The sequence below is a fragment of the Blautia sp. An46 genome (genome assembly GCF_002161645.1).
Classification (GTDB): Bacteria; Bacillota; Clostridia; order Lachnospirales; family Lachnospiraceae; genus Blautia; species Blautia ornithocaccae.
In genome coordinates this window covers 1-57,671 of record NZ_NFIF01000011.1, presented here as the reverse complement: position 1 = coordinate 57,671, position 57,671 = coordinate 1, and the positions used below count along the sequence as shown (strand labels likewise).

Genomic DNA, 57,671 nt, shown 5'->3' with positions numbered 1-57,671 from the left:
AGGCCTATTCCCGGAGCAGGCGGTAAACTGGGACTGGTTCTCAGAAAAGATACGAAATGCCGGACGGCCCGTAAAGGTTCTGAACCTCTTTGCCTACACCGGCGGTGCAACCCTGGCAGCAGCCGCAGCAGGAGCCAGTGTCACCCATGTAGATGCCTCCAAAGGCATGGTCACCTGGGCCAAAGAAAATGCTGTTTCCTCAGGGTTGAAAGACGCTCCTATCCGCTGGCTGGTAGATGACTGCGTAAAATTCGTAGAGCGGGAAATCCGCCGCGGAAATACCTACGACGCCATCATCATGGACCCCCCATCTTATGGAAGAGGCCCTAAAGGAGAGATTTGGAAAATTGAGGACAATATTCATCATCTCATACAGCTGTGCACCCGTATCCTCTCAGAAAAACCCCTGTTTTTCCTGTTGAATTCCTATACCACAGGCCTGGCTCCGGCAGTGCTCACCTATATGCTCTCTGTAGAGCTGAAAAAATATCACGGAAAGGTGGACTCTCAGGAAATCGGTCTCCCCGTAACCCAGACCGGACTGGTCCTGCCCTGCGGTGCCTCCGGACGGTGGGAAGCAGAATAATTTTCATTTCTGGGAATACTAAGCAAAAAGAAAATATCGAGGCATATCATGAAGAAAAAAATATTGATCATTACCACAGGAGGAACCCTGGCATGTATCCAGGACGAGAAAGGACTGGTCCCCGGCCTGTCCGGTCAGGATATCCTGGCTTATATATCAGATATCACAAACCTGTACCAGGTAGATTTTCTGGAACTTTTCCAGCTGGACAGCGCCAATATCCAGCCGGAAAACTGGCAGGAGCTGGCAGAGACCATCTATGCAAAGCACCGGGATTATGACGGTATCGTCATCTTTCACGGAACCGATACCATGGCCTATACATCCTCTGTGCTTTCCTTTATGCTGCCTAACATTCCCATACCAGTGGTCCTCACCGGAAGCCAGCTTTCCATTCTGAATCCACTGGCAGACGCTGTGGAAAACTGCCGCTGTGCCATCCATATGGCGGCCAGCTCTATCCCCGGCATCTTCCTGGCCTTTAACCGGAAGGTTATCCTGGGGGCCAGAGCTTCGAAAATGCGTACCACCAGTTTCCACGCTTTTGAAAGTATCAATTATCCATACATCGGAGAAATAAATTCCAGAGGACTGGACCTCCAGTCCTCCTATATCCCCCCTCTCACAGGTCCCTGTAAACTAAAGAAAAATCTGGAGAAGAAAGTTTTTCTTGTCAAACTAGTCCCCGGCTTTGACGGAGAAATTTTTCAGCTTCTTTTTGAGCAGGGATACCGGGGACTGATCATAGAGGCCTTCGGCCTGGGAGGAATCCCTTCTCTATCTCCCAAAGTTCTGGAGGATCTGGCAGAAGTCATCCGCAAAGGCATGGCGGTGATAGTAAAAAGCCAATGTCCTTACGAAGGCAGTGATCTGTCAGTCTATGAGACCGGTCATGCTGCTTTGGAAGCCGGTGTCTTCCAGGCTTACGATATGAGTACAGAAGCGGTGGTGACCAAGACCATGTGGCTTCTGGGAAACTATTCCCAAAGAGAAGAAATTGAAAAAAACTTTTATAAAAATCTGGCAGGAGAACTTCGTATTCCGGAAACCATCCTGCTGTGACCTAAAACACAAAGGAGTGTCCGATTTGATTCTGAAAAATATTTTTATGTACCTTGCATTTGTAAATATTCTGGCCTTTGTCTGCTTTGGCGTTGACAAACAGAAAGCCAAAACCCATCAGTGGCGTATCTCGGAAAAAACTCTTCTGGGCATCGCTATCTGCGGCGGTTCTCTGGGGGCAATCTGCGGCATGCGTTTCTTTCACCATAAAACCCAGCATGCCAAATTCGCCCTTGGTCTTCCGGCCATCCTGATCATCCAGGGAATTGCTGCAATCCTGGTATACAGTCTATTCTAAAGAAGGAGGGAAACATTATGAATGGCTCTACATTCGGCAACATTTTCAAAATCACCACCTGGGGGGAGTCCCATGGAAAGGCCATCGGTGTAGTTATAGATGGCTGCCCTGCCGGACTACCTCTTGAGGCAGAAGATATCCAGAAGTTTCTTGATCGGAGAAAACCTGGTCAGTCCAGATTTACTACCAAGCGCCAGGAAGCCGACCAGGTAGAAATCCTCTCCGGCGTCTTTGAGGGAAAAACCACCGGTACCCCTCTCTCTTTGATAGTGCCTAACACTGACCAGCGCTCCAGAGATTACAGCGAGATTGCCAATTATTATCGTCCGGGACATGCAGACCTGAACTATGACAGAAAATATGGTTTCCGGGATTACAGAGGCGGAGGACGCTCTTCAGGAAGAGAGACTATCGGCAGAGTGGCTGCCGGAGCTGTGGCCTCAAAAATATTAGGTGAGCTGGGAATCTCCCTCTCTGCCTATACCTGCGCCATTGGTCCTGTAGCCATTGACCCTTCCCGTTTCGACAAAGAAGAAATTTTCAAAAATCCTTTGTACATGCCTGACGCTCAGGCGGCCCGGAAAGCCCAGGAATGTCTGGAACAGGCCATGAAAGAAACCAACTCTCTGGGAGGTATGGTAGAGTGTGTCATCACCGGAGCCCCTGCAGGTCTGGGAGAGCCGGCTTTTGACAAACTGGACGCTGCTCTTGCAAAAGCAATCCTTTCTATCGGCGCCGTAAAAGGCTTTGAGGTTGGTTCCGGCATGGCTGCTGCCAGATCTGACGGGCTGCAAAACAATGATGCTTACGGTGTAGACAGCCGGGGAAATCTCATTAAGAAAACCAATCATTCCGGCGGCATTACTGGAGGGATCAGCGACGGGACTCCTATTATTTTCCGGGCAGCCTTTAAGCCTACCCCGTCCATAGCAGCTGTCCAGGAAACCGTAAACCGTCAGGGAGAACCTATAGAAATCCAGATAAAAGGCAGACACGACCCTATCATTGTCCCCCGTGCTGTAGTAGTGGTCGAATCTATGGCTGCCCTTGTAATCCTGGACGCCCTCCTGGCTTCTATGACTACAAGAATGGACCGGATCAAAGACTTTTTTCTGAACCGTTGATACATACCAAAACCTCCAAAGGTTTTATTCGTAATTATTAAGAAAATCTTTCGTTTTTACGCAGGTCACTTTTAAATATTGTAATTTATATTTACATCATAAAACAGGAGAAGAACATCATGGAAATGAATCACATTTTAATCGTGGAGGATGACAAAGATATCAGAGAAGGAGTGGGAATCTACCTGAAAAGCCAGGGCTATCAGGTTTTCATGGCTGCCGATGGCGTAGAGGGCCTGGAAATACTGGAAAAAGAGGAAATCCATCTGGCTATTGTAGACATCATGATGCCCAGAATGGATGGAATCACCATGACCATGAAATTGAGAGAACAGCATGACTTCCCTGTGATCATGCTTTCTGCAAAATCAGAGGAAGTAGATAAGGTCATGGGCCTGAATATTGGTGCAGACGACTATGTGACAAAGCCTTTTACTCCCATGGAGCTCATGGCAAGAGTCAATTCCCAGATGCGTCGTTACCGCAGGTTCATGGAAAAGCTTCAGGAAAAGGAAGCTCAGAATTCGGATATGGTATACACCATAGGCGGGCTGGAAGTCAACGAAAGCACCTTTGAAGTCCGGGTAGACGATACTCCCGTTAAAATGACTCCCATGGAGTTCAAGATTCTTCTGTTGCTGATCAAAAATCCTGGAAGGGTCTTCTCGGCAGATGAAATTTACGAGCGGGTATGGAATGAACGTGCCGTCAACACCGAAACCGTCATGGTCCATGTACGGAATATCCGCGAAAAAATCGAGATCAACCCTAAGGAGCCAAAATATTTAAAGGTGGTGTGGGGAGTTGGATATAAAATCGAAAAACTATCATAGGCTGGCCGCCATTATCATTGCGCTGGTAATCTTTCTGCCTTCCCTGGCAATGATGTTCATCAGGCCCCATTATATCAGCCGTCAGAAAGAGGAAGGGCAGATTTCTTACTCAAATACAGACTTAATGGAACAGCTGGTAAAAGATACTTATGTACTCTACGCTGAGGAATATCAGAGAGAGCATGGAAGCGACGTGACTCCCTTTGAAATCTTTTTTCAGAGAGATACTTCCGCTGAGAACAGCGAGACTCAGGAACCTTCTTCCGAAGAAGGCAGCTCTGATGCTGGATCTTCAGAAGAGACTGCCAATGAGGCGTCAACTGAGCCAGCAGCTTCCGAAGGAACCTCTGAGGAGACTTATGAGGATGACATCAGCTCTATTGCCGATGATTTTCAAAGCAATCTGTACAGCCAATGGAGCGAAGATTTTTCCGCTATCCGTTCTTTTATTGAATACGAGGTACTGGACAGCAGCGGAACAACTCTGGACACCAACCAGTCTTTAGCAGACTCCCAGGAATCTCTCTATGATTCTCTGGACAATATCCAGACTAATTCCGTATTGAACACAGACAGCGGCTACGCCTTTGTGGCTGTGATCGAATATGGAAAAAAGGGAAACATTGAGTCCACAACTTTTCTCACCCATGAAAAGGATAATTCCTCCCAGGCTTTAAACGAACTGGCCCGGTCAGACCCCGGAGAATATCTCCGTGACTACTATTATTATTCCGGCACCTTCCAGCCGCCTCAGGACAGAATCTACTGCTTCGCCATGACCAAAACGGCTCTGGAAACATATTCCGACTATGATCCTTCCATTTTATATGCCAACAGCGGCTATGACACAACGGCGGATCTGGTAGTGCTTTTTATGACCTTTGTGGGATTTGTATGTGCTGCGGCTTTTCTCCTTCCTTTTATAAAAGTATTGGAGACCGGAAACGAGAAAATTTTCTCCTATCCATTTGAGCCAGTGTGTCTGATCGCCCTTTGTGTAGTCAGTGTTGCAGCCAGCGTAACGGCCAATCCCGGGGCTCTGGATCATCAGTCTATCCGAAGCGTGCTGATAAGCATAGGCCTCCCTGAGACAGTGGCTACTGTAATCCAGTACCTGTGGGGGCTTCTGGGCTGGGTGCTGATCTTTGCTGTATGCTACTGGGCAGCCGCCTGTTTCCGGCATATTTTCACCATGGGGTTAAAGGAATATCTTCAGAAACGAGTTCTAATCTACCGTTTCTGGCCCTGGATCACCAAATGGTGCCGGCGGATCTATCAGGGGCTTCTCCACATTGACCTCCGTGACAATGCCTCCCGGGTGCTTTTGAAGCTTGTCCTGATCAATTTCATTATACTGGGATTTATCAGCCTCCTTTGGTACTGGGGACTGGCAGCCCTGATCATCTATTCCGTAATCCTATTCCTTCTTCTGCGGAAATATGTGCGGAAGATACAGGATCAGTATCAGCTTCTCCTTCAGGCAACCAATGAACTGGCCCAGGGAAACTTAAATGGTACCATCCCTGAGGATTTAGGCGTCTTTGAGCCTTTCCGTGAGGAAATCGACAAAATCCGCACCGGCTTCCGGAAAGCTGTGGACGAAGAGGTAAAAAGCACTAAAATGAAAACAGACCTGATTACCAATGTGTCTCATGATCTGAAGACGCCTCTCACGGCTATCATTACCTATGTAGACCTGCTGAAGGATCCGAATCTGCCCGCAGAGGATCAGAAGAAATATATCCAGATCCTGGACCAGAAGGCCAACCGGCTGAAGCTGCTCATTGAAGATCTCTTTGAGATCAGCAAGGCTACAAGCAAGACTGTCCAGCTTAATATCGTAGATGTGGACATTGTCAGCCTGCTTCGCCAGGTAAAGCTGGAACTTCAGGATAAGATTGAGGCTACAGATCTGCTCTTCCGCTGGCATCTCCCAGAGGAAAAGGTGATTCTTCCTCTGGATTCTCAGAGAACCTACCGAGTCTTTGAAAATCTGCTGGTAAACATCACCAAGTACGCCATGCCTCACACCAGGGTTTATATCACTATGGAAGATACGGAAAATCATGTGAAGATTTCCATGAAAAATATCTCCGCCACAGAACTGAACTTCAACCCCAGTGAGATCACAGAGCGTTTTGTAAGAGGTGACGCTTCCAGAAATACCGAAGGAAGCGGCCTGGGTCTGGCCATCGCCAAGAGCTTCACCGAGCTTCAGGGCGGACGGCTGGAAGTCTTCACAGATGCCGACCTCTTTACCGTAGAAATCACATTTCTAAAACCCTGACAAATATAAAAAGGAGCTGGCCCATTAACATATGTCAGGAATATCTATACATTTTATGCGAATTTGTCGAGCACAGCTTTGAGACTATGGGCTCAAAGCTGTGCAGACTGAGCAATAAAATGTATAGATATTCTCGATTATGATTAATGGGCCAGCTCCTTTTCACTTATTTTTTCTGTCTTGCGTACTAAATAACCTCTATCTGGCACACTTTCATGGCTTCCAGTGCATTTCTGTGGCTCTCAGGAGTTACTCCTGCACAGCAGGAAGAGTCTACACGTACTACTGCCTCAGGCAGAGCTGCTTTCAGGATCATAGCGTTGGAAATAACGCAGATATCTGTACACAGCCCGATCAGCTCTATCTCCTCATATCCTGCCTTTTGGGCCAGCTCAGCCAGCTCCATACTGCCAAAGGAAGGCTTTTCCAGAACAGTGCAGTCCCTGGCCAGCTCCTGAAGTCCTCCATCCAGTTCCCAGCCTTCTGTTCCTTTTACACAGTGAGGCACCGGAAGTTTCCGTCCTTCCTGGGTCATAAGATAATCTTTATAGTGGGTATCCTTGGTAAAGACAATATCCCTTCCCTGATCCTTAGCTTTTCTTATTTTTTCCTTCACCGGCTCCAGGATTTTTACCGCCTCTCCTGTTCCCAGGGCGCCGTCAATAAAATCCTTCTGCATATCCACTACCACTAATAATTTCTTCATACAGCTCACTCCTTCTCAATAGCTTTTCAGCACATGTTCCTCCTCCGGGTCATAGAACAGCTCACTGATCTCCTCGGAGAGAAACAGTTCCAGATTTCTCTCAAAATCGCTGGCAAGGGAATACTGGTTTAGTTTATTAAGAGGGGCCCAGAATACTTCTCCTTCTCTGGAAGAGCGGAGAGTTCCGGAATACCTACAGGTCTTGTAAAAGAAAACCATGGCTCTGGTCCCGTCCTCTTCAAACCACTCTTTCACGCCGCAGAGTCTTACGTCTTCTATATCCAGTCCCGTCTCCTCCTTGATCTCCCGGATCACAGAAAGAACCAGAGATTCTCCTGGCTCTACATGACCGCCGGGAAAGGTAACGCCTGGCCAGTCTTTCTTCCTTCTGTTCTGCATCAGGACGTTTCCCTTGTCATCGTAGATCATGCAGATATTCATTAATTCAGTTCGTTCATTTTTTGCCATGTTCCATCTTCTCCTGTTACCTTTGCGTTAGGATAAAGTTTTTCCAGTCTCTCATCATCAAAATGTTCATCTAAAAATACTTCAAGAGCGTTATCCGGTTCCGGGTCTGTCAGCCTGTCGGTATACCGGTAAAGAGCCAGGCCGGACATAGCCATGTCCACAAGAAGAAAAATCAATACCAGCCAGGTTATGATCTTTCCCGGCTTCATGGGAATCTTCTCAATCCAAGCCGAGAATCTGGGGTATAAAATCTTAATCCATACCACAGCGGCAATTCCCCAGAAAAAGCAGTAAAGAAGATTGATCCTCCCTCCCAGATTAAAGGGAATCTTACTGTAATCCCAGAAAACCGTCCCAAAGACCCTTTCTGAGATTACGCTGCAGGCGTACTCATAAAAGCCGCCCAGCACAGTTCCATAGGTAAAAATATACCGGTCACTTCTGTCTTTGTAACGATAAAGCAGAGCAGTAAGAAAGCTGCATCCAAATCCCCAGACAATGCTGAAAGGCCCCCAGACAAAGCTGCTCCTGCTCATCCATTCTCCCATGGAAAACCGGCAGAAAACAGTCTCAATAGCAACTCCTGCAACTGCACCGATAACAAACATCCATACCAGCTTGTAAAAACTGCAGCCCTGAGCAAAAACTGCAGCCTTTTCCTTTGGTTTCAGCGCTTCCAGGATTTTTCCCAGCTGAATATTGGGATAGGCCTTGGTCATTCGCCTCTGTACCCTTCTGGTAAGTGCATTTCCAAAGTCATCGGTAAAGTTCTGGACATAATCAAAAAATACGGCCTGGGCCGCCGAGCGGTGCATCTGAGTAACGGTTGCAATGCAGAATACCACATCTGTTAAAACCAGAACCCCTAAACAAATTTCCAGAACTGTCTCCACTTTATCAGGAAACATATGAACAGCATCCAGCAGCAGCGGATTGGCAAAACGGATACACACCACAGCTGCGATACCGAAAAACAACAGGTGGACAAAATTCAGATAGCCCTGAAACTGAAATCTTGCCTGGCTGAAGTCCCACCACTTCCGATTAAATACCTTTTCCAGTATTACCCCGGTAATAACAATTACCAGAAAGGCTGCCACTGCGCCGCCTAAAAACAGAAAGAATATCTCTTCCTCCAGTTCCTGAAGAAAAATGCAGTAGGCTGTGCCGATCACACCATAAACAGGGCAGATAGGAAGGTTCAAAAATCCAGTGTTAATAAATCGCTTTCTTCTGAGAGCATTGGCGATTACGCCTGCACACCATCCCACAAAAGAATAAACCATAAAAATCCAAAAGAGATCATCCCAAGTATAAGTCAAAGTTTTTCCCCTTTCTTCTTTTGTTACATACAGATTTTATCATAACAGAGGACAAGATTTTTGCAAAGCTTTTTTACAAGGAATTAACAAAACACAGGACTCTTACCCGGCAGTTTTTACCTCTGCAGAGTAAAAGTCCTGTATAGCAGACTCCTATTTACTATGCACTTACCTTACCTCTTCCCATTTCCTGTCCAATATTCAGGATATGGTCGCCGATACGCTCGAAGTCTGTAAGCATTTCTGAATAGATGATGCAGCCTTCTTCGGAGCAGGTGCCTTTCTGCATACGCTCCAGCTGTTTCTGACGATAGTCTTCTGTCATATCGTCAATCTTTTGTTCAATATCTTCGATCACCTGGATATCTTCCTTCTGTCCAGGTTCCTGCCCGATCTCTGCCAGATAATCCAATGCCTGGTCACAGATTTTCTTCATCTCGTCAATCTCTCTCTTAACCTCAGAGGAGAAAGAAATATTCTGGCGTTCAATGGTCTTGGTATAACCGCAGATATTCATGGCATGGTCGCCGATACGCTCCACATTTCCGCATACTTTAAACAATGCGCTGATGTATTTGGAGTCTCTGGGATTACTTTCATTTACCAGAGTCTTGGAAATATACTTTGAAATTTCTTTATTCAGGAAATCAATATATTCTTCCCGTTTCTTCACTTCCTTCAGATGGATGGTCTTTCCTTCCTTCACTGCCTCAAAGCTCATGTCCACATTTTCTTTTGCCATGGTCATCATCCGGTGGATTTCTTTGCGGATACTTGTAACGGCAATGGCAGAAAGTCCAATCTGTGTATCTCTCTTAGTTTCCATAGGACGGATAAATTCCATATGCATAACATCCACATTTTCGTCCTTCTTTTCCGGCAGGATCTTTGTAGCCAGCTTGGCCAGGTAAGTACCGAAAGGAAGGAGCAGCAGAGTTGTCACAACATTAAATAATGTATGCATGTTTGCGATCTGTGCAGCTACATTGTCCGGCGTAAATGCTTCTACTACGTCTGTCAGAGGGGTCAGGATACAGACAATTGTAAAAATCGTGGTACCAATAAGGTTAAACATCAGATGGATGATGGTGGTACGTTTCGCATTCCTGCTGGTCCCAATAGCGGCCAGAATAGCTGTGATACAAGTACCGATATTCTGTCCGAACAGCACATATACTGCATTTCCCAGACCGATCAGCCCACTGGAAGCCAGGGCTTGCAGAATACCTACAGAAGCTGAAGAAGACTGGATAATAGCGGTGAAAATGGCACCTGCCAGAATTCCCAGAATCGGATTAGAAAACTTGGTCAGCAATGCAACGAAGGCCTCGGATTCTCTCAGAGGCATCATAGCTGCGCTCATCATATCCATACCTACAAACAGGATACCCAGTCCCGCAAGGATCAGTCCATAGTGGTGAACCTTCTGTTTCTTAACAAATACTACCAGGGCCACACCCAGAAAAGCCAGAAGAGGTGCAATAGCTCCTACATCAAGGGCAATCAGCTGTCCGGTAATGGTGGTACCGATATTGGCCCCCATAATGATCCATACTGCCTGTTTCAGAGTCATCATACCTGAGTTTACAAAACCTACTACCATAACCGTAGTAGCCGATGAGGACTGGATAACAGCGGTGATTCCCGCTCCTACCAGAACTCCTAAAAACCGATTTGCAGTGAGTTTTTCCAAAATCTGTTTCATTTTGTTTCCTGCAGCAGCCTCCAGGCCATTGCTCATCATCTGCATACCGTAAAGGAATAAGGCCAGTCCTCCTAAAAGACTGAAAAAATCTGTAATTTTCACTTTTCTCCTCCATTAGTGTTTTCACATATTTTTTACTTTTATTTAATGGCACTATTACATTTATAACTGGTATGGGAAATTAATTCAAGAATTATTTCTTTGTTTTTACATTATTTTACATGAATTTAACATAAAAGGTAAAAAATATCGAAATAGCACTGTCCTGTGCAGAATACCACATGAACAGTGCCATTTCGTTTATATTCTCTCTTTTTCTTTATTTTTTATACAGCACAACTGCCTCATAAGGCTTCAGCCCTATCCTGCTGCCTTCTATGTTATGCACTTCATAATTGCTCAATACACATTGGTATTCTCCCAGCTCTGTCTCAGAATCCCAGGTCACTTCTTTTCCATAGAAGTTGCAGATTACCAGCATCTTTTCTCCCTGGTACTCCCTTTCATAGGCAAAAACAGAAGGATTTTTCTCATCCAGAGGCTTCAGCTCCCCATAAGCGATCACATCATATTCTTTCCGCAGTGCGATCAGCTTCTGATAATAGTGGAAGATGGAATCTTCATCCTGAAGCTCCGCCTCCGCATTAATGTATGAGCAGTTCTTATTTACCTCAATCCAGGGTTCGCCTGTGGTAAATCCTCCGTTTTCCCCGCTGTTCCACTGCATCGGGGTCCGGCTGTTGTCTCTGGAATGGATCTGAAGGATCTGATAAGCGTTTTCCTCCGTCAATCCCTTCTCCTGAAGAATCCGGAAATGATTCAGGCTCTCCACATCCTTATACTGGGAAATATCTGTGAATCCAGCGTTGGTCATTCCCAGCTCCTCGCCCTGGTAAATATAAGGAGTTCCTCTGAGACAGTGGATCACAGTTCCCAACATTTTTGCAGATTCCTTCCAGTACTTTTCCACATTTCCAAATCTGGAAACTACCCTTGGCTGGTCATGGTTGCACCAGAATACTGCATTCCAGGCATGATGTTTTCCCATGTTCACCTGCCAGTCAAAGAGGATTTTTTTCAGCTTCTGGAAATCGAAGGGAACAATGACCCACTTCTCATTTCCCATAAAGTCAACCTTCAGATGGTGGAAGCTGAAAACCATGGACAATTCTTTACCGTCCTCGTTTGCATACTGATAACAGTTTTCCATGGTGGTGCTGGACATCTCTCCCACGGTGATGATCTCTGCGTCTGTTCCGAAAGTGGCTTCGTTCAGTTCCCGGAGATATTTATGGATATTGGGACCATCGGTATAAAATCTTCTGCCGTCCCCCTCATAGTCATTTTCAAACTTATCCTTACTGATCAAGTTTACCACATCAAAACGGAAGCCTTTGATTCCTTTTCCCATCCAGAATTTAATCACATTCTGAACTTCTCTGCGCACTTGGGGGTTGTCCCAGTTCAGGTCAGGCTGAGATACATCAAAAAGATGAAGGTAATACTCGTCAAACTTCTCTACATATTCCCAGGCATTTCCGCCGAACTTGCTCTCCCAGTTGGTTGGAGGAACTCCCGGCTTTGGTCCTTTTTTAAAGATATAGAAATCTTTGTACTTGGGATCTCCCGCCAGAGCTTTCTGAAACCACTGGTTCCTGTCAGAGGTATGGTTGAACACCATGTCAAACATCAGACGGATACCCCGTTTTTCCGCTTCCCGTGACAGTTCTTCTACATCCTCCATGGTGCCGTATCTGGGATCAATGTTATAATAATCCTCTACGTCATATCCATTGTCTTTCTGCGGAGATACAAAAAACGGCGTCATCCAGATGTAGTCCACACCCAGTTCTTTTATATAATCCAGTTTTTCTATTACACCTCTTAAATCTCCCAGTCCGTCTCCGTTGCTGTCATAAAAAGACTTGGGATATATCTGATAAACAACGCTTTTCTTAAAATCTGCCATGGAAAATCCTCCTTACTCAAACTTGATAACCGGTGTCTTTCCTGCCTCTGCTTCCATACCTGTAAGGTATTGGATATTCTTAGCCTGTCCTTCCTCGGTAACAATAAATACAGTCACATAAGGATGTCCTGCCGCTTTGATCTTTTCCTTATCAAAACGGATCAGGGGCTGTCCCTGTTTTACCTGATCTCCTTCTTTTACAAGAAGCTCAAATCCGTCTCCGTTCATATCAACAGTATCTACTCCTACATGGATCAACAGTTCCATCTCATTTGCAAAGATCAGACCACAGGCATGTCCGGAGTCTGCCATAACTACCCCTACCTTTGCATCTGCAGGGGCTACTACTGTATCATTTTCCGGCTCAATGGCAACGCCGTCTCCCATAATATGCTGTGAAAACACATCATCCGGAACATCGTCCAGAGGAATTACCTTACCCGTAAGTCCGGCCTTTAATTCTGTGAGAGGTTCTGCTGCTGTCTGTACTGCCGGTCCCTCTACTTCTTCAACAACCTGAGACTCCTCTCCGTAGTCCTCTCCCAGTCTGTCTGCAGCAGATAATTTTGCCTTCCCCACAATAAATGTCAGTACAAAAGGAATCACGATAGCCACAGCCATAGCCAGGAGGAAGATCAGGTAATACTCTGGTTTAATAGACAAGATACCCGGAAGGCCGCCGACGCCGATGCTCAGCGCTTCTACTCCAAAGCCTACAGAAATCACTGCTGCGCAGGCAGAACCGATCATACCGCAGACCAGCGGGAATCCGTATTTTAAGTTTACACCGAAAAGCGCCGGTTCTGTTACGCCCAGGTAGCAGGAAATACATGCAGGAACGTTGACCTGCTGAGCTCTCTCATTTTTCTTCTGAAGAACTGTCATAGCCAGCACGCTGGATCCCTGTGCGATGTTGCTCAGTGCGATCATGGGCCACAGGATGGTGCTTTTGCTGGGACCTGCGATCAGCTGAGAGTCAATAGCGTTTGTCATATGATGAAGACCTGTCATAACGATAGGTGCATATAATAATCCAAAGATTCCTGCAAATACAAATCGGATGTTAGAAGTCAGACCTGCGTAAACCACGTCTGCAATGGCGTTTCCAATGGTCCAGCCGATGGGACCTACTACCATATGTGCGATAAATACTGCCGGCACCAGAGAGCAGACCGGAACTACGATCATACTGACCACCGCCGGACATATCTTCCGGAAAAACTTTTCCAGATATACCAGTACAAAACCAGCCATCATGGCTGCGATAACCTGTCCCTGATAACCGATCATATTTACCTTGGCAAATCCGAAATCCCAGTATGGTATCTGATCTGCCAGAGTGGAAGCCACACTGAAACCGTTAAGAAGCTGGGACGATACCAGGGTCAGACCTAATACAATACCAAGGATCTGTGTAGTTCCCATCTTTTTGGTAATGGACCAGACAATGCCTACGGGCAGCAGATGGAACACTGCTTCGCCGATCAGCCAAAGAAAACTGTCCACACCTGCCCAGAACTGGGAAATATCTACAAGGGTCTTTGTGCCATTTTCAAAGAAATAAATGGCGTCGATCACATTACGGAAGCCCAGTACAAGACCGCCGCAGATCAGGGCCGGAATAATGGGAGCAAAAATCTCTCCCAGGCTGCTCATAAGCTTCTGGATTGGATTCTGGTTGCTCTTAGCTGCCTGTTTGGCAGCTTCCTTACTTACCCCTTCAATTCCTGCATAGGCAGTAAATTCATTGTAAAAGGTTGACACATCATTTCCGATGATCACCTGATACTGCCCTGCCTGGGTAAAGGTTCCCTTTACACTTTTCAGCTTTTCAATTTCCTTTGCGTTTGCTTTCTTTTCATCTGCAAGAACGAATCTCATTCTTGTCATACAGTGAGACACTGCCGCAATATTCTCTTTTCCGCCGATCAGCTCCAGCAATGCCTTGACGTCATCTGTATATTTTGCCATGCTCGTACCTCCTTCTTTTCACGAACTTGTTTGAACAAGTATAAAATAGCACACTTGTTTAAACATGTCAACATTGTTTTCTTGACTTTTTCAATTTTTTTTATATAATGAAAACATAAGATGTTTAAACAAGACAGGAAGTGATGAAAATGCCGAAAAGTAAATATGAATTTATTTATAAAGATTTAAAACAAAAAATAGAATCCGAAGAATATGCCTACCAGGAACTGCTTCCTTCTGAAAACCAGTTAGTGCTTGCTTATAATTGTTCCAGAAACACCATCCGCAGAGCGGTAGGCCGTCTGGTAACAGATGGCTATGTCCAGACCATGCAGGGAAAAGGGGTCCGGAATATCTATCGCCCTGTAGCGCAGACCTCCTACACCATCGGCGGTATTGAGTCCTTTAAGGAATCTTCTATCCGCAATCATAAAAAAGGCCGCTCCGTAGTCCTTCAGTTCATGGAGCTTACCGCCGACGAAAAAATCTCCAGGCGGACCGGCTTCCCGGTGGGTTCTGAATTATATTATATTCAGCGGCTCCATTTTTTAGACGAAAAACCTCTGATCATCAATCACAACTATTTTCTGAAAAGCACTGCTTGCGGCCTGACTCCGGAAATTGCAGAAAATTCTATTTACGAATATCTGGAAAACACCCTCCACATGACCATTGTCAACAGCAAGCGGGTGATGACAGTAGAAAAAATCACTCAGATAGATGAAAAGTATTTAGAATTGGATGTAAACGACTATAACTGTCTGGCGGTCATCACCAGCCACACTTACAACAGCGACGGGGTCATGTTTGAGTTCACACAGTCACGGCACAGGCCGGATTACTTTCGTTTCCAGGATAATGCGGTGCGCAGGTCTGTAAGCTGAAAACTGCCGGAAAATCCATGTTTTTAGTTGATGGACATGGATTTCCCGGCAGTTTCTTTTTTTAACCCTCCTGCGCATCCCCCGGCAGGCTTCCTTCCCACAGATCACTGAAAGAAATCTCCTCTGTCTTATCTTCATATTCTATGGTAAGAACATCATCCTGAGAAAGTTTCCGTTCTGTACCGTCTGACAGCCGGATGGTATTCTCATCTATAAAGTCCACTGTATAGAATGCTCCGTTCTCTTCTGTCCCTCCCTGGCTGTCATAATACTGGCGGATCAGGATCTGGTCTTCTCCTGCATCTTCCACCTTCAGGGAAACCCCTAAGATTTCCGGGAAGAAGCCAAGTGTCACTGTTCCATTGTCCTCTTTTGCCCAGGTCATCTTCACCTCATCAGACTGTGCAGGAGGATTCTCCAAAGCCTCCCGGGCCAGATCCGCCAAAGAAATGGTCTCTGTCCGGTCTTTGTATTTAATGGTCAGTACCTGGTCTTCACTGAAATCCATATTCTGGCCGTCTAATCCCATAACTGTGTCTTCGTCAATAAACGTACAGCTCCAGTAAGCGTTGGCATTATAGGCTTTTGTAAAGGGAGCCAGCTTACCTTCTACTATGGTAATGGTATTGTCTTCTCCAGTTTCTGCGTAAAGCCTGCTGTTTTTCTTCTCCGGAGAAAAGCGGATGGAAGCGATCCCGTCCCAGGTCTCTATAGTCATCTTCACATCTTCAGAATTTGCCGTCCAGGTTCTACTGTAATACAGAAGGCCTCCCCCAAAGATCAGGCCGCAGATCAGAACGGCTCCCCCTGCTGCCAGAAGGATTTTTCTTCTGGTCTTCTGCCTCAGTTTCCGGAAAGGCTGTACGGCCTTTTTATTATTCACCGGCTGGTTTTCCTCTACGATCTCCTCTTTCATGGAAGCCAGATATTCTCCGCACTCCCGGCATTCCTCCAGATGTTCCTCTATCAGTTCATTACTCTCCTCACTGGTCAGTCCATCTATGTAACTTGGAAACAAATCCCGGATAACTTCACATTTCATCTTCATACTTCCTCATCCTTTCACTAATTTCTGTTTTGCCCGGTAAAACGTTACCCTGGCCCAGTTTTCATTTTTCCCAAAGATATCTCCGATCTCCCGAAAGGAGAATTCTCCTGTCAGCCGAAGAAGTACGACTTCCTTGGCGGTTTCCTCCAAAACATGAACCTTCCGGAATAATTCCATCTTCTCTTCTTTGATACATAATTCTTCTTCCAGGGCTGCTTTGGGGGAAACAAGATTCTCATCCAGCTGACTGGTCCCTTTTCTTTTTCTTCGGTCCAGCTCCTGATACCATAAATGTTTGGCAATCTGGCAGAGCCAGGTAGACACCTTACAGGAGCCATTATATTTATCTGCACTTTTCACAGCCTGGTAAAAAGTTTCCTGGGTCAGTTCCTGGGCCGTATCTTCTTCATAGCAAAGTGTCATAAGATACTTGAACACTGCATTTGCCTGCTCTCTGTATATGGAGTCCATATCCATCATCTTGTTTCTCACCTCCTTTACCCATATATCCAAAAAAGAGAAGATTCGTTACATAATTTAATAAAAAAATGCAAATTTCAGGCCTGGGACAGTTCAGACCAGCCCCAGGCCTTCTTCATAACTTCCGTTTCCCTGCGTTATAAAACACAAATCCGGCAGATATATCCCTTTCTGCTATTCCATCACTTCCTGATAGGTGGCGTGTCTTTCCAATAACTGGGTCATTTTTGCCATAGTGCTTACATCTCCGATGAGGATAACGCCGCACAGCCGATTATTCAGGAAGTAGTATTTCCGGTACTGTTTCTTACCCATATCTTTAAGTTCCACTGTCTTGTATACCAGATTCGGGTTCTTTCCATTATCTCCTGCTGCAAACAGAGCTGTACCCATGCCATGGAAATTCAGAGCTGCAGATACACCTTCGTATACGATCTGGTCCCCGGCTGCATTGGCGCCAGCCACTTTTCCCTGCTCCATAGCCTGAGGCCAGATGGCATAATTAATCCCCTGATACTGTGCGCAGTCACCACAGGCATAAATATCCGGAATATTCGTCTCCATTCTCTCGCTGACTACAACAGCCCTGTCCGTTTCAATCCCAGCCTGAGCTGCAACAGCTATATTGGCCCTGACACCGGCAGATACGATTACCAGATCTGCGGGGAATACTTCTCCGCCCGCCAGTTTCACTCCGGTTACCTGCTCTTCTCCAAGAATATCTGTAATCTGAGCCCCTGTATGAATCTGGATATCTTTTCCCTCACTGATCAGCTTCAGCATATCGGCAGCTCCATTATCCAGCTGTCTGCCCATAAGAAGAGGCGCTGCTTCCAGTACAGTCACATGGCATTTGGCCTTCTTCATTTCCCAGGCTGCCTCCAGTCCCAGGACACCGCCTCCGATTACTACAACATTTTTTATCTGAGGAAGCATAGACGCAATTTTCTTCGTATCTTCCAGACGGCGTATAGCCACAACTCCCTTCTTATCTTTCCCATTAATCGGAGGAATAAAGCATTCTGATCCAAGGGCATAGAGCAGTTTTGTATAAGAAAGCCTCATCCCTTCTTCCAGAAGCACCTCTTTGTTCTTTGTGTCAATGGCCTCCACCTGTTTTCCCAGGAGCAGATGTATATTATTTTCCTCATACCATTTTTCTTCTTCAATGGCAATCTGCTCTCCATCCAGTTCTGCCATAATAGATTTCGTCAGCATTGGACGGTTATAGGGGCGGTAAGGCTCATTAGAAATCATGACAATAGATCCTGTTTTGTCCCTCTCCCGGATAGCAGAAGCCGCATAAAATCCTGCTGCGCCTCCTCCCAGGACCACATAAAAATTCCTGGTGTCTTTCCGGAAAGAAGTTTCTTCTCCATCTACCGGTACGAAATTTTCCTTTCCTACGCCGCATACCGGGCATACTTCCAGAGAAGCATCAAAGATTTCTCCGCAGACCAGACATTTAACCAGCTTTTTCGGTCCGGCAGATTTTTTTGTATTCTCCTTATTCTGAAGCAGGCAGCCGAAATTATATCCATAGTCATGGGCATCAATAAGATTATCCTGACTTGGTTTAAATTTCACCCGGAATCCTTCATCGGGAACTCTCATCTTTAACTGTTTCAATCTCTCTATGAGATGAGGAACTGCCTCTCCGCTCCATCCATAACTTCCGAATGCGCTGGCCAGTTTTCCTCCGTGGGTTCCTGCAAAAATAGAAGTTGTCAGATCCCAGATAGGTTTTAAAGCTTCTCCTACAATAGTGGGAGATCCCAGCAGGAATCCATCTGCAAATCCCAGTTCTTCCAGAACCTTTCCCAGATCCGCCTCTACCATATCATAGCAGCGCACATCTATATCTCCGCTTTCTTCAATACCCTGGGCAATAGCTCCAGCCAGTTCTTTCGTATAGCCGTAGGCACTTACATAAGGAATGATCACCGTCTTTTTCTTATTAGGATTTACCACAGTACACCATTCCTGGTAAGTATCCAGTATAAAGTCAATTCTGGTATCCAGGACCGGGCCATGTCCGGTACAGATCATGGAAATATCCAGTTCTCGCACTCTTTCCAGGGCCTTTTGCATATACGGCTTGAAAGGACCGATAATATTGTCGAAATAATATTTTGTAGCTCTCATATAGCCTTCCTGGTCTGTGACCTTGCTCAGAAGGATATCCTTAAACCCGTAATGGGAGCCAAAGGAATCGCAGGTTACCAGAATCTGTTCTTCCTCAATATAAGTATACATAGTATCCGGCCAGTGAAGATTTGGCACCACCATAAATTTCAGAGTTTTATCTCCAATCTTCATCTCCTGACCGTCCTTCACCGGAAGGGCTGTAAACTCTCCGTTGACAATTTCTTTCAGGAAATTAACAGCACAGCCTGTAGCGATGATCTTTAATCCTGGATTTATCTCAAGAAGTTTCTCCACGCTTCCCGCATGGTCCGGCTCTGTATGATTCACTACCAGATAATCGATTTTCTCCACATCGGTAATCTGCTTCAGCTCCTCCAGATACTCCTCAAAAAACTTTGCCTTAGCAGTCTCAAACAAGATGGTTTTATCTCCGGCCTTCATTACATAGGAATTATAAGTGGTTCCAAACTCCGTGTACATAATAATATCAAATACCCGCAATTTATCATCCACAATCCCTGTCCAGTAAAAATTATCTCTCAGTTTCAGTGTCTCCATTTTAATCTCCTTTTCTGTCTTTTATCCAATATGCGTCCATATCAACTGTTCCCGCTTGGCGGCATAAACTGGCTGAGTGTAGCTGCCACCCCTGAAATCGGCATAGTCTGGAGCCAGATTTTTCCCGGACCTGTAAGAACTGTATTGAAAAATCCCTCTCCGCCCAAAAGCTTGTTCTTAATGCCTGCTACCTGGCGGATATCTATAGAAACACTTGTTTCAAATCCTGCCACATTTCCGGTATCTACGATCATCTGTTCTCCCGGAGCAAGGTCATATTCCATGATTTCTCCATCAATCTCTACAAAGACCATTCCATTTCCGGAAATTCTCTGCATGATAAATCCCTCTCCTCCGAAGAATCCAGCGCCTATTTTCTTATTAAAGTGTATGTCCATTCTGACGCTGCTTTCTCCTGCAAGAAATGCTCGTTTCTGAAGAATGATCTCTTTGCCCGGTCTGATTTCTACAGGAAGGATTTTTCCCGGAAAGCTGGATCCAAAAGTAACCATTCCGGGGCCTCCCTGAGCAGTATAGATATTCTGAAACATACTCTCTCCTGAAAAAGCCTTTGAAAACATTTTTCCCAGGCCTCCTCCTGTTGTCTCCATTTTTACATTAGGAGACTGCCATACCATAGAACCTTTTTCTGTGATCATCTGTTCCCCGTTTTCCAAATAGCATACTACAATTGGAAATACACCGCCTTTAATTTCATACCTCATAAAACCTTCTCCTTTTTGTTTAATCTTTTTCTTCCACGCCTAACAGCCTGTCCAGGCTCTGATATCCCTCTTTGCCGTAGGCATGAAAAATATTTATATGATTCCAGTCGCAGCTTCTGTCCGTGAAAGCCGGAAACAGAAATCCCCATAAAGGCTTCTCCGGCTCATACTCATCTTCAAGAGGACACAGAGCACAGATAAGATACTCATAAACCTCCTCTGATTCCCACTGTCTCTCTTTATCAGATGTTTTCACAGGCACATCATACCGGTCATGAAATATCATGACCCCATAAGGCTCCCTGGATTCATAATTCTCCATAATAATATCGTAAAGCGTATCCATCAAAGCATCATTTTTTAATCCGCAGTCTTTTATTGCATTCAATAGCTGGACCACCCCCTGGACTTCCCGGGAAGTCGCATCAATTTTATATCTTTTCAGCTGTATGTTTGTTTTTGAAAAAGGAATCGTCTTTGCAATTTCCAGATTTGTCGTCTTGTCCTTTTGTGACAGTTTCAAAAAATTCACATTAAAACTGCCGTCAAAATCTCCCTCTTTATCTACATAACAGCCTGCAATCCTGGTAAAGGATGTTCTGGCCGGGGTCATTCTCCTGGTCAGTTCCAGCATATCTTCTCTGTTAATATTTTTGCTCTCCATAGGTTTAAAATTCTGTCTCCCTGTACCTTTTCATTAAAATGTTCCAGGAATTATATATAGAACTCCTGGCCATCTTCAAGTCTCAGGCAGGACAAACTGCCTCCTTCCTTCCGCCGTTCATTGCCGGTGTCTATATCTGTATATTGCCGTCCGTGGTATATGCGGGCGCATTTAAAATCCGGCAGGAACAGCGTGGGATAATGCCCGACGATAATTCTTTTATCGAATCGTTTCGTCCCAGGTATGTAATGGATATCGTCTGAAAACAAATATCTCTCCTGGTCTGCCGCCATTGCAGCCAGAACAGAACTCTCTATATCTATAAAATCTGTTTCCGGCTTATATATCTCATAATCTGCATGAAATCCCGAATGGGTGAGAAAATACTCTTTTCCCCCTGCATTTACCTTTGCGTATACAGGAAGTCCGCTGAGATAAGCCCGTAGTTTTATACGTTCCTCTGTGCTCAGACGTTCCACTTCTTCCCTGGTATTCCTCCCGCCGCAGGCATCCCAGACATCCCTTCCAATAATGCCTGCCAAATACCTTTCGCAAAGATATTCGTGATTGCCTTTTATAAAATATATATTTTCTGTATTGTAAATATATCTGAGGACACGAAGATTTTCTTTTCCTTTATCCACTGCGTCTCCCAGAATGTAAAGCATATCAGCGGAAGAAAACCTGATCTTCTTCGTCATCTGGGCAAAATGCAGGTAATCTCCGTGGATGTCGCTTATGACGTAGATCATGTTCTGGCCGCCCTCCTATTAAAATAATTGCAGGTAAGCAAACGCCTTGCTGTGATTTATTCCTATCATATCACAGTCAAGGCTCTTTTGCATTAAATTATATCTAATTGTGAAATTCTTCTTCTGCTGCATCGGTAATTTTCAGAGCGGGAGCGCCGGTCTATTGTTTTAATTGTCTTTTCTATTTTTCCTTACTGCCAGAAAGATGCTGACTCCTGTGATTGAAAGCACTCCCATAACTGCTCCCCAGCAGAGATACTTATTCATATAATGCCGGCTCTTGGCATTTGGTGTTACCAGTACTCTTAGGATCACTGGCCTCCCTCTATCCTTTATTCCCCCTTGTCCCAGCAGATTACCTGCTGCATCAGAAGCAGTGATTTCGATTTCCTGAAAGTGTCTGGCACTGGAAATCACTGCATGAATGACTCCATCACTCTCCGCCAGTTCCTCTGCTTTGTAGGTCTGTCTCTCGCCATTTATAGATATCCTTACCTCATTCAGTGCCAGATTATCCTTCGCGTCTACAGTCATGGTCCTTTCTGCACTTCTGTATGAGCCGCCGTCCTCTACACCGGTAATAACTATTGTGGGGGCTGTTTTATCTACTGCAAATTCAATTGGAAGATTCTGTCCCTTCCTCTTTACGCTGGTATTGTTCATGGCATTGCCCGCCTCATCCTTTGTACTGAAGATTACCGAATAGTTTCCTTCTGTTTCAAAGTTCTCTGCTTTCAGGACATAATGCCTTGCTTTCCACTGTGCTTTTGTTCCGAAGTCTGTCACTTCGTAATCTTCTCCTGCTTTCAGATTTTTCAGCTCCCCGTCCCGGTTCACCAGAATCTGGCTTTCCTTAACAGTATCTACATTATACTCAATCACGCCTACTTCCTTCTCTTGGCTGATATATGCATATTTCTCAATGCTGAGCCAGTCTCTGGTCTCATGATCCATTACATATACGGAGCCGTACCTGTTTACGGAGAAGAGAATGGTTTCTGTTTTCTCGTTTCCTGCTCTGTCCACTGCCTTAGCTGTAAGAGTATACAGGTCATCTGTTTTTTCCTGTCTTGGAAAATCCTTAAACTTAATGATCTGTCCATTTTCAATTTCGGATACTGCGTTTTCAATATCCGCTTTGCCGGTATTTGCCCCTGTTATAGTAACAGTTACGTTCTTGTCCTCATAGTTTATGTCCGTAACCCTCACTTCTGGAGATACTACACCGTTATTGGCAGATCTGTCTTCAACTTCCAGAATCTCAATCACTGGTTCAGTAAGGTCCAAAGTGAACTGGTCAGGAATATATTCTGCCGCTGGATTTCCTGCCATATCTGTATAGTCCACATCAAAGGTATAATCACCGTCTGTTCCGTAAGTTACCGTAGCCTTATGCACATCGTCCTTCCCAGAAAATTCGCTGATAGACGGTGTAAAAATTTCTTTTCCTTTCAAGCTGGCCGTAATAGCTGCTCTTACGTCGACTTCGTTAAAGTTATGTTCCCGTATTGTTATAGTGGCGGTACGCTCTTTATTATAAAAATTCCCATTTTTTGCACTGTTGTTGTCATAGGAAACAGAAATTTCCGGTACTGTTTTATCGATGGTAAATGCCTCCGTCTCACTATATTCTGTACGATTTCCTGCAAGATCCTCACAGCTCAGGGTGAAAGTATAGTCACCATCTGCAGAAAAGACTACCTGGCAGGTACTTACAGAGCTGTCAGATAATCCAATATCCGGGCTGCCGCTCCATTCACTGATACTGGCCTCTGTCCCATCCGTATTTATGATGTTGAATCTTACATTGTCTGGATCAAAATTTCTGTCTGTAACAGTAACAGTTGCGGTTCTGGTATCCTTATAATATCTTCCATTCATCGGCTCATCTAAATCCCAGGAGACAGAGACAGCCGGATTGGTCACATCGATTTTCAGCTCTGTGATCTCACTCTCGCCCCGATTCCCGGCAGAGTCCACGGCAAAAGCCTGTACCTTTACATCGTTGCTGTTATATACATCTGCCGGCACTGTAATTATCTGACTGAATGTCCGTCTGCCCCGTTCCTTACTGCCGCTGTTGTTCAAAAGTTCAATTTTATCACTGACATTTACATTTTCCGATGCAGAAATGGTATACCATATGCGCTTCAGACCAGAGTATGTATGATCTGTATAAGAATCTTCCACATCAATCTGAAGAATAACATCTTCATTAAAAATCCCATTTTGAGGCTGCCTCAGATTTTTATAAGAAACACTCATGACTGGAGCTGCTTTATCAATCACAAAATAGCTCTGGTTGTTTTCTTCACTCTTCCATCCGGCTCCGTCAGTACAATTTACATCAAAATCATATTTATCGTCATTTTCAAAACATACTCTGATTTCAAGTATTCTCTCATCTGTAAATTCCCATGGTTCTCTGTCCTTCTGTGTGTCTTTTACAACCTCTGCTGTAATACCATCTAAGGCCTCTAGAGCAGATATATGGTAGCGGACTGGTTTTGAATCCTGCTCTCTTTTCAAGTCGAAATACAGCTCATCGGCATTATCCAGGTTTACATTTCTTTCCTTTACGGTAATAACTGCTGTTCGTTCATTGTTATAATACGGGGCATAGTCTTCAGAGGCTTCTGTCTCATATTTCACCTGCACCTCTGGCTTTACAGTGTCAATTTTCAGCCTTTTCACCGTCGAGTATCCATTTCCGGAATTATCCCAGGCTGTGGCTTTAACCCAGACATCGTTAGAATTAAATCTTTCTTTATCTACTGTCAGAAATAATCTTTGCAATTCTTTTTCTAATTCTTCAAGAGAATATGTTTTATCTTTATCCCGTTCAAATAAAAGGATATCCTCTGTTTTCTCTAAATTATCTTCCCCTATGGCCGCCTTATAAGTAACTTTTTGGATGCCTGAAACTGCACCGCCTTCTAGCCGCTTTGTGTCTCTGACCGTTACTGTTAAATCCACACTGCCATTATATATGTCTTTTTGTTCCTGCCCCTCTGCCAGATTAATCTCAACAAATGGCTCATTAATATCCAGAATAATTCCCATGGAAGTATACACCGCACCATTCTCTACATGGTCAAAGGGTTTTACAAGGATTACATAATTATTTGCAACAAAATCCTCCTGTCCAGGATTTTCTCTGACAACCGGAATCTCGTATACTTCCTCCCTTATTGGATCGCTCCAGGAAAAATCCCCTTCTTTTTTACTTTTATCTATCAAAGTCTCTATGTATGCTTCAAGATCTTTCCCATTTTCAATGTCCCTATCTAAAGGCAAAACTGCATATTGCCATAACTTTAAGCCCGACAGTGCATCGGTTACCGATATCCTGGCATAATAGGTTTCTTTACCAAAATTTCCGAAAGTAATCGCCGACCAAAGCTTATCAATAACCGTTGCTTCTCCTCTGATATTATCAATGGCAACTTCTGGAATATTTCCATCCAGCCTGATGTCATAAGAAAATTCTTCAGAATCTGCTATATTCCCGCTGTCCTCTCCTTCGACTGGATTTCTCCTCATTTTTAACGTAAGTTCAATATCCTGTCCACCTGTTGCCTGTTCCTTATTAAATGTATAACCCTCCGCTGTAAGGCTTACGCCGGCTGTTCCATTTATAGCTTTTCCCTGTACTTTCAGCAGTATTACATCGTTATACAGCTTTCCAGGATTCGCATACAGGTTTAGTCTGCCATTATCCGCCTTTACCCATACTGATTTTCCCTTATCCCCTTCAGAAATATACATAGTTGTATTTTCCGGATAGTCCGAAGGATCCAGATTAAGATAGTCTTCCCCATCAGAAATCTTTTCCGGCATAATCTCCAGATTTCCGGGGCGAACTGTAATCTCATAATTCTGTAAAAACTCATATCTTGAAATTAACTGGTCAATATCTATTGTTAAAGCTGATTCAAATTTTCCAGGCTTTGTCAGATTTCCCTCTGGAAGCTGTTCCTTCATTATGGTGGTACAGGCAGGTATATCAAATTTATCAGCCTCCAGCAATCCCTCGGCAATTGTTTTATCTGCTTTTTCTATCTCCATCCAGGTATCTGAAGGATTGTGAGATTCATCATAAAACTGATAGAAGGGTTCATTGTCTATACTATTATCAATTCCATGACCAAATTCTCGTTCAGCATCACGGATTCTTATGTCTACAGGTCTTTGATGAATAACTATTATCGCGGAAACTGTGATTTCTTTATTAGTCAGCACATAATTCTCTGCCTTGGTCCCCCTTAAAGTTAATTGGGCCTCGTTAAATTTTATCTCTCCCCTTATTCCCTCTGTTCCAGTTACATTTTCCAAGTCAGCTGAAATTCTTCCATGGAAGTTTTGAGGGACTGTCTCTAAATCCACATGAATATCATCCTGGTACACAATACCTCCTTCTTCTGACTGCAAAATTGGCATCTTTATAAAGGTTACTTCGTCTTTTGTATCCCCATTATGTGTAACTGTCAAATCTTTATCGTAAATCTTACTGTATTTCATGAGCGCATTGCCTTCATCAATTTCGATTTCTCTCGGATTTACTTGAACGTAAAAATTTGTATACAATGTTTCATTTGTACTTATATCTGTTTTAATAAAGGTTACTGTAATGGCAGACTTACAAGTCTTCTGTGTATTAATCACAAATTCCGTGTATCCCTCTTTATCTGATGCTTCCTGCTTTGCAATTTTCACTGCTCCATCCGAATCGTTTCTTAGCTGGGCACTATATTCGATATTGTCCTCATTTTTCAAATACACACTTTCAGTATTTCCGTAAGTAACCTGAAGAGGATTTTCCTCAGTACTGGATATTTCTTCTCCTTTCTCATCAAAAAACTTTATGGGATCTGTAGTGTAATTATAACTCTGGGCAGTCTCATCACTTTCTGAATATTTATTCTCTACACCTGTATATCTTGCAGTAAATGTATATGTCCCATAGAAGTCTATTTTATTTTTTCTTAGCGTGTATGCCGCCTCTCCAGCCTTTACTTCCGCAGTATAAGTTTGTATACTTTCTGGTTCACCCAGATTGCCGTCTGCCGCTCTTATTACTGTAAAAAGAACCTCTCCCTCGTCTAAAGGTCTTCCTTCATTATCCGTTATCGCTGCCCTCAACACAATTTCCCTGACTCTCTGGTCAGCTCCAGGATCAGGGGGCTCAACGGCCAGACTTAATTTTACAGGCCGCAGGTTAACAGTAACAGAAACCTGTTCTGATATCCACAATCCATATTTCGTATAGAATGTCGCTGCAACACTTGTGTTTCCTGTCTTTTTCCCAATGGCTTTTCCCTTCTCATCAATATCTAAAATTTCCGAATCAGCTGTTTTCCATTCAATGGCTTTTATCTCACTTTCAGGAAGTTCTGAAATATAAAAAAACTGCAGAGATTCATTTACAAAAATCTCCTGTGTATTGGCAGAAATTACAAACTTCTTTAACCCCAGCTCAATAGGCTCTATTGGTTGTATCTCCTCCTTCTCTCCCTCCATAACCGTTATGGATATTTTTCTCTGCTCAAATCCTTCTTTTGATACGATTAATGTGTACTCTCCTGGGCATAAGCCGGAAATACTATACTCTCCCTGCTCGTTTGTTTCTGCGGTGCCGTCATGTCCCTCTACTGAAATAAAGGCTCCCTCTACTTTTACACTATTTGCTGTAATACTTCCCGAAATTGTATAAACAGGATCAGCAACAATTTCTTCCTGTATCGTCTCTCTTTCCGCAGCCAGCACCTCTGTCCCTACAGACTCCAGGGGCATTTTCAGAACTATAGTGAAAATCAGTATAAAAACAATTATATATTTTTTTATTTTCCACTTTCCTTTCATTCTTTTTAACTCCTTTTTCACCTGTCAGTTCACCTCAGTTGTATGTATAAGCATTGTACATGTTTCAATATGAAAAAGACCATAACTCTGATCTGCCTCCTTTTGTGCCTGTTCCAAAACAGAGGTAAAATCCTCTGGGCTTAAGGCCTGGGTTTCCATTTTTCCAAAGCCCTCGGAGTCCACAGCAGAGGGAGTCGGTCTCTTTAGAGAATCGATGCACGCATTTTTCTCTTCTAGACTTTGTACAGTTTTTCTCACAGAACGTCCAGTCCGGTCATTAAATATATTCCATATGTTAAACTTGAAGAAAAAAATCACGCCCAATATCAAAAGAAATATGCATATGCCCAGACACATATAGAACAAAATATGGAGTAAATCAATCTGCTCCTGTATCCCCTGCACCCAGCTCACCTCCTAGTATCTGCTGTCAGATTATCTGTATTGAACGTAGAATTTATAATAGTTCTGGCAGTATCCAGAGTTTCTTCTAAGTTTTCCTTCAGTTCCTGCTCATACTCAGCATTTGCCGAACCGGTAATGATTTTTATCCTATCCACAGCGTCTGCTGCATTACTCAGCTTATCTTCCATTTGCCAGCGTGTAATCCCTGCTCTTTTAAAATTAGCTGCATTTCGTGCAATCTGGGAAGTTATTTCCTTATAAGACAGAAGCATGTTCACATTATTTCCGTCGGCAGAATCATCGTCTACGATTTTCACCAAATCTTTCCAATAATCTGAAAAAGATATCATAGAATCTCCTGCCTGATTCCGCATTCCTAAGCTGTCATAGTATTTCGAGATTTTATAAAGATTTTTTGCTCGGTCAATCGTTGTCTTATTGAGTTTTTCCGAAGGTCTTGCCTCTGAAGCAATCTCCAGCCATTTTTTTGCAGCTCCCTTGTTACCTATTCCGTTATAGGAAAAGTAATAAGCGACACCCAGATCATAAGCAAATTTTTCATAATCAGCTCTATTTGCCTTTAAATGTTCTTCATTACTCTTATTCCTGTTTTCCTGGGTTCCCAGTGCCCTTCTCATCTCCTGCTCTTCTGCATCAGAAAAAACACAAATAACCTGTGGGCTGCCTGTCCTCTGAGACTCCTGGCCTTCCCCAGCACTTCCTGCAGTCGTCTGTTTATCCTGACGGCTCTCATTATTTTTCCACAAAAAAAATTCCAGCAAGCCCTCATATGCCGTTCCCTCAGAAGGGTCCAAGGCAATAGCATTTTTATAATACTGGACACACCGCCCTGGATCTGTGGAGGCCAGATTATCTGCTTCTTCTAGATAAGCACCATATGTTCTTGCCATTACGGTATTTTCTGCTACTCTAAAGCCTGTAGCTGCCATTCCGAATAGGGCAGTCAGAACAACCGTACACAGAAATATTCTCCATTTCAGCGTCTGCTTCCTTCTATAAGCGGTATCCAGTTCTTTATAATGTTCCAGCGCATGCATAAGTTCACCACAATTCTGATAGCGGTCATAAGGGTTTTTCTGGGTGCATTTCAGAATGATTTTTTCCAAACCTGAAGAAAGACGCGGATTCCAATATCGGATTGGATACAATGCATAAGGCGGCTCATTGGGATTGTGTCCGGTAAGAAGATGATATAGAGTTGCTCCCAGGCAATAAATATCTGTCCTGGCATCTGTCTGGCCGCGTCCTCCATACTGCTCCGGTGCCGCATATCCCTGGGTTCCCAGGCAGGTTGTATCTGCCCCGCTGTTTTCTTTAAATTCTCTAGCTATACCAAAGTCAATCAGCACCACTTTGCCATCTGGTTTCAGCATGATATTGGAAGGTTTCATATCTCTGTAGATGATCGGCGGTTTTCTGGAGTGGAGATAGGCCAGCACATCGCATAACTGCTTTGCCCACTGAAGTACATCTTCCTGACTTTGGGCCCCGTATTCTGTCACTACACTTTCCAGATGCCGTCCCTCTATGTAATCCATAACAATGAGTAAGGTTCCATCCCCGTCAATCACATCAACAATACTGGGCAGATTCGGGTGGTTCAATTTTTTCAGCATTTCAGTCTCAGCGATGACGCCCTGCTTTACCGCTTGAAAATTCTGTACGCCATCCTTGCGCACTTCCTTAATGGCCCACTGTTTATTTGCTCTTTCATTCATAGCCAGATAAACAATGCTCATACCTCCCTGGCCGATTTTATTCAAAATTTTATATTTTCCATCTACTAAAGAACCAATTTCCAGCATATAGCCTCCCCCTAGCGTACTGACACGATCATTTTCAAATTCAGACAAGTCATTAGTTGAATTATGGGCGTGTCAGTACACTAATATGCCCGGATCAAAACAACTGACATATTATCCTCTTCTCCTCTGGATTTATTAAGCTCCGTGAAATATATAGCTGCCTCTTTCATTTTTTCTTCCCTGGTCAAACATCCCGGCTTTAATCTGCTATAAAACTCCCCAGGCTGTATCACATGGCAGAATCCATCTGAGCACATCATGAACACAGAATCTGGCTCATATTCGGCTGTATAAAAGTCCGGTTTAAGGGCGCTGCCGGCCCCTACGCACTGGAGCAGCATATTTCTCTTAGGATGCATCTTCGCCTCATCAGCAGTCATTCTTCCCCCATCTATTTCTCTTTGTACAAAAGTCTGGTCAACAGTTATCTGTTCTATCCCTTCTTCTCCCAGATAATAAACCCTGGAATCTCCCACATTGACCACATAATAAATATTTCCTGCCAGCAGCAGCGCCGCCGCTGTAGTCCCAAGAGTAAAATTGTCCCCTGCCCCATAATCACTGATTTTCTGATTCTGCTCTAAGAGCAAGTCCATCCAGCTCTTTTTCACGTCCTTCGCTCCAACTCCTCTGTACAAAAGCCGGGGAAACTCCCTGTGAAACCAATTGGAAAAAGCTTTAATTAAAATAGCGCTGGCAACCTCGCCTTTTGCCAGACCTCCCATACCATCACAGATAACCCCTAACAGCACCTGTCCGTAATCTGTGTCTGCTGTCTCCAGCAATATAGAATCCTGATTCGTTTTTCTTCTTATTCCCACATCTGTGTGTACTATAGTTAAAAAATTCATCCTTATCCACACTCTCATTTATTAATTTGTACGAAGCATAAAACTTTCATCTATCTGCAAAGTCTATTCCATGTTCTGATATTTTAAAAAAAGGGATTCTTTTAGAAAAAATAGAGAATTGCTAAAAATCTAACTGAATGAAATGCCAAAAGAAACCAGTCCTTTGGGGCTGAAATTTTTCTATCTAGTGAAATATTCAATTTAAATTTTAGGGGGAATCTTGGCCAATCGGCTCTTGAAGTGTATCTTTACCATACCATATGCGAACCCATTCTGCAATTAGTAAAATCGCCGAAGATATATTTTCTGCCTCTGAATATCCTTCCGCACATTTCCTTACATCTGCACCGAAGGGAATGTTTCATCACTCGAAAGATCCCCCACATTCCCGATTCAACGTCCCATCCGAAACTTCCTGAACGATACAGATAATCACCGGGGCAGGCGGCCCCGTCTTTCAGTTCCATGTCAAAACGGTTCCCGATACTGATTCCTCCCTGAAGGGGGATTTCTCTGGACAGATCGTCTTTCGGCTGTTCCCTCCACAAATGCCCATGAATAGTCAGGGATACATTTCTTGGCTTATCTGCCGGCATCATGGTCCGGAAGATCACCCGGTCTCCGGAATACGCCTTATATACCGGTGTAGCCGGATCCCCGTGAATTTTACTGCTGAACACTTTCCACACCCGGGGATCACGGGAAAGCCTGTTGGCAAACCTCTCTGACCGGTAATTGTATCCTTTTTCCCTTGTGTCTTCCGGTTCCACCGGATCCCCATTATGTCCTGCTGCTGTCTGGACCAGATTTCCCTGGGCGTCCAAAAGCCGGATTCCATTCTGGATAAACAGTACATATTCCCGGAAAGTTTGGGTTCCCGGCGCTGTTATCACCGCCTGCTCTGCAAAAGGATTCTTCTTTTTGGTAAAATTCTCATACCACTGGGCTTCTGCAGGTTCTACGATGACTGTTCCGAATAATCCATGATACCTGTGATTCCGCATATCTCCAAAAGACTGCAGGATACAGGTTCCATATTCACGGTCCGCCTTCCAGAGATAACGCTTGCTCTCGCCGATTCCCACCGTCTGTTCTTTTGGATTATATCCCACGTTTATCCCAGAATCGCTGACCGGATCGTACTGCAGAAACTGTGGGTTCAGGGAAACTCTGTTTGAGGGCTTATGCTTCATCTCAAGAGGTACAGTGGGATAATCAAAATAAGGAACCGGATGGCCGGGATCCCAGCAATTGTGAAGAATAACCTCCAGCCACTCTCCAACATTTGCCCGCAGTATCAGCGGTTTTGGAGTATACTTCCCGGCTAATACAAGGTCCACATCTTCCAGGGGAACAAAAATCAGTCCATCTGGATCATGGTCTCCATAGCTGTTATAGACCAGCTTTGTCTGAACAGCAGCCACTTCATAATGTCTTACCACGTCGTCCTTGCCAGGGCAGGGCGGCAGGGGCATGATCCTGTCTTTTCCCTTGCAGAGAGGCTTCAGACATTCCTGATATCTGTCATAAGCCCGGATAATTCCCCAAAGCCCCAGCCATGCATCATCTATGCCGCCAAAATAGTACAGATAATCTCCCGGCTGATAGGGGTCTTTGATGTTAAGGTTGAATGCCTCTGAGACTCCGACGGTCTGGGAAGCAGCCAATGGGGACCGTTCATCTGCCAGTTCTTTTCTCCAGGATATTCCGGTAATATTAAATACATGCTGTTCCTCATGGGCTCCATCTATGAGCCGGATCATCAGTTCATCCCCCGGATAGGTTTCCAGAACAGGGGTGGCCGGATCTCCATGGACATAGGAACTGAAAATATAGGCAGGATCCTCATGCTTCTTCAATCTTTCCCTCATGGGCTCTGAGCGGTAGTTGATTCCCATGACTCCGGGATCGTCATGGCCCCCTGGAACAGCCGGAGGATTCAGGGGCTTCCCGTCCTTGTCAAACAGATTTGCAAAATCATGGACAAAAAGTGCAAATTCCCGGAAGGAGGTTCCGTCTCTCCTTCGGATCACTGCCTTTGTTCCAAAACGAAGTTCTTCTCCGCTGCGTATATCATGGAAAGTCGCCCCTGCCTCCTCGATGACCAGTGCTCCAAACACCCCGTGAAATTGATGGGCATTTGCAAATAAATGGTCATGAAAAAATACGGTCCGCAGTTCTTCGTCTGCAAAAAAACGTTCTACCAGAGTTTCGTATTTCCTGGCTCCTGCAATATTGTTCCATCCGTTGGCTGCTCCATCGGAGGTAATAGTGTCAAACTTAACCAGATGTACATGATGTCCCACAATATCTGTTCTGGTCCTGAGCTGGAAGGCATTTGCTTCCAGATATTCCGGTAGCAGATTCGTGGTACGCAGCTCAATACAGTCTCCTGCATTGGCACGTATTACCAGGGGCTCTACTCTGATCTTTTCTTCCTCCACCAAACGGATATAAGATTCCAGACCGCCCCATCGCTCCAGCTCCTCCTTTAAAACAAAGAACCGTCCTTCCGGATCATGCCATCCATATTTGTTGTAGGTAAGTTTCGCCTGTACCAGAGCTATCTCGAAAACTTTCACCTTTTCATAGGTTTTCTCTATTCCCCGGCATTTTCTGCAATTTCCATGCCCATCTTCAGTCCAGGCCGGCTCTCTGCTGTCTTTCTTCTCTTCTTCAGCATCTACGGCCTTTCTGCTCTCCTTATTCTCTTTTTCATCTTCTGAAGGCTCTCTGACATCTTTGCTTTTTTCGTCAGTTTCAGAAAGCTTCCGGCTGTCATCCCATGTTTCTTCCAACTCAGTATACTTTTTGTCATTATCGCATTTTGAACATTTTCCTGCTGTATGACAGGGGCAGGTATCTGTATACAGGGCCCCGGGAGCCGGATTTTCCACAAAATTTGCTTCTTCCAGAGGAGTGGGACATACCACCGGATTGCCTTTTACATCCAGTACTCCACATGGAGGCTGACGGGGCGGTTTTCCCGATTCTCCCAAAATAAAGTTAGGATATCCCGGATGAAGCTTATCTTTTTTAGGAGGCTGTTCCCGGTCTTTTAAGGGCAGAAGAGCCGGTATGGGACTTCCGTCCGGCAGCTTCCCTTTTCCATCCTCAAGGCGGTCATAAATCCTCCATAGGGTCCACATTCCTTCATGAAAATGGGGATACAGATGGCAGTGAAAAATCACATCTCCGATTACCCGGTTTCTGCTCCCCGCTCCATACAAAATATCCAGTGTATAGCATTCCTGAGGACTTATGGTAATAGAGTCAATAATCGTAGAAACAGGATTTCCCCCTTCCAGCCGCCACTGATGATTGTGAAGGTGGAACACATGGGTTTCCTTAATCCCTCCGTGAACCAGACGGATTTTTGCCGGGTCTCCCACATATGCCCTGAGGATTGGTGGCGCCGGGTCTCCGTACACCCAGGAGCTCATAGAAATATCCTCTCCTGAGTCTGCCGGATCATGTGACAGAGGCATCCTGTTTCTCATAGGTTCGGAACGATAGCTAATTGCCGTTGTAGAAGATGGCAGCCCAGTCCGATGGTCAAGGGGAAGCTTTCCGTCTTTATCCAGGATCTCCAGCTCATCATGGAAGAACACCGTATATTCCCGAAAAGCCGGCTTCCCTGGCTGGTAAATGTCCGCCATCAGTCCGCTTTCCATTTCCTCCCCAGTCTCCGGATGAAACCATCTGGCCCCTGGAGGCTCCACGATCACCGCCCCAAACAGTCCATGTATATTTGTGGCGTCTTCGCTGCTTCTGGGGTCCGCCATATCCTGAAAAAGAAATACACCTTCCGTATTTGCATACCAGGTGTATTCAATAAAGTTATCTGTAGTGCTGTCCGGATTAAATCCGTTGCTGGCTCCGTCTGAGGTCATAACATCATATGCCAGCCCCTGGACATGAATGGAAAGTCTGCGGTTTAAAGGGTTGCGAAAACATATTTTTACTGTATCTCCCAGGTTTACCCGAAGTACCAGAGGCCTCACTTCTTCGTAAGGCTGAGGCGGCGTCTGCTGAAACCTTTTGAGGGCTTCATGCTGGATCCTCTGGGAATCCTGTTCCAGTACATATAAAAGTCCGTCGGGATCATAGTCTCCGTACTGGTTATATACAATAGGAATCTGTATGGCTTCCAGTGTAAAGCGGCGGATTCTGCTTTGACTGGGATATTGGCACAACTGCATTGTTTATTCCCCTTCCTGTTTCAGAATCCGAAGATAATGATTTGCCTCCCGAAGCACATGATCCGCCAGCAGAGGAAGAATAATAGAGCGTATGTCACATCCCGTAATCCCTTTTGTGCCTGCAGCCTTAAAATCACAATATTTCTTCGTAGTTTCCAATGTTTTTCTTGTAAGTCCGTTCATGGCTCTGCAGTCCTGCTGTCTGGCTTCCTCCAGCAGCCGGCAGTAATCCCCGGCAAATTTGTCTGCCGTTTCCACCAACTCACATTCTGTGGGATCAAGGAGGCCGCGTATAAACAGGGCATGCTCTATCATGATCTGGTTCCAGAACTGTTCTGTCTTAAGCATATTTTCTGAAGAAATGCACTGGTTCTTCTCCAGCGTTGTGATAATCTGCTGGTATAATTTTGCCTCCCGGATAATATGCTCTATCAACAGCGGATAATTAGCAGTGAACAACCTGCATGAAGTAACCTGCTGCAATATCTGCTCTTTAAACATGATCAGGCCCCTCAGCAAACCCAGGACTCGCTGGTTTAACTGCCGGATCTGCAGAGCCATTCTTCCGTCTCCACATTCTCCACAGCCTGCCTGGAGTTTCTTCTCTGCCTGGGTGATCCGAAAATCAATGGGAATCTTTGTAAGCCTTCCAGTCTGCTGTTCCGCCATTACTGTAAACTCTGTAAACACTTCTCCGGAACACAGCACATCTTTGCCTACCGTTCCATCAGCAAGGCGAACTGTCTGCCACAGTACTTTTTCAAATTCTGTGCGGTACCAGTTCGCCTTATTTATATACGCCATTTCTCCTGCCGGAAAGCCTGCCTGAAGGAACAAAGCATGCTCCTTCATAATCCTTCCAAAAAACAAATGGGTTTCTAATGAGGTTGTAATATATTTTTTCATGCTTATACATCCTGTTATTTTACTGTTCTTTATAATGTATGTAAGCATTGAAAATTTGGGCAGTTGTTTTCTTAGTAATCAGATATCCAGCGCACAGCTCATTTCATACCACGGTACGCCTCCCCAGGTGGACTGGGACAGGCCATGATTGGTAAATCCCATTTTTTCATACATTGGGATCTTATCCTCCAGGCAGGTGAGGACCGCCATCTTTCTTCCCCGTTCTTTTTCCCTTTGAAGATAGACATGCATCAGCTCTCTTGCCAAACCCTGGCCCCGGTATTCCGGAAGGACGTCCAGTCCAAGGAGAATCACGTTTTTTCCCTGGGGCCGGTACAAAGTATTGTCATAGAAAAATTCATCCCGAAACCTGGATTCATCTGTGGCCAGCCCGCATAAAAATCCCCCAAGCTGTCCATTCTGCCGGTCAACTGCTACCAAAAACAGCTCCGGAACTGCCGCCGCCCGGTCTTTCATCATTTTCTCCGTACATGCTTCATTTGGCGGAAAACAGACCTGCTCGATCCTGGCAGCCTGATCTGCCTCCTCCGGACGAATATACCGGAACTCAAAACGTTCATACAACTTCTCCTTTGCCTGTCCACATTCCTTTTTATTACACATTATCCCTTATTCCTCCTTACAAGCGTCAATTACTTTTTAGCAACAATTTTATCCTGCTTTTCTCCGTTCTGTATAAAATCATCTTCCGGAAAATTCCTTGATATACTGTTCTGTCTTTTCCATGATGGTTTTTAAAATCTCCAGATCCTGCAGTGCATCCCCCGTCTCCATGGAATGATTGGCATGCTCTGTCAGATGCAAAGGCAGTCCTCTTTTCTCACATTCTGCGGAAATAACTTCTGTCTTAGCCCAGTCGTCTCCTGTCCCGTGAAAAACAATTCCCTCTGTGCCGATTGCCTGGAAAGAAGCTTCTACCGGAGTATAATAAATATGCCCTGCGCCTATCCCATATTTGACATCATAAGAAGCTGCCACTGCTGTTCCAATACTTTTTGAAATAAATAAAACATGGTCATAAGCATGAAAATCTATATCCGACAATCCTTCCGTTACATAAGCAAGAGCCTGCTCATAGGCAGCATACATCTTCTTCCCATCGCCCTTAATGCCAGAGGGCAGTACCCCATAATCTGCACAGACAATTTCATATCCATACTGTCCCGCCAGTTTCCTGCTGTAGTATAAAAGGGGCTTATCCACATGATAGCCTACTCCTGGAAATATCACTGCAATCTTTTTTCCCATTATCTCTATGCTCCTTTAATCTAAATCAATTTTTGCTGCCACATCACTTTTCCACAATTTCCGCTGTCAGCATGCCTCTCTATCCACATAAGTATCTATTGTCTCCACTTCTCATAATGAAATCTTGTCTTTCATAATTCGAATATGGTTTCGCTGATTATTATAATCTGCACTATCATAACTCATCTTTATCTTTAATGGTGGTAATAATTTCTCTGGATAAAACTTCATATCCCTGTCCATTGTTATAAAGTACCTTAATATCCTGTAGGAATAAAGGCAATTGTGAAATACTGATATCCTTATCCAAAATGCTGATAATAAGTGCGTCTTCTTCTATAAGTTTTTTAATAAACGCACTCATTTCATATTTACACCATTTAGATTCCAAAAAGTTGTTTGTGATCCAAAATATGATACTCTCAGCTTCCTCAAGTCCCTCCTGAACTTTATTAACTATAGAGTCTCCAATATGAATACTATATTTATCAAACCAGACCGGCAATCCTGCACTGCAGATTCTACCCATTTCTTTGTTTATAGTGCCTTCTCCCGGCGTAGCACCTAATAGTCTATATAACTCTAAAGTATGCTGCTTATTAGGTTTCCTTTTGCCATGTTCCCAAAGCCGGATTATCTCTTTAGAGCACTTTAATATACCCGCCAGCTCTTTCACAGACATTCCCCTGAGCTTTCTCATTTTCTTGATGATTTCGCCTATTTTCTCAGCTTTGCTCATTATTTTCCTCCTTTGCTTATTTTCCCAGAATTATATAATAAGAAAGCCGAAAAATGTCGCTAATCATTCTCTTTTTCTTTAAGCAATCTGCGGATAGAATTCCATGAAAATTTTTTATACAGTTAAAGTTTAGGCTGCATTTTATGCCGTCATACCTAAAATAATGCGGATCAGATTTTTATCCAGCATAATGGTCCGGTTCCAGGGATTCACGATGATCCCTTTCACCCCTTCTGTTTTTAAGACTGTTTCAAAAAGCTGCCTCATATTTCCCATAAAAGCAGACATAACCTTATCTGCCCCTTTCATCTCCTCTTCAAAACTGGTAAATGCCATCCACCAGATGCTTCCATTCTCCAGCTGAATCCCATGAATCCTTAGCTGGGAATCTCCCGTCCCAGGCTCTACAGCAACAATCAGTTCACCCTCCTCTTTCATCCGGCGGCGGATCACCGTCAGAGTATGGGCAAGCATCTCCTGGGTGGGTTCCTTCTTAAGGCCTTCAATAGCCGCCTCTATCTTCTCATTTCCTTGTAGTTTTTCGTCCTTCATTCTCTGTCTCCTTTTACCTTTATGAGCTCTCATATGATTAGTTGAATGTAGACTTATACTCTCCTTAACCTGTTTTCCTGAAATATTTCCCATATAAATATTCCTCTATTGTGCTTAATATGTATTGATATATTTTGGCGTCAACCTAATCTCATATTTCTACCCTCATCTGTATACTATAAGGCTACATCATACGGCTTTTCACCAGCTTCTGTAACCATCTATTACTTAAATATTTCTTGCATCACTTTATTTTCCATATCATCAATGCTATAAATGTGTTCCATTACTTCAAAGGTCTCCCTTAAGTTTCCTCTTGCACTTTTCCAGCCAATTCCATCTGTAAACCAAACAAATTCAAACCCTTCTACCGTTTCAGCCTCTTTCGATAACATTTTATAACTGCGAGCAGTTTCATTTAATTTTGAACCACCACCCGTGTAGAAATTTGTTTCAATAGCATATATAGTGCTTGCTGTCTTAACCACAAAGTCAAAACGTTTTGCTGCCTTTCCTTGATTGGATAGCGCCGATAAATCCTTGTTCCATCTCTTTTCAATGTCTACCAGGTACATTTCCTTGAAATAATTAACATCTTTCATAAAACCAGCTTTCTGTATATATTTTTCAACCAAGTCTTCCATCAAATGTCCTCCTCGATTTTTTCGTCCATTTGAGTCAAGACCAGTTTCAACGCCAGTTACATAGTCAACTAAATTGTTAATAAGATGGTTCTGCAATAAGTCAAACAGCCCTGTTTGTTCCATAAAATAGCAACATCTCTCATAGAACAAATGACTATTCGGTGGATATTTTTCAACTTTAAACCGGTATAGATAACCCCCGTTTTCATCTTGGCAATAAATCTCATTTTCTCTCTTCGCCAATAATATTGGAATCACTTTTAATGTTTCTGGATATTTTTTTAATACTTTGATAAAATCCTCTTTAATATTCTTGCTTCCAATCAGCGAATTAAGTATGTTCAGTTCAATTTTAATTTCGTCAACATTTCTATAAACTTTTTCAAAGTCAATATAGTAATCATATGTAGCGATACTTGCTCTGAATTTGCTTAACCATATATCAAAATCTCTTTCTTTCATTATGTATTTTCTCCAATCTCCGTTGCGTAATCTGTAAATATTCTTCGCAATTGTCAATACCTATAAATTTTCTTCCATAACGCAATGCAGCAACTCCTGTTGTACCGGAGCCACAAAATGGGTCTAATATAACTTGTCCCTCCTCTGTCGAAGCCAAAACAATCCTTTCCAACAAATATTCCGGCTTCTGAGTTGGATGCTTTCCTTCCTTTTTTTCAGATGGTTTCGTTAAACTTCCTGTCCAGACATCTTTCATCTGCTTACCGCCATTCATATCTTTCATAATCTGATAATTAAAAAAGTGCCGAGCTTTCTTATCATTCTTTTGTGCCCATAAAATGGTCTCTGTTGAATGAGTAAAGCATCGACACGCTAAATTTGGCGGTGGATTTGTCTTTTGCCATGTAATGTTATTAATAATTTTAAACCCTTCCTGCTCTAATGCCATCCCAATCGAATAAATATTATGTAGAGTACCAGAAATCCACATACTTCCATCCCGTTTAAGTACTCTCTTACACATTCTAATCCATTTTCTGTTAAATGCATGTTTTTCTGCAAAAGAAGTTTGTTTGCTAAATTCAATTTTATCCCATGAAGCTTTATTGACAGATACCATCCTCCCCCCTTGACATGTTATACCATCATTACTCAAAAAATACGGCGGATCTGCAAAAATCATATCTATGCTCTCTGCTTTGAGCTTCCGTAAAATTTTAAATGAGTCCCCTAATATGATGCAGGCATTGTCAGATTCATAATAATAAGATACTGTTTTTGCCGCCAACTCTTTCATTACATCACACCATCCTTAATAGTTGCAAATAATAACCTCTTCCCCCACTCGCTTAGAAGCATCAGAATTTATTAGGCGTTTTACACTTACCACATCAATTCGATATCCTTTATTACCATATAACTCATTAATAAGCTCTGTATTATGGTTTGTTAGCATACAGTAGCACCCTCTTGCCGTTAATTCATCATATAAATCCGCAAGTCTTTTATGACTCTCTATATCAAATCCTTCTTTTGTATAAGCTTCAAATGAAGTTGGATTTAACGGAGCATACGGACTATCAATGAATATAAAGTCACCTGCTTTAGCATTTTCACATGCAGTCTGGAAGTCACCTTCCAAAATCGTTACATGCTTCAAATATTCTGATGCTGCTCGAATAGAGTCAACATCAATAGACTGCTTCCTACTATTATTGTATGGAACATTGAATAAACCTTTTCCATTAACCCTATATAAACCATTAAAACAATGTTTATTTATAAATACAAATAATGCTGCCAATTCTATATCAAATTCATCTTTCATTAATTTGTCATTATAGCGCTCTCTTAGAGCATAATAATATTTTTTCCCATCTTCCCACATTTCTGAGTCCAGGTGCGTCACTGTACTAATAAAACTTTCTGGATCATCGCAAATTTGTTTATATGCATTTATTAATGCTTTGTTAATGTCATTGATTACAGCTTTCTCTGGCAATAATTCAAACACTACCGCACCGCCGCCAACAAAAGGTTCAAAATAGTTGTTGTACGTTTCGGGCATTCTTTCTCTAATTTGTGTTAACAACTGGCGTTTGCCACCTGCCCATTTCACAAATGGAGTTACACTGGAATTTTTCATTATCTATTCCTCATTTCTATATCAATAAGCTTATTATGCAAACATAGCACTTCTATATTATAGTTTGAAACAAACCAATTGACAACTGGAACCTTCTCTCAATGTGAATGTCCTTTACTTTTGAAATACGAAAATATACTCATGTGCCAACAATAAAAATTTATTTTTTTTACTCTTCCAATATGCTGTTGATTTGCAGTTATATTGCTTTTTTATGATAATTTCTTTAGATTGAAAGCCTGTATTTAAAAAAACTTCCATTGTGCGAAAGCCTAACGGAACAACCTTTCCATTTTTTCTTATGTCTCCCATCATTACTGCACAAATTTTCCCTTCTTTTAATACTCTAAAAGATTCTTCAGCAACTTTGTTCATTGCCTCTAAAAATTCTTCCGTTTTTAAATGGGAAATATCGCCTTCTATACTTTTGCTATATCGAATAATATCAGCATATGGCGGATGCGTACAAATAAGGTCTATTTTCTCATCTTTTATAAAATTAAGATTTGTTGCATTACCTTCTCGTACAAGGATTTTAGTTACTAAGTTGCTTTCAAATTGAATGTTTTTTTCTGAATTAGAAACGGATTGCGGATTGATGTCTACACCTACCGCATTTCGATTGAGCAGCTTCGCTTCAACAAGTGTTGTGCCACTCCCTGTGAATTGGTCTAAGATCCAGTCTCCTGGTTTAGAATATCTTAAAATTAGATTTCTGGGTACATACGGAGTCCAATTCCCCCTATATTTCCCTGAATGTGTCGCCCAACTTCCTCTTTCTGGAAATGACCAGATAGTGGTTTGTTCCAACTGAAAATTATTTGGTTGTAAATCTATATTGCATTCCTCCTTTGATTTGATATTTCTATCATAACTCATTTTCTTTCAAAAATCTATCTTTTTATTCTTTCACTATAAGTGAATTTATCTTCTTTTAATACCATGCAATAATATTCACATATAGTGAAAGGAGTATCCGCATGTACTTTGCCAACGATTCTGACTTATACCGAGTTATCGGTAAGAATATAAAATATTATCGTGAAAATTCTAAGCTTACGCAAATACAATTAGCAGAACTATCAGGAATCAGCATCAGTTATCTATCAAAAATTGAAGCTGATGGATGTAATAAAAGCCTTTCAATCTCTGTATTAAATGAAATTGCCAATGCCTTAAATATTGAAATTACAAACTTTTTCAAGGAGGACTTTCTTAATGACAATAAATGAAGCAAAGAATAAAATCAATGAATTAATTAACGTCCCTTTCAAAAATTATTTAAGTCCTGAAGATTATAATAATATCATCAAGAATAAAGGCAGAACCGGCCAAATCCTTGAATTAACCATCGGCTTACTTCTCTCTAATAGAACATTAGATTTTGTCGATGGAGAATTAAAAACAAATAAATGTGACCATACCGGAAAGCCCCTTGAAACAATGTTCATTACACAAACAGCCTCTATAATAGACGATTTATTAGATGTAAATCCTTTCAGAACCTCTAAACTCTATAAAAAACTGAATCATCTTCTCTACGTTCCTATCAGTAAAGATGGTTCACCCGATAAATGGATGTACTTGCCTCCTATTGAAGTAGATTTATCCAACTCTAAATATGCAGAGTTGGCCGAACAGCTGGAAGAAGATTATTATCATATTTGCAACGAAATGAACAGACAGCTTTCAAGTTCCAGTACAGCAATGCTACATACCGTAAATGGAAAGTTCATTCAAATTCGCACCAAAGATTCTAAACCGTATACACCAATTTATTCTAAAAAATATGGTCGCATTGTTTCAGATAAAAATCGTGCATTTTACTTCAAAAAGGAATTTATGCACTACATCAAAGCTCTTGAAAACAAATAAATATGTAATTATATCCCAAATTGACTCTATCTTTCAAAGTACTTATCAAAGTACTTAATTGAAGCCATAAAATATTGAATTTAAAATTTCAAACTTGTACAAACATAGCTGGCAATATTCTGGGAATTTACATCAATCATCCATCAAAGTTCGATAAGGTATAGTTAATTTTTCAAAATTAATTAGAGCATAGCAGCGTAAAGGCTTAACTGAGTTTATGCGTTCAGTTAAGCCTTTATTATTTGATTTACATTACCTGCAAACCACTAATTCATAGAAAAATGAATGCTCGAAAAATACTATTATTAGATTGTTATCAAAATAAATTTCTAAAATCTTAAAGTCCACAAAAATATTTATTTTAGGGGGCTCATTAGTCATTCGTTCTAGACATATTCTTTGTTTTTATAAATATATTTGTTTAAGTTTTTTGCAAATACACATTCTTTTTTACTCCAATTACACGTACATTTGAATCCATCTTTAAATACTTTATTTCCTCACTCCACATCTCCTGCTTTTTATCCCATCTTTACCTTCATCAGGGGCTCCCCGGCCTTGATGTTCCCGTGTGCAGCCGGTTCAATTATCTGAAAGTCTTCTGTATTGGTCACGATCATAATGACAGTGGCAGGATGTCCAGCCTCTTTAATCTTCTGAAGATCAACATGAAGAAGTTCCTGGCCTCTCTGTACACTCTGCCCTTCCTTTACTTTACTCTGGAACCCTTCTCCATTCATATCCACCGTATCAATGCCCACATGAATCAGGATTTCTACTGATCCCGCCTGGATTCCAACTGCATGCAGGGTATCCGCCAGATGCATGATCTTTCCGTCTGCCGGTGCAACGATTTTCCCGTCCACGGGATCAACACCGATACATTCTCCAAGTGCACCTTCTGAGAACACCGGATCCTGAATTTCCTGCATGGGAATCACCTTTCCTGCTGCAGGTGCACTGAGTTCAGATGGAGACTTCTGCTCATCTTGGACATCAGCCTCTTTTCTGACTTGGGATTTCTCCTCTTTCTCATCTTCCGGCTTTCTGATCAGTACATATGCCAGCCCAAAGGAGATCGCAAGTGTCATAACCCAGCCAATTGCTGCGTATCCAAACCACGGGCCAATATATGCCGGGATACTGAATATACTGGATGTGATATAGCCAAACAATCTTACTCCGAAGGTTCCGATAAAAGCACTTCCAACTGTACTTGCAACTGTTGCGGCTATGAATGCCTTTTTATATTTTGTCAGGACGCCAAAAAGTGCCGGTTCTGTAATACCCAGGATTCCTGAGATGACTGAGGAACCCGCGATCTGTTTTTCCCTCTGCGTATCTGCCTTGAAATAGCAGGCGGCAGCTGCACCCACGATTGCAAGATTTGCAATAAACATCATTGGCATCAGCTGATCATAGCCAAGTGTAGAAAAGTTCTCCAGTGCTACTGGCGTCATTGCATGATGCATTCCTACAAGAATCGATATTGGTCGGATCGCACCCATAACAATACCGGCCAGAGTAGGTGATACCGAGAAAAGAGAACCTATAATCCATGCAAGGCCTTTACCGCAGTATATTCCGACAGGTCCTACTACCAGCAGTGTAAACAGTCCGGCTATAAACAGAGTGATTGTGGGGACAACCACTGTTTTTGCCGCCGAAGGAATAATTTTATCCACCCATTTATGGATATAACTCAGTCCCCATACACCAAAGATGATGGGAATTACCGAACTGGAATAATTAAACACCGGAACCGGAATCATCCCAAACAGCATGAATGCGCTGATTTCTCCCGCCTGGGCCGCCTCTATCATAGTGGGATACATGATGATCGCTGCTATAGCAACAGCCAGATACTCACTGGTACGGAACTTTTTCGCCGCAGATACCGCAAGGAAAAAGGGAAGGAAATTAAACACACCGCTGGCCAGCATGTCGATTACTTTATATGTATCTGTAGTATTTGTGATCACACCAAGGGCCACCAGTCCTCCCATAAGACCTTTGATCATGCCCGCTCCTGCGATTGCGGGAACCACTGGCCCGAAGATACCCGATACTACATCCATAAACCAGGTGACAAAATCCTTTTTCTTTTCATCCAAAGCGGCTTCCACCGGAGCATTTGCGTCAATCCCGAGCTGTTCTACCAATTCTTCATAATATTTTTCAACACCGACTCCGATCACGATCTGGAACTGCTCCTTTGCAAACGCTGTTCCAAGTACACAGTCCATCTTTTTGATTGCCTCAACATCAATCTTCTCTTTGTCTTTGAGTTCAAAACGCAGGCGCGTGATACAGTGCCATGCATTTTTTACATTTTCTTTTCCTCCTACATATTGCAGGATCTGTTTGATTCTTTCCTTTATTTCCATTTGTTATTGCCCCCTCCTAACGGGTATTTACTGGACACTATTCTTTCTGCGAAGCAGGTCCTTGGGACGCCTCTCCGCTGCTTGTTCTTCAAGTTTGCTGCAGCCTTGATGACTAAACAATATCATCGGACATTTAATTTTGCAACTGTCCAATCCAGCATTTCAAATTGCCAGAATCCCTTTGTTTTACAGTGTTTTTCTGTTATATATTTGTAAAATTGGACTGAAATTTTACGTAAAACCAAGCCCAAAAAATACACCGGTTGTATTTTCATTTCAGATATGTTGTAATGATTACGTAATGAAAAAGCTGCTGACCTTGATATGATAGAACAGACATATAAAGGAGATTAGAAAAATGACACCTGTAATTATCACAGATATCAAATGTTATGTAGTCAGACCGGACCGACATAATCTTACTGTAGTTAAAGTCTTCACAGACAAAAACGTTTATGGTCTGGGATGTGCAACATTCCAGTTCAGACCGCTGGCTGTCAAAACAATCGTAGAAGAATATATGAAGCCTCTTCTTATAGGGAAAGATGCAAACAATATCGAGGATCTCTGGTACCTTATGTTCTACAATTCCTACTGGCGCAACGGCCCTGTACTCAACAATGCGATCTCAGGAATCGATATGGCGCTGTGGGATATCAAAGGAAAAATGGCTGATATGCCTTTATACCAACTTCTGGGAGGAAGAGCCAGAACTGCGGTTCCTGCTTACACACACGCAGTAGCAGATACCATGGATGACTTGTACAAAGAAATTGAAAAGATACGTTCAAAAGGCTACCGTCATATCCGTTGTCAGCTGGGATTTTACGGTGGGAATCCGGACGACCTGAGAACTCCAAAGCAGCCGATCCCCGGAGCCTATTTTGATCAGGACGATTATATCCGCAACACTCTGCGTATGTTCCAAGATCTCCGGGCAAAATACGGCGATGCCTTCCACATATTGCATGACATCCATGAAAGGCTGACTCCCATCCAGGCAATCAACTTTGCCAAAGAAGTAGAGCAGTACCACCCTTATTTTATCGAGGATATCATGCCCCTGGACTGCAATGAATGGCTTGCTCAGCTTCGTTCCCAATGTGCCACACCTATTGCTGCAGGAGAGCTCTTCAATAATCCGAAAGAATGGCTTCCTCTTGTGCAGAACCGTTATATTGACTATATCCGCTGCCATGTTTCCCAGCTTGGCGGAATCACGCCTGCAATTAAACTTGCTCATCTCTGTGACGCATTTGGCGTGAGGATTGCATGGCATACGCCATCAGATATCACACCTGTAGGGTTGGCTGTCAACACTCACCTGAACATCCATTTCCACAATGCGGCCATCCAGGAAAATATTGAACTAAAAGAAAATACCAAAAGCCTGTTCCCCGGATATAATGAAGCAGAAAACGGATTTTTCTATCCAATTGAACGCCCCGGTATCGGAGTCGACTTTCTCGAAGAAGCAACAGCAAAATATCCATGTACCTATCGTGCTCACGAATGGACGCAGAGCCGGATTCCAGACGGAACACTTGTAACCCCTTAAACATATATCACAGACGAGGAGAAAAATATGTCATCCCCGAAAACAGAATTCATCGTCGAAGATCTTATCAGTAAAATCTATCAGAAAAGATACAGCAGCGGCAAGCTTCCCCCTGAGCGGGAGCTTGCTGAGCTGTACAATGTTTCTCGTTATACGATTCAAAAAGCATTAAAACAGTTGATCGGCATGGGCCTTCTGAATCCCCGGCAGGGAAACGGCGTTTTTATCAATGAAAAAATGTCCGGCAATCCGCTTGTGTTTAACTCTGTCACACAGGTCCCCTACAAGGATCTGAAGTCTCAGATGCTATATCTGAAAAAGGTTCCTGCCCTACCTAAATTGCAGAGAATTTTTAATCTGCAGGATAATGAGATGGTATGGGAATTTTGCCGGATACGAATCGTAAATTATCAGAAGACCCAAATTGAGACTGGATATATTCCCTGTACTCTTTTTCCTGTTATGACTTCAGAAGTAATAGAAGATTCTATCCAGAATTTTGCCCTGGAAGAAGGATACCGTATCTCTCACTTTATGACTAATTACAGCTCCACTCAGCTCACACGGGAGGAAGCGGACATTCTAAACTGTCGGAAAAACACCCCTGCATTTCTGATCAAGTCCAGAGGTTTCCTTCGTGACGGTTCTGTTTTCGTTTCAAGCGAGATTATTGCCATTAATTATGAGTGTACCTATGTAGTTCCTTTTAATAAAAATATATTTCATAAAAGACGCAGACCCGGTTAAGGCTCTGCGCCTTTTATTTTTAAGATATAATCTTTCTGTCACACAAAAGTTGATGGGAATAATGCAATCTGTAATGCAATAAAATCGGAAAAGAGCTGTAAAGCCCTGTGGAACAGGGCTCTACAGCTCGGCTCGAATTATTCAAACTCGCAAAATCAAATTTAGTTCTATACAGTTTTGTATAGGAGATTTGGTTTTATTTGATTTTATTTATTTCCAACTGTCATATCTCTATGGCCTGTTTCTGCTAGTGTTATCAATCTGTTATCACGATTTTGTTATCAAAATTACAGCTATATTTCAAATTTTAAATCTAGCATTTGGCAAATTAATCAATACAACCACTTCCCAATACCACACTCGCAAAATCATCTCCAATAAGTAACGCTTTATTACTATTGTCTTTAAGTTCTAATATCATTTGATGTTTAAACTCATTATAGCTTAATAAAGTATATATCACCTCTAGCGAATCATACCCTTTTCCCACATAAAAATTAATTGTATCAATTAAGGAAAATCTATATGCAGGTGCGGTGTTGCCTCATCCAGATGGAGATGAGCGGAAAACACACGCAAGGCAGGATTCCGTTCCTGAAAACCTTTTATATATTCATCCCATATTCTTGCTGCAATCTGTCCATCAGGCGTTTCCGCTCCCATATCATTTTTATTTCCAATCTGAAGGATTATCTCATGAAATGGTTTTTCCTGCTTTCCAGAACGGATTTTTTCATAATGATTTTCGATCTTTCCTTGTCTGCTTTACATTATACCTTTCAAGTGCCTCATCAAATAATTCATGGTATATTTCTTGAATATCCTGATTGCAGTATTCCACATTCCAGTGACTCCGTTTCGGATCTGTATTCTTTGCATGGAATTTTCTGCTGTTGTGGTTGACAAAGCCTTGCCCTGTTATAAAGCTGATTGTCCTCTTCAATAACTCTCCTTTCTCCCTTTTCTACGAATCAGCACTGTATTCTCTTCCGGCCAGTAATCTGCCATATCCAGAGCGGAAAGTTCTCCCACCCGAAGCCCCAGACAGAAAAGCAGCTCGATTATACACATATTCCGGACAGCCAGTCTTTCTTTATATTCTGACCAGGCCTGCTGATACTGGAAAGTAGCCGCCAGAATCAGCTCTTTAATCTCTTCCCTGGATAATGTCCTGGGCAATGTCCTTGGCAACTGAAATTTTCTGGCCGTGAACCGGAAGAAAATCTCATTTAAGTTCAAAACCATTCTGAGATAATCACAATACTGCTGAATGGAAACATATTTTCTGCGGATAGAACGGGGTGCTAATTCTATCTCATTCTGCATATAAAAAAATATTCATAGATGCTCCGGTCATTGATATCCCCGTAATGCCGTCTTTCCAGCCACCTGGAAAAATTCTGCAGGTCATTTTTATAGGCATACAGGGTATTGGATGACAAGTTTCTCTGCACAAAAAGCATATCAATAAAGTCCTGGATCAGGACTTCCTGTTGTTCCTTATTATATTCCATAGGCCCCTCCATTTTTCTCCTATCTGTTCATACAATTCCAATGATACCTTCTTATCCTTTTACTGTCCGGGGAGGGTGTCTGAAGAAAAATCCCGGAGGCTTCCGTTCCCGCTGTCTGTCCATATCATACCTTATATAAATTATAGTGTATGGATGGCCGAAAAAAAGGACCCTGCACTGTCTTTTCAAAGGCAGTACAAAGTCCTTTCCCTTCTTTTTTCTCTTATGCCAGTCCCTTTTCCTCTAACCAGTTATCCAGAGTCCTTTTTCCTCTTTTCATCTTAAGGGTTCGGATCTGGAACTCCAGAATGGTCAGCAGGGTAAAGACGATCCACAAAACGGTCAGGAATATTACGGCTTCCTGAATACTTTCTCCTCCTGATATGGTACTTCGGAAGGCTTCCACCGTATAAGTGAACGGTACCCAGTCATGAAGATAAGGGACAAAGCTTCCGGACAGTTCCAGGGGGTAGGTTCCCACAGAACCTGCCAGCTGGATCACCATAAATACCAGCATCAGGAAACTTCCCACTTTGCCAAAAGTATTGGTAAAGAAATACATCACAGACATAAAAGCCACCGAAGCCAGACAGGCCACCGCCAGGGTTTTCCCCATTTCCACCGGCTCAAAACCGTCACACAGATGAAGCATAAAGATCATCACCGCTGCCTGGAGCAGGGCAATCAGATACAGTACCGATGCCTTGCTTCCCCACCAGGCCAGACCGGATTTCAGCTTTCCGCTGTACTTTGTCAGCGGATACATAAGACTAAAGGCAATACAGCCTACCCAAAGTGCCACAGACATCATATAGGGGGCCATGGCATGGCCGTTATTTTCTACCCTGGTGATCTGTGTTTCTTTTGTTTCCACAGGAGCTGCAAACATATCCGCCGTATCTTCTCCTTTATTCGTATCCCGGATCTGTTTTGCCCCCTCTGCCAGACTGTCTTTTAAAGTCCTAGTTCCTTCCGCCAGCTGTTCAATCCCGGATCCAAGAGTTTTACTTCCATCATGAAGCTGGGAAGCTCCGCTGCTGATCTGGGAGGCTCCGTCCTCCAGCTGTACCGCTCCTCCAAGAAGAGCCTGATTGTTTGCAGTAAGCTGGCCGGTTCCCTGGGACAACTTGCTGGTTCCGGCTACCAAGGTATCCATACCCGCCGAAAGAGTTCCTGCTCCCTGAGAAAGGGTCTGGGCTCCTGTCTTCAGACTTCCAGTTCCCTGTTTCAGATCCTTTGCTCCCTGGGACAGCTGTTCCACTCCCTGGGAAAGAGCCGGAAGCTGTCCCTGCATTTCCTGTACTCCTTTATCCAGTTCAGAACTCCCCTGTACCAGACGGCCAAATCCCTCATCCAGCTGCCCGGCTCCCTGTACCAGTGCTTCCGTTCCCTGTGTCTTCAGTGCTCCGGCTCCATCCTTTGCACTCTGGATTCCGCCGGCAAGTGCAGGTGCCGCCTCAGTCAGCTGTTCTACTCCCCGGTTCACTTCTCCACTTCCCTGGGTAAGACGGTCAGCACCTTCCCTCAGCTGAGACAGACTGTCTCCAACCTGTGTGCCGATTCCGCTCTTCAGCTGCTCCATGCCGCTGTCCACTCCTGCCAGATACTGTTCTCCGGCTGTTTCTGTCTGAGCAGACAACTGTCCCAGACCTTCTGATAATGCCTGAAGACCCTTTACCACACTGCTCAGGTCTGTAGAATTTTCCCCTGCCAAACCGGCCCCGGTCATATCCCGGGCCTGCCGGGCTGCCTCTGCCATGGTCTGCTGATCCTGAGACAGGGCGGCACTGCTGTTCCCAAGAGCCTGAGAAGCTTCCTGGAGACGGCTTCCCGCCTCATTGGCTGCATCGGCGTTTTGCTGTGCAGCTGCCACTGCCTCCCAGGCAACGGATGCCACTGCATCTATATCTCCTGAATCAATTGCCTGCTGCAAGGAATCACTTAAATAAGAGGCGTCTGTACTTTCCACACCTCCCAGATTTTCTGCCGCAGCCTGGGCTGCCTCTGCCTGGTTTCCGGCTTCCTGGGCATTCCTCTCTAAAGTATCGCCCAGCTGGTCCCCACTTCCTGTTTCCTGGGACATGCTCTCCGTTCCCTGAATCCCCGCAAGGAGCTGATCGGCACTGGATTTTAACTGGTCCGCGCCCTCTTTCACAGAGTCAAAAACCTGTTTTCCTCCATCCTGCAGCTGTCCGTTTACCTGATCAATACTGGCAGAAATGCCGGGGACTGCCTGTTCTTCCAGAAGCTTCATTCCCTGGGAAAGCTGAGCTGCCCCTTCATAAACCTCATTTGTACCTTCCTGAAGTTTCTGTGTCTGCCCGGGAAGCTGGGATGCTGCACTGTTCAGCTGATCCAGTCCTTCCTGTAAAGATGCAAGACCCCTGTCTGTCTGTTCAGCTCCTGCCTTCAGACTTTTGCTTCCCTCTCCCGCTGTCTTGACACCTGCGGCAAGCTGGGAAGACCCCTGGGATAATGCCCGGACTCCCTGAGAAAGTCCCGGGATCTTTCCTTCTAACTGTCCCATGCCCTCTTCCAGGGACTGGGCTCCTGCATCCAGGCTTTCACTTCCGCCGGCAAGTTCTTTTGCCCCGCTGTCCAGGGTTTTCGTCCCCTTGTTCAGTTCACTGGCCCCATCCTGAAGTTCACGTGCTCCCTTGTCTGCGGCTGTTACTCCATCTGTATAAGTCTTTAGTCCCTCTTCCATGGTCTGACTGCCATCTCTGAATACCAGAGTACTCTCTGCCAGAACCTGTAAATTCTCTTCGATCTGTTCATTTCCTGAGGCAAGTTCCCGGATTCCCTCCTGGAGCTTCCCGGAACCATCTGCCGCTTCCTCCATTCCGTCCCCGGCCTTACCGATCTGTTCAAAAACCGCTTCTGCATAAGTGCGGGTAACTTCTTCCCGGACAGAACTCTGGATTTTCTCCATAGCTGTCTCACTCATCTTAGAAGCAATGTAATTGATACCCGGGTTTGTTTCATAAGAAAGTTCCATTTTTTCAGGTTTTTCCCGGGTAAGGGTGGCCGCATTGGCTGAAAAATCCTCCGGTATGGTAATGACCATATAATAACTTCCGTCTTTCAGCCCCTGCCGGGCCCTTTCCTTATCTGTAAAAGAAAAATTCAGAGAACCGTCCTCTTTCAGATTCTCCACCATTTCTTTTCCTATGTTTAATGTTTCTCCCTCATATTCTACCGATTTATCCTCATTCACCACAGCCACGGGCAATTTGTCCATATTGCCGTAAGGGTCCCACATGGATCCCAGAAAAAGGGTGGTATAAATGGTAGGAATTGCAATAATCGCAACAATAACTACCAACATGAGTTTATTACTCAGCAGCTTTTTCCACTCTAGTTTCAGCATTCTCCTGTCTCCTTTCTGTCTGCGCAACTAGTTATTGTTTAATAGATATTATGTTGATTATTTACACATACCGCATTATACTAGGGTTATAAATACCTTACAACCGACAATAATCCTTCGTCATGTCTATTAATAGGCAAAATGTCTATCTAGTGTCTATGGTTTATAATTTTTTTATATTTTCGAAAGGAGAAATCTATGAAAGAAAAAACTGACCGGAGAATCCGCAAAACAAAAGCCCAGCTTCGAGCCGGGCTTGCAAAACTTATGCAGGAAAAAAGTATTAAAGAAATTACTGTAAAAGAACTGGTAGAGGAAGTGGATATCAACCGTTCTACTTTCTATCTCCATTATACGGATATTTTCAATATGCTTTCCACCATTGAAGAAGAACTGCTGGAAGAGATCCGCCAGACCATTCAGAATCATCCGGTCAGTCCCTTTAACGAATCCAGCTTTCCTTTTATTGAGGATATTTTTCATATCCTGGCAGAAAACAAAGATATCTGCAGCGCCTTGCTGGGGCCAAACGGGGATATCGCGTTTATCCATCGCATTGAAAATCTGATTTCCACCCACAGTCTTAACGTACTGCGCCGGACTTTTCCGGACACTATTGAAGACCTGAAATATTCCTATTCTTTCTGTCTTTCCGGCTGCATCGGTCTGGTGAAAACCTGGCTGACCTCCGATACCGATGAAACGCCTCAATATATGGCCCAGCTCACCTTCCGGCTGATCATGAACGCCCTCCGTCATATGTATCCTGATAACACGCCCTCACAGACACCTCTGTCAGGTTCCAAAAGCCCTCTGCCGGAATAGATCCGGCAGACACTTCTTCAGGATCTGTGTCTGACCGGGATTTTTATTGCTTTTCCAGAGCTTTCTGATACTCTTCCTTCAGTTCTTTGATTTTTTCCTCCTTTTCCCTGTCATAAAGCTGATTGTCCTCTTCAATAACTCTCCTTTCTCCCTTGTCGGGTAGTAATCAGCGCCGGATACGGCGCATAAGCTTTGTTACTTTCGTCGAAAGTAACGCAAAAGCACTTTCGACAGCCGTTCCGTCCGTCAAAAGCTGCCTTTGCGCCCTGCCGGGAGCTTATCCGTCCTACGGACGGAGCGGCTGCCCCAGCCGCCTTGCTTCCGCCGCTATCGCTTTTCGTATTGCGGGCACCACATTTGCCACTGTGCTTTCCCCCCATCCCGCAAGCCATACCAGCGTCCGCATTTCTCCTTTTGTCAGTTCTACCTCTCCAAAAATTTCATTGAGCATAGCAATCTGTCTCGTCTCCATCTCATAAAATTTTTCATTAACATTCCGTGTTCCACGTTCCGGCTGGATAATCATAAAATCCCTCCTTCCGCCTTGTCCGCTATCACAGGAGCGTGACACGCTCCTGTTTTATATCATCAAAGAAAACTTTACCAGCGGAAACTGTTCGGTATCCCCCGCCTGTCCAAATATTCCTGCCGGGCTTTCTCCCGTTCTTCCTCTGTCAGAGCAGTCTTAGACTTCCCATATAACTCACGTAACACCAGTGCATCCAGTTTCTTCTCCAATCCTATCCTTATCTCACCCTCATGGTTGTCGTCCTCCATCAGATGATAATGAATCAGTTGCACAAACAATTTCTGCGGTATCTGTACCTGTTTCATCCAAATCTCCTTTCAAGGTGGCAACATTACCTGTTCCTAAAGAAATGGTAATCTTGCCATGTTGATTTATTGTTCCGGCAATACCCACGACCAGTGTCCGCCGGGTTTTATCGACTGGACGCCAAGAGCCTTCTTCGCATTCCAGAGTGTCTTCCCTTTAATCCCACGGTTTTCCGCCTCTTTAAGGATTACATTCTGTTCAACTGCCCCGTCTGCCAATATCTCAAGCAGGAACTCTTTCGCCTCTTTTATCTTCTGTCCACGGTTATTGCCACTCAGCAGATCATCCGCACTGATGTCATATTCCCCGATCCATTCAAATCCGTTCTCTTTATCCAAGCGAAAAGCGATTGATTTTCCCTCTGGTGCAAGGGAGCTTTTTACATGGCAAACTACTCTTGTTTCCGGCTCGTTCTTCACACGCCCTACGATCAGAACGCTCCTTGCCGCAGCCTGAAAGTCAATAGAGCCAAGCCCCCTATATGAAGATTTTCCGGTGCTGTTCTTGTTCATATGACCGATCAGGACAACCGCACAGTGATATTTTTCCGCCAGCACAGACACCCGTTTCATCAGTGGACGGATTTCATTTGCCCGGTGCATATCTACTTCCGCCCCAAGGAAACTCTGGATCGGATCTAAAACTACAAGACGGGCGTTTGTCTGCCGGATTGCCTGTTCCAGACGTTCATCTAACATAGTCAACGGCTGTTCACTGTCATCAATGACAAGCACTTTAGAACAGTCTGCCCCTGCCGCCAGAAGACGGGGCTTTATAGTATCTCCCAGCCCGTCTTCTGCGGTCTGGTAAATCACATTGACTGGCTCGTCTGCCTTTTCTGTGGGTTCTTCCTCTCCCTTCTTTACCGGAAGTACAGGCTCGCCTTTTGTCAGCTTTGCTATGATCTGCAGCACCATTGTTGTTTTCCCCTCTCCGGGATCGCCCTGTATGATTGTGACTTTCCCATATGGGATAAACGGATAGAGCAGCCATTCTACCTGCTCCACCGCAACATTCTCCATATTGATCAGCCGGAGTCCCGGCTCTGCTTTTCTGTTTTTCAAATTTACCTCCATTTCTGGTTGAAAGCATTATGGGACTCTGGTAGAATACAGATAGATTGATTTTGGTATTTTACCAAGTCCTTGCCTTTAGGTGTTTGCCGACACTTAAAGGCTTTTTTCATCTTTCATACCCTGCATTGTCTTTGTAATCAGTTCAATTGTATCTAATAAATCTCTGGAAACGCCGGCGTCTGCCTCTATGCGTTCCAACTGCTCCAATACCTTTTCCAGTTCATTTTTCAAAGCCTTGTACACTCTTGGATTTCCCACCACTACAATCTCTTTTTCCTGCAGGCGGCGGACAATATAATCCTGCTTTGTTAATCCCGATAACCTTACAGCTATCTCAAGCTGCTCGTCTTCTTCCGGCGATACCCGGAACGCTACAATCTTATTTCTCCAGCGCCCTTGCCTGTCCAAAACCTTTACTGACATAATTTGTTTTCTCCTTTCTCTGTCTCACTTCTAATCCTTTCAATATTGAGCTTGTCTGCCATTTCTGTCTGCTTTGAAGGAAACAGGTGTGCATATCGGTAAGTAATCTTTTCGCTTTCATGCCCCACCCGATCTCCAATCGCCAGTGCAGTAAAACCCATATCTATCAACAAGGAAACATGGCTGTGACGAAGGTCATGGATTCTGATCCGTTTTACCCCAGCAGCTTTGCATCCCCTGTCCATCTCATGAGATAAATAGTGTTTTGTAACCGGAAACAATCGATCTGTGGGTTTCAAACTGTAATACAATTTCATACAGTCCTCCATTTCCTCCGAGAGAAACTGGGGCATTTTTATTATTCGATTACTTTTCTTTGTTTTTGGACTGGTAATTACATCCCTGCCCTTTAATCGCTGATAGGATTTATTGATCGTGACTGTCTGGTTATCAAAATCGAAGTCCGCTGGTGTCAATGCCAACAGTTCCCCCTCCCTGATGCCACACCAATACAACATTTCAAATGCATAGTAGGAAAGAGGTTTATCCATCATCTCTTCAGCAAATTTCAGATATTCTTCTTTCGTCCAGAACAACATTTCTTTGTTTTCTTCCGCTCCCATGGTTCCTGCCTTTCTCGCCGGATTGATATTCAGATCATAGTAGCGGATCGCATGGTTGAAAATAGAACTCAACTGTCCGTGGATTGTTTTCAGATAGGTGGGAGATACGGGCTTACCTGTTTTCCCTTTCTGGCTCCGCATTTCATTCTGCCAGTCGATCACATCTTTTGCCGTGATCTCAGACATTTTTCTCTGCCCCAGATAAGGAAGAATTTTGCTTTGAATAATGCTTTCCTTAGTAAGCCATGTGTTTTCTTTCAATCGTGGACGCACATCTGCCTCATACAACTTGCAGAAACTCTCTAACGTCATATCCATATTTGCCTGTTTCTGCAACTGAAACTGCCGTTCCCACTCCTGCGCCTCCCGCTTAGTAGCAAACCCACGCTGGCATTTCTGCTTACGCTCCCCTTTCCAGTCTTTATAGCGCACCATTGCATACCAAGTTCCATTTTTCTCAGTTTTGTATACCGGCACTTCTAATTCCTCCCTTCGTATGACTGTGTACCGTAAAACTGTTCATAAAAAAACTTGCGGTCAATCCTGCCGGGAATTGTAACACACCCTGTCTTTTCCAGTTCTTTGTTGAGTTTTCGGATCAATTTGTAAGCATAAGACTCGGAAACATCCAGCGCCTCCATGACTTCGCTCACTCGCATAAACATTTTCTCCATAAGCTACCTCTCTTTCTTATTTATTCTATACATTTTTGTATAGTCACATATTACTATACTTTTCTGTATTGGTCAAGTGGTTTTACAGAAATTTCTATACTTTTTTGTATTGGTTTTTCTTGATTGTTCCTATACTTTTATGTTATACTCAACCTATCAAAAGACTTCAGATAGGAGAATGGTTATGGCTATTGGCGAAAGAATCCATTATTTCCGGCTGCTCCGTGGCTTTACACAGAAATATCTGGGCAAACTTCTGGGTTTTAGCGACTCTCAGGCAGACGTCCGTATCGCCCAGTATGAAAAAGGCGCACGCAGCCCGAAAGAGAAATATTTAAACGCACTGGCACAGATTTTTGAGGTATCGCCTCACGCTTTGAATGTTCCCGATATTGACACGGATATTGGACTTATGCACACTCTCTTTACACTGGAAGATACCCGTGGTCTGAAAATCGGAAAACTGGACGGCGAACTCTGCCTCCGACTGGACAAAGACACCGGAATGACCTACCACAGTATGTGGGATATGTTTAACGCATGGTATCAGCAGGCAGAAAAACTGGAGTCCGGCGAGATCACCAAAGAAGAATACGATCAGTGGCGTTATACCTATCCTAAAATGGAGGCTGAACAAACCCGCCAGGAATTGGACGCTCTGCGTGAAAAGCGAAAAGCTGAAAACAATACAGGTAAGTAGGTAATCATCCGTATCTTGACAAAATATGAAAATCCCCCAGTATTTACCGGGGGAAAATTAGTCTCTCATTTTTTCAGTTTGCTGCGGCAGTCAGCCGGCAGGCTGTTGGAC

Annotated in this window: 48 protein-coding genes and 1 pseudogene (1 of these 49 running past the window's edge); 13 read left to right on the top strand and 36 right to left on the bottom strand. The window is 43.7% G+C overall.

Features of this window, described 5'->3' with window-relative positions:
* The 6 genes from B5G00_RS10385 to B5G00_RS10360 all read left to right on the top strand — a co-directional run.
* A protein-coding gene (locus B5G00_RS10385; protein ID WP_087272507.1) for a class I SAM-dependent methyltransferase crosses the window boundary here: on the top strand, positions 1 to 586 show its 3' portion. The gene continues 275 nt to the left of window position 1, outside the view; the window shows 586 of its 861 coding nt (coding positions 276-861); its start codon lies beyond the left edge, outside the window; its stop codon occupies positions 584 to 586.
* A 48-nt stretch (positions 587 to 634) separates the two neighbouring features.
* Positions 635 to 1,648 (top strand): asparaginase, encoded by a 1,014-nt coding sequence (locus B5G00_RS10380; protein ID WP_087272504.1) that lies wholly within the window; start codon positions 635 to 637, stop codon positions 1,646 to 1,648.
* 25 nt (positions 1,649 to 1,673) lie between these two features.
* Entirely contained in the window at positions 1,674 to 1,946 is a 273-nt protein-coding gene (locus B5G00_RS10375; protein WP_330396347.1) for a DUF1294 domain-containing protein, read from the top strand.
* Between the two features lie 17 nt (positions 1,947 to 1,963).
* The gene (aroC, locus tag B5G00_RS10370; protein ID WP_087272501.1) at positions 1,964 to 3,070 is read left to right on the top strand and encodes a chorismate synthase; all 1,107 of its coding nucleotides are present in this window, start codon (positions 1,964 to 1,966) and stop codon (positions 3,068 to 3,070) included.
* Between the two features lie 119 nt (positions 3,071 to 3,189).
* On the top strand, positions 3,190 to 3,903 hold the full coding sequence (locus B5G00_RS10365; RefSeq protein ID WP_087272497.1) for a response regulator transcription factor: 714 nt from the start codon (positions 3,190 to 3,192) through the stop codon (positions 3,901 to 3,903).
* On the top strand, positions 3,875 to 6,190 hold the full coding sequence (locus B5G00_RS10360; protein ID WP_087272495.1) for a sensor histidine kinase: 2,316 nt from the start codon (positions 3,875 to 3,877) through the stop codon (positions 6,188 to 6,190). Before B5G00_RS10365 ends, B5G00_RS10360 begins: the two co-directional genes overlap by 29 nt.
* A gap of 187 nt (positions 6,191 to 6,377) precedes the next feature.
* On the opposite strand, the gene B5G00_RS10355 is transcribed toward B5G00_RS10360, so the two are convergent.
* The 6 genes from B5G00_RS10355 to treP all read right to left on the bottom strand — a co-directional run bounded on the left by B5G00_RS10355 (position 6,378) and on the right by treP (position 14,331).
* A complete protein-coding gene (locus B5G00_RS10355) occupies positions 6,378 to 6,896 on the bottom strand; it encodes a cysteine hydrolase family protein (protein WP_087272490.1) in 519 nt (172 codons plus the stop codon).
* 15 nt (positions 6,897 to 6,911) lie between these two features.
* Positions 6,912 to 7,364 (bottom strand): 8-oxo-dGTP diphosphatase, encoded by a 453-nt coding sequence (locus B5G00_RS10350; protein WP_087272487.1) that lies wholly within the window; start codon positions 7,362 to 7,364, stop codon positions 6,912 to 6,914.
* Positions 7,337 to 8,686: a putative ABC transporter permease gene (locus B5G00_RS10345; protein WP_087272484.1), complete on the bottom strand. Its 1,350-nt coding sequence runs from the start codon at positions 8,684 to 8,686 to the stop codon at positions 7,337 to 7,339. Before B5G00_RS10345 ends, B5G00_RS10350 begins: the two co-directional genes overlap by 28 nt.
* Positions 8,687 to 8,846: 160 nt before the next feature.
* Positions 8,847 to 10,493, bottom strand: coding sequence for a Na/Pi cotransporter family protein (locus B5G00_RS10340; RefSeq protein WP_087272481.1), 1,647 nt, complete (start codon positions 10,491 to 10,493; stop codon positions 8,847 to 8,849).
* Between the two features lie 217 nt (positions 10,494 to 10,710).
* On the bottom strand, positions 10,711 to 12,360 hold the full coding sequence (gene treC, locus B5G00_RS10335; RefSeq protein WP_087272478.1) for an alpha,alpha-phosphotrehalase: 1,650 nt from the start codon (positions 12,358 to 12,360) through the stop codon (positions 10,711 to 10,713).
* A gap of 12 nt (positions 12,361 to 12,372) precedes the next feature.
* Positions 12,373 to 14,331, bottom strand: coding sequence for a PTS system trehalose-specific EIIBC component (gene treP / locus B5G00_RS10330; RefSeq protein ID WP_087272474.1), 1,959 nt, complete (start codon positions 14,329 to 14,331; stop codon positions 12,373 to 12,375).
* 149 nt (positions 14,332 to 14,480) lie between these two features.
* Here treP and B5G00_RS10325 point away from each other — a divergent pair, with 149 nt between their 5' ends.
* Entirely contained in the window at positions 14,481 to 15,215 is a 735-nt protein-coding gene (locus B5G00_RS10325) for a UTRA domain-containing protein (RefSeq protein ID WP_087272470.1), read from the top strand.
* A 61-nt stretch (positions 15,216 to 15,276) separates the two neighbouring features.
* Here the strand turns inward: B5G00_RS10325 and B5G00_RS10320 are convergent, their stop codons facing one another.
* From B5G00_RS10320 to B5G00_RS10225, 19 genes are all read right to left on the bottom strand, one after another.
* Positions 15,277 to 16,263, bottom strand: coding sequence for a zf-HC2 domain-containing protein (locus tag B5G00_RS10320; protein WP_140403142.1), 987 nt, complete (start codon positions 16,261 to 16,263; stop codon positions 15,277 to 15,279).
* Positions 16,264 to 16,269: 6 nt separating this feature from the next.
* Positions 16,270 to 16,743 (bottom strand): RNA polymerase sigma factor, encoded by a 474-nt coding sequence (locus B5G00_RS10315; RefSeq protein ID WP_087272464.1) that lies wholly within the window; start codon positions 16,741 to 16,743, stop codon positions 16,270 to 16,272.
* 174 nt (positions 16,744 to 16,917) lie between these two features.
* Positions 16,918 to 19,449, bottom strand: a complete 2,532-nt coding sequence (locus B5G00_RS10310) for an FAD-dependent oxidoreductase (protein WP_087272461.1) — start codon at positions 19,447 to 19,449, stop codon at positions 16,918 to 16,920.
* A 41-nt stretch (positions 19,450 to 19,490) separates the two neighbouring features.
* Positions 19,491 to 20,174: a TIGR00266 family protein gene (locus B5G00_RS10305; RefSeq protein WP_087272459.1), complete on the bottom strand. Its 684-nt coding sequence runs from the start codon at positions 20,172 to 20,174 to the stop codon at positions 19,491 to 19,493.
* A 19-nt stretch (positions 20,175 to 20,193) separates the two neighbouring features.
* Positions 20,194 to 20,838 (bottom strand): DUF4317 family protein, encoded by a 645-nt coding sequence (locus B5G00_RS10300; protein WP_330396346.1) that lies wholly within the window; start codon positions 20,836 to 20,838, stop codon positions 20,194 to 20,196.
* Between the two features lie 50 nt (positions 20,839 to 20,888).
* Positions 20,889 to 21,590, bottom strand: a complete 702-nt coding sequence (locus B5G00_RS10295) for a metallophosphoesterase (RefSeq protein ID WP_087272456.1) — start codon at positions 21,588 to 21,590, stop codon at positions 20,889 to 20,891.
* 168 nt (positions 21,591 to 21,758) lie between these two features.
* Entirely contained in the window at positions 21,759 to 27,452 is a 5,694-nt protein-coding gene (locus tag B5G00_RS10290; protein WP_087272453.1) for an Ig-like domain-containing protein, read from the bottom strand.
* 410 nt (positions 27,453 to 27,862) lie between these two features.
* Positions 27,863 to 29,683 (bottom strand): serine/threonine protein kinase, encoded by a 1,821-nt coding sequence (locus B5G00_RS10280; RefSeq protein WP_087272448.1) that lies wholly within the window; start codon positions 29,681 to 29,683, stop codon positions 27,863 to 27,865.
* Positions 29,684 to 29,763: 80 nt separating this feature from the next.
* Positions 29,764 to 30,534, bottom strand: coding sequence for a PP2C family protein-serine/threonine phosphatase (locus tag B5G00_RS10275; protein WP_087272445.1), 771 nt, complete (start codon positions 30,532 to 30,534; stop codon positions 29,764 to 29,766).
* Positions 30,535 to 30,782: 248 nt separating this feature from the next.
* Positions 30,783 to 34,736, bottom strand: coding sequence for a multicopper oxidase domain-containing protein (locus B5G00_RS10270; RefSeq protein WP_087272441.1), 3,954 nt, complete (start codon positions 34,734 to 34,736; stop codon positions 30,783 to 30,785).
* Between the two features lie 3 nt (positions 34,737 to 34,739).
* Entirely contained in the window at positions 34,740 to 35,642 is a 903-nt protein-coding gene (locus B5G00_RS10265; protein WP_087272437.1) for a DUF2935 domain-containing protein, read from the bottom strand.
* 78 nt (positions 35,643 to 35,720) lie between these two features.
* The gene (locus tag B5G00_RS10260) at positions 35,721 to 36,266 is read right to left on the bottom strand and encodes a GNAT family N-acetyltransferase (protein ID WP_204247443.1); all 546 of its coding nucleotides are present in this window, start codon (positions 36,264 to 36,266) and stop codon (positions 35,721 to 35,723) included.
* Positions 36,267 to 36,344: 78 nt separating this feature from the next.
* A complete protein-coding gene (locus tag B5G00_RS10255) occupies positions 36,345 to 36,911 on the bottom strand; it encodes a hypothetical protein (protein ID WP_087272433.1) in 567 nt (188 codons plus the stop codon).
* Positions 36,912 to 37,086: 175 nt separating this feature from the next.
* Positions 37,087 to 37,650 (bottom strand): TIR domain-containing protein, encoded by a 564-nt coding sequence (locus B5G00_RS10250; protein ID WP_087272430.1) that lies wholly within the window; start codon positions 37,648 to 37,650, stop codon positions 37,087 to 37,089.
* A 141-nt stretch (positions 37,651 to 37,791) separates the two neighbouring features.
* Positions 37,792 to 38,202 carry an SseB family protein gene (locus B5G00_RS10245; protein ID WP_087272427.1) on the bottom strand — a complete coding sequence of 137 codons (411 nt, stop codon included), beginning with the start codon at positions 38,200 to 38,202 and terminating at the stop codon, positions 37,792 to 37,794.
* Between the two features lie 224 nt (positions 38,203 to 38,426).
* The gene (locus B5G00_RS10240) at positions 38,427 to 39,308 is read right to left on the bottom strand and encodes a type II restriction endonuclease (RefSeq protein WP_087272424.1); all 882 of its coding nucleotides are present in this window, start codon (positions 39,306 to 39,308) and stop codon (positions 38,427 to 38,429) included.
* Positions 39,289 to 40,104 (bottom strand): DNA-methyltransferase, encoded by an 816-nt coding sequence (locus B5G00_RS10235; RefSeq protein ID WP_087272422.1) that lies wholly within the window; start codon positions 40,102 to 40,104, stop codon positions 39,289 to 39,291. The genes B5G00_RS10240 and B5G00_RS10235 overlap by 20 nt, the downstream gene beginning before the upstream one ends.
* A gap of 15 nt (positions 40,105 to 40,119) precedes the next feature.
* A complete protein-coding gene (locus B5G00_RS10230) occupies positions 40,120 to 40,953 on the bottom strand; it encodes a DNA adenine methylase (protein WP_087272419.1) in 834 nt (277 codons plus the stop codon).
* A gap of 114 nt (positions 40,954 to 41,067) precedes the next feature.
* The gene (locus B5G00_RS10225) at positions 41,068 to 41,832 is read right to left on the bottom strand and encodes a TRM11 family SAM-dependent methyltransferase (RefSeq protein WP_087272416.1); all 765 of its coding nucleotides are present in this window, start codon (positions 41,830 to 41,832) and stop codon (positions 41,068 to 41,070) included.
* A gap of 101 nt (positions 41,833 to 41,933) precedes the next feature.
* Here B5G00_RS10225 and B5G00_RS10220 point away from each other — a divergent pair, with 101 nt between their 5' ends.
* Positions 41,934 to 42,185 (top strand): helix-turn-helix domain-containing protein, encoded by a 252-nt coding sequence (locus B5G00_RS10220; RefSeq protein WP_087272413.1) that lies wholly within the window; start codon positions 41,934 to 41,936, stop codon positions 42,183 to 42,185.
* A complete protein-coding gene (locus tag B5G00_RS10215) occupies positions 42,172 to 42,828 on the top strand; it encodes a MutH/Sau3AI family endonuclease (protein ID WP_087272410.1) in 657 nt (218 codons plus the stop codon). Before B5G00_RS10220 ends, B5G00_RS10215 begins: the two co-directional genes overlap by 14 nt.
* A 521-nt stretch (positions 42,829 to 43,349) precedes the next feature.
* Here B5G00_RS10215 and B5G00_RS10210 read toward each other — a convergent pair.
* On the bottom strand, positions 43,350 to 45,215 hold the full coding sequence (locus B5G00_RS10210; RefSeq protein ID WP_087272407.1) for a beta-glucoside-specific PTS transporter subunit IIABC: 1,866 nt from the start codon (positions 45,213 to 45,215) through the stop codon (positions 43,350 to 43,352).
* A 358-nt stretch (positions 45,216 to 45,573) separates the two neighbouring features.
* Between B5G00_RS10210 and B5G00_RS10205 the strand changes: the two genes are divergently transcribed.
* Both B5G00_RS10205 and B5G00_RS10200 read left to right on the top strand, forming a co-directional pair.
* Positions 45,574 to 46,773, top strand: a complete 1,200-nt coding sequence (locus tag B5G00_RS10205; RefSeq protein WP_087272405.1) for an enolase C-terminal domain-like protein — start codon at positions 45,574 to 45,576, stop codon at positions 46,771 to 46,773.
* A gap of 27 nt (positions 46,774 to 46,800) precedes the next feature.
* Complete coding sequence (locus B5G00_RS10200; RefSeq protein ID WP_087272402.1) at positions 46,801 to 47,520, top strand: GntR family transcriptional regulator; 720 nt, start codon at positions 46,801 to 46,803, stop codon at positions 47,518 to 47,520.
* A 516-nt stretch (positions 47,521 to 48,036) separates the two neighbouring features.
* On the opposite strand, the pseudogene B5G00_RS19810 reads toward B5G00_RS10200, so the two are convergent.
* From B5G00_RS19810 to B5G00_RS10180, 4 genes and pseudogenes are all read right to left on the bottom strand, one after another.
* Positions 48,037 to 48,442: pseudogene (locus tag B5G00_RS19810) on the bottom strand (plasmid recombination protein); the annotation flags it as partial.
* A 17-nt stretch (positions 48,443 to 48,459) separates the two neighbouring features.
* On the bottom strand, positions 48,460 to 48,846 hold the full coding sequence (locus tag B5G00_RS10190) for a hypothetical protein (RefSeq protein ID WP_140403141.1): 387 nt from the start codon (positions 48,844 to 48,846) through the stop codon (positions 48,460 to 48,462).
* On the bottom strand, positions 48,831 to 49,034 hold the full coding sequence (locus B5G00_RS10185) for a site-specific integrase (RefSeq protein ID WP_158229568.1): 204 nt from the start codon (positions 49,032 to 49,034) through the stop codon (positions 48,831 to 48,833). The genes B5G00_RS10190 and B5G00_RS10185 overlap by 16 nt, the downstream gene beginning before the upstream one ends.
* Positions 49,035 to 49,257: 223 nt before the next feature.
* Positions 49,258 to 52,404: a YhgE/Pip domain-containing protein gene (locus B5G00_RS10180; protein WP_087272396.1), complete on the bottom strand. Its 3,147-nt coding sequence runs from the start codon at positions 52,402 to 52,404 to the stop codon at positions 49,258 to 49,260.
* Positions 52,405 to 52,602: 198 nt separating this feature from the next.
* On the opposite strand from B5G00_RS10180, the gene B5G00_RS10175 reads away from it, so the two are divergent.
* Complete coding sequence (locus tag B5G00_RS10175; RefSeq protein WP_087272393.1) at positions 52,603 to 53,229, top strand: TetR-like C-terminal domain-containing protein; 627 nt, start codon at positions 52,603 to 52,605, stop codon at positions 53,227 to 53,229.
* 286 nt (positions 53,230 to 53,515) lie between these two features.
* Here B5G00_RS10175 and B5G00_RS10170 read toward each other — a convergent pair whose 3' ends face one another.
* From B5G00_RS10170 to B5G00_RS10145, 6 genes are all read right to left on the bottom strand, one after another.
* Positions 53,516 to 53,755 carry a hypothetical protein gene (locus B5G00_RS10170; protein ID WP_087272390.1) on the bottom strand — a complete coding sequence of 80 codons (240 nt, stop codon included), beginning with the start codon at positions 53,753 to 53,755 and terminating at the stop codon, positions 53,516 to 53,518.
* A 74-nt stretch (positions 53,756 to 53,829) separates the two neighbouring features.
* Positions 53,830 to 54,063, bottom strand: a complete 234-nt coding sequence (locus tag B5G00_RS10165; protein ID WP_164496693.1) for a complexin-2 — start codon at positions 54,061 to 54,063, stop codon at positions 53,830 to 53,832.
* Between the two features lie 66 nt (positions 54,064 to 54,129).
* Positions 54,130 to 55,140 (bottom strand): AAA family ATPase, encoded by a 1,011-nt coding sequence (locus tag B5G00_RS10160; RefSeq protein WP_087272384.1) that lies wholly within the window; start codon positions 55,138 to 55,140, stop codon positions 54,130 to 54,132.
* Between the two features lie 93 nt (positions 55,141 to 55,233).
* Complete coding sequence (locus B5G00_RS10155) at positions 55,234 to 55,563, bottom strand: plasmid mobilization protein (RefSeq protein ID WP_087272381.1); 330 nt, start codon at positions 55,561 to 55,563, stop codon at positions 55,234 to 55,236.
* Positions 55,554 to 56,663: a site-specific integrase gene (locus B5G00_RS10150; protein WP_087272378.1), complete on the bottom strand. Its 1,110-nt coding sequence runs from the start codon at positions 56,661 to 56,663 to the stop codon at positions 55,554 to 55,556. Before B5G00_RS10150 ends, B5G00_RS10155 begins: the two co-directional genes overlap by 10 nt.
* Before the next feature lie 2 nt (positions 56,664 to 56,665).
* On the bottom strand, positions 56,666 to 56,860 hold the full coding sequence (locus B5G00_RS10145) for a MarR family transcriptional regulator (protein ID WP_087156620.1): 195 nt from the start codon (positions 56,858 to 56,860) through the stop codon (positions 56,666 to 56,668).
* A 184-nt stretch (positions 56,861 to 57,044) separates the two neighbouring features.
* Here B5G00_RS10145 and B5G00_RS10140 point away from each other — a divergent pair, with 184 nt between their 5' ends.
* Complete coding sequence (locus B5G00_RS10140; RefSeq protein ID WP_242971332.1) at positions 57,045 to 57,560, top strand: helix-turn-helix domain-containing protein; 516 nt, start codon at positions 57,045 to 57,047, stop codon at positions 57,558 to 57,560.
* Positions 57,561 to 57,671 lie beyond the last annotated feature (111 nt).

Excerpts from the sequence above, each read along its gene's own strand:
- B5G00_RS10275 (WP_087272445.1), bottom strand. The coding sequence starts at position 30,534 with ATGAATTTTTTAACTATAGTACACACAGATGTGGGAATAAGAAGAAAA.
- B5G00_RS10290 (WP_087272453.1), bottom strand. The coding sequence starts at position 27,452 with ATGAAAGGAAAGTGGAAAATAAAAAAATATATAATTGTTTTTATACTG.
- B5G00_RS10165 (WP_164496693.1), bottom strand. The coding sequence starts at position 54,063 with ATGAAACAGGTACAGATACCGCAGAAATTGTTTGTGCAACTGATTCAT.
- B5G00_RS10315 (WP_087272464.1), bottom strand. The coding sequence starts at position 16,743 with ATGATGGATATGGACTCCATATACAGAGAGCAGGCAAATGCAGTGTTC.
- B5G00_RS10175 (WP_087272393.1), top strand. The coding sequence starts at position 52,603 with ATGAAAGAAAAAACTGACCGGAGAATCCGCAAAACAAAAGCCCAGCTT.
- B5G00_RS10295 (WP_087272456.1), bottom strand. The coding sequence starts at position 21,590 with ATGATCTACGTCATAAGCGACATCCACGGAGATTACCTGCATTTTGCC.
- B5G00_RS10190 (WP_140403141.1), bottom strand. The coding sequence starts at position 48,846 with ATGCAGAATGAGATAGAATTAGCACCCCGTTCTATCCGCAGAAAATAT.
- B5G00_RS10180 (WP_087272396.1), bottom strand. The coding sequence starts at position 52,404 with ATGCTGAAACTAGAGTGGAAAAAGCTGCTGAGTAATAAACTCATGTTG.
- B5G00_RS10235 (WP_087272422.1), bottom strand. The coding sequence starts at position 40,104 with ATGAAAGAGTTGGCGGCAAAAACAGTATCTTATTATTATGAATCTGAC.
- B5G00_RS10300 (WP_330396346.1), bottom strand. The coding sequence starts at position 20,838 with ATGGAGAGCAAAAATATTAACAGAGAAGATATGCTGGAACTGACCAGG.
- treC (WP_087272478.1), bottom strand. The coding sequence starts at position 12,360 with ATGGCAGATTTTAAGAAAAGCGTTGTTTATCAGATATATCCCAAGTCT.
- B5G00_RS10305 (WP_087272459.1), bottom strand. The coding sequence starts at position 20,174 with ATGAGGTATGAAATTAAAGGCGGTGTATTTCCAATTGTAGTATGCTAT.
- B5G00_RS10320 (WP_140403142.1), bottom strand. The coding sequence starts at position 16,263 with ATGAAGATGAAATGTGAAGTTATCCGGGATTTGTTTCCAAGTTACATA.
- B5G00_RS10145 (WP_087156620.1), bottom strand. The coding sequence starts at position 56,860 with ATGGAGAAAATGTTTATGCGAGTGAGCGAAGTCATGGAGGCGCTGGAT.
- B5G00_RS10140 (WP_242971332.1), top strand. The coding sequence starts at position 57,045 with ATGGCTATTGGCGAAAGAATCCATTATTTCCGGCTGCTCCGTGGCTTT.
- B5G00_RS10215 (WP_087272410.1), top strand. The coding sequence starts at position 42,172 with ATGACAATAAATGAAGCAAAGAATAAAATCAATGAATTAATTAACGTC.
- B5G00_RS10245 (WP_087272427.1), bottom strand. The coding sequence starts at position 38,202 with ATGAAGGACGAAAAACTACAAGGAAATGAGAAGATAGAGGCGGCTATT.
- B5G00_RS10265 (WP_087272437.1), bottom strand. The coding sequence starts at position 35,642 with ATGAAAAAATATATTACAACCTCATTAGAAACCCATTTGTTTTTTGGA.
- B5G00_RS10310 (WP_087272461.1), bottom strand. The coding sequence starts at position 19,449 with ATGGAGACACTGAAACTGAGAGATAATTTTTACTGGACAGGGATTGTG.
- B5G00_RS10355 (WP_087272490.1), bottom strand. The coding sequence starts at position 6,896 with ATGAAGAAATTATTAGTGGTAGTGGATATGCAGAAGGATTTTATTGAC.
- treP (WP_087272474.1), bottom strand. The coding sequence starts at position 14,331 with ATGGCAAAATATACAGATGACGTCAAGGCATTGCTGGAGCTGATCGGC.
- B5G00_RS10365 (WP_087272497.1), top strand. The coding sequence starts at position 3,190 with ATGGAAATGAATCACATTTTAATCGTGGAGGATGACAAAGATATCAGA.
- B5G00_RS10170 (WP_087272390.1), bottom strand. The coding sequence starts at position 53,755 with ATGATTATCCAGCCGGAACGTGGAACACGGAATGTTAATGAAAAATTT.
- B5G00_RS10205 (WP_087272405.1), top strand. The coding sequence starts at position 45,574 with ATGACACCTGTAATTATCACAGATATCAAATGTTATGTAGTCAGACCG.
- B5G00_RS10280 (WP_087272448.1), bottom strand. The coding sequence starts at position 29,683 with ATGCTGGAAATTGGTTCTTTAGTAGATGGAAAATATAAAATTTTGAAT.
- B5G00_RS10250 (WP_087272430.1), bottom strand. The coding sequence starts at position 37,650 with ATGAGCAAAGCTGAGAAAATAGGCGAAATCATCAAGAAAATGAGAAAG.
- B5G00_RS10225 (WP_087272416.1), bottom strand. The coding sequence starts at position 41,832 with ATGAGTTATGATAGAAATATCAAATCAAAGGAGGAATGCAATATAGAT.
- B5G00_RS10240 (WP_087272424.1), bottom strand. The coding sequence starts at position 39,308 with ATGAAAGAAAGAGATTTTGATATATGGTTAAGCAAATTCAGAGCAAGT.
- B5G00_RS10380 (WP_087272504.1), top strand. The coding sequence starts at position 635 with ATGAAGAAAAAAATATTGATCATTACCACAGGAGGAACCCTGGCATGT.
- B5G00_RS10260 (WP_204247443.1), bottom strand. The coding sequence starts at position 36,266 with ATGTGTAATAAAAAGGAATGTGGACAGGCAAAGGAGAAGTTGTATGAA.
- aroC (WP_087272501.1), top strand. The coding sequence starts at position 1,964 with ATGAATGGCTCTACATTCGGCAACATTTTCAAAATCACCACCTGGGGG.
- B5G00_RS10270 (WP_087272441.1), bottom strand. The coding sequence starts at position 34,736 with ATGCAGTTGTGCCAATATCCCAGTCAAAGCAGAATCCGCCGCTTTACA.
- B5G00_RS10160 (WP_087272384.1), bottom strand. The coding sequence starts at position 55,140 with ATGGAGGTAAATTTGAAAAACAGAAAAGCAGAGCCGGGACTCCGGCTG.
- B5G00_RS10350 (WP_087272487.1), bottom strand. The coding sequence starts at position 7,364 with ATGGCAAAAAATGAACGAACTGAATTAATGAATATCTGCATGATCTAC.
- B5G00_RS10325 (WP_087272470.1), top strand. The coding sequence starts at position 14,481 with ATGCCGAAAAGTAAATATGAATTTATTTATAAAGATTTAAAACAAAAA.
- B5G00_RS10210 (WP_087272407.1), bottom strand. The coding sequence starts at position 45,215 with ATGGAAATAAAGGAAAGAATCAAACAGATCCTGCAATATGTAGGAGGA.
- B5G00_RS10230 (WP_087272419.1), bottom strand. The coding sequence starts at position 40,953 with ATGAAAAATTCCAGTGTAACTCCATTTGTGAAATGGGCAGGTGGCAAA.
- B5G00_RS10200 (WP_087272402.1), top strand. The coding sequence starts at position 46,801 with ATGTCATCCCCGAAAACAGAATTCATCGTCGAAGATCTTATCAGTAAA.
- B5G00_RS10185 (WP_158229568.1), bottom strand. The coding sequence starts at position 49,034 with ATGGAATATAATAAGGAACAACAGGAAGTCCTGATCCAGGACTTTATT.
- B5G00_RS10155 (WP_087272381.1), bottom strand. The coding sequence starts at position 55,563 with ATGTCAGTAAAGGTTTTGGACAGGCAAGGGCGCTGGAGAAATAAGATT.
- B5G00_RS10255 (WP_087272433.1), bottom strand. The coding sequence starts at position 36,911 with ATGGGAAAAAAGATTGCAGTGATATTTCCAGGAGTAGGCTATCATGTG.
- B5G00_RS10220 (WP_087272413.1), top strand. The coding sequence starts at position 41,934 with ATGTACTTTGCCAACGATTCTGACTTATACCGAGTTATCGGTAAGAAT.